The sequence below is a fragment of the Chromobacterium haemolyticum DSM 19808 genome (genome assembly GCF_000711885.1).
Lineage (GTDB): Bacteria > Pseudomonadota > Gammaproteobacteria > Burkholderiales > Chromobacteriaceae > Chromobacterium > Chromobacterium haemolyticum.
Window position 1 is genome coordinate 1 of the sequence record NZ_JONK01000015.1, and the last position, 56,617, is coordinate 56,617.

Below are 56,617 nucleotides of genomic sequence, written 5' to 3' on the forward strand. Positions count from 1 at the left end.
GAAGAGAAGCGAGCTGCATACGTTCAAGGTGATGCCAAAACGATGGATTGTGGAGCGCAGCTTCGCTTGGTTGGAAAAGAGCAGAAGGCTGTGGAAGAACTGTGAGCGGAAACTCAATACCAGCTTGCAGTTCATCCACTTGGCTTTCCTGGCTCTATTGCTCCGGAGATCGTAAACAGGTTCTTAGAGCCAGTTCAAAGTCTCGCGAGCCAGAGCGAGACAAGGCGAAAACGAGCGAAAAAGCGGAATGTACACACGGTACATGAACATTCTGAAGCTGTTCTCAACGCCGTATCGCCAACGCGCAGCAGATCGTAAACAGGTTCTTAGAACCCTTGCAGAGGAGCCTCCCATGAAAATATCCGACATCCCGTTTGGAATCAGCGACTGGTCCGCGCTGGAGCCCACCCGACACGACGGCGAAACCGGCTGTGCCTATTGGCGCACGCAGCGTTTCGGCGACATCCGCGTCCGCATGGTGGAATACACGCCGGGTTACAAAGCCGATCACTGGTGCGTCAAAGGCCACATCCTGTTGTGCCTGGAAGGAGAACTGCACACCACGCTGGCGGACGGCCGCAGCTTCACCCTGAAGCCGGGCATCAGCTACCAGGTGGCCGACGACGCCGAGCCACACCTATCCCATACCGAAACAGGGGCCAAGCTGTTCATCGTTGATTGACACCCACTAAGCCGCTTCCCCCGTCTTTTGCCGCATTCCCAGTATCTGCTTGCAGCGAGGGTAGTTAGGACACCCCCAAAAATCCGGGCGGCCGGCCTTGCCGGCGACATGGCGCATAGCGATGCCGCAGCCGGGACAGGTAGGGGTGCGGTAATCGCCGGCAGTGGCGAACTCCAGCAATTGCTGCCGAGTAGCGCTTGGCAGGCGCTCAATCAGCGTCAACAGCATTTCGCCGTCGATCAACGTAATGCGGTTGCTTCGCGCAACAATCTTGGCGTCGTCGGAGAACCTGCCGCTAGTCATGAAAAAAGCCTTAGCGATTTTCTCGTGGGTCATTACCCCCAGCAGCTCGCGGATCGGCTTCACGCCAACATAACGCTCACCCCAAGCCTTGCATTGCACTACCGAGGTGGCGCGGCCGGAATCATCCTGAAACAAACGAATATCAATGCCGCCGTCCGGCCCAAGCGGCGTGGTTTCGGAACGGATGCCTTTTAATTCGTAGAACTTCTGGCAAACATCCTCGAAACGTTTCCATTCGATATCGCGAATCAAGGCCAGCGTCCATTGCGCCGGCCGCTCCGCACGGGTAGCCTCCGGCTCCTTCCACGCCCTATTCTCCCGTGGCGCCAGGCCCAACGGCGGCACACTTGGCCGCTCCACCGGATCAAGCTTGAAGCTGAACCGCGGTTTGGCGGTCCGTCGCAACAAAGACCACGCGGCTACAGCCAGGAAGAACAACGCAATGGGCCAGCTCAGCGCGGAAAAAGCATCGGCTATCGGTTTCAAAAACGGATTTTTAGCCCAGATCGCAGGTAGAACACTTTTCAAGCCCAGCAGGCTAAACCCGGCTAAAATCGCGCTGACGTACCAGGGCGCAGCGACGAGAAGCTGGACGAAGCTTTCCTTTCTTTGCCGATATTTGCGTGCCATGTTTCACCATTAAATTATACCAAAAGCATTTTAACTGCCGTGCGCGCATTATCGCAAACTGAATGCACAGGGCCGCCTCCGCGGCATGAGCGTAAACTAATCTCTCCTCACTCCATGCCATACACTTGGCTTTCGAATCCCGTTTCCAAGCATTTTGGCCTTGGACGCTCAAACTCCGTCACCTCAATCGCGATTAAGGGACTCCATGAAAAAACTCGGCCTGCTAGGCGGCATCAGTTGGGTATCAACGCTGGATTACTACCGTTATCTAAACGAAGGCGTCAACGCCGCGCTGGGCGGCCTCAACTTCGCCGAGTGCGTTGTCTACTCGCTGAATTTCAACGATATTCAGCGACGTGGATGGGATGACTGGGACCATACTCACGCGCTGCTGCTTAAAGGCTGTCTGCATTTGAAAGCCGCCGGCGCCGACGCCATTGTGCTGTGCGCCAATACCGCGCATGCGGTTGCCGATCCGTTGGAAACGGCCGTGGGCCTCCCTATCATCCATATCGCCGACGCGACGGCGCGGGAAATCTCGCGGCGACAGTTGCAAACCATCGGCCTGCTAGGCACCAAGTTCACCATGGAACTACCGTTTTTTCAGGACAAGCTAAGCCGGCACGGCATTCGCGCCTTGATCCCGGAGCAGCAGAATACGCGCGATTTCATTCAGCGCACCTTGCGCGACGAGCTGGGCCGCGGCATGGTTTCGCCAGCCACCAAGCGCGCCTATCTGGAAGTGATCCGGCAGCTGATCGAACGCGGCGCCGAAGGCATCGTCTTCGGCTGCACCGAACTGCCGCTGCTGTTGAGCCAGACCGACGTGCCGGTGCCGGTATTCGACACCACTCAGATTCATATCCGTGCCGCGCTAGAGTTTGCGCTCTCCGATACGGAGTGAGCGCAATAGGCGCTTGGAGCTGGTTCTACGCCTAGCTAGCAAGAAACAAGGCAAAGACGACCCAAAAAAGCGAAATGTACTCGTGCTACATAAGCATTTTGAAGCCGCTTTCAACGCCGTATCGCCGAAGCGCAGCAGACTTTGAACAGGTTCTTAGGTCGAAAGAGCTACAGGCGCGGCCCCCGCTTCTACATATACTGCCGGCAGATTGCCTATGGCGAAAACACACCCACCCATCCGACATCAAGGACACTCCATGCTCACTAGCGCCCGCAATCAATTCGCCGGCAAGATCGCCGCCATCCATCCCGGCGTCGTCAATGATGAGATCGACATCGCCCTGCCGGGCGGCGACATGATCACCGCCGTCATCACCCAGCGCAGCACCGCCAATTTGGGCCTGACCGTGGGCGGCGAAGCCTTGGCCATCATCAAGGCGCCCTGGGTGGTTCTGGCTAACCCCGAGGCCGGCATCAAACTCTCCACCCGCAACCGCCTGGAAGGCCGGGTGTCGGCGCTGCGTCCGGGCGCGATCAATACCGAGGTTGAAATCCGCCTCAACGGCGGAGACGCCCTGGTGGCCATGGTCACCAAGGAGAGCGCGGATGGTCTGGATCTGGCCGTCGGCAAGGCGATCGTCGCCTTCTTCAAGGCCTCGCACGTGATTGTCGGTGTCCGCACCTGAGCCCACCAGCCCTGCAGGGAAGTATCGCCCACGGCTCCACCCGCCCTACGCGCGGCCGCTAGCCATGTGAAGGAGAGATGGAGCGCGGCGATGCCCGCGCGGGAATTCCATAGGCTCCATGCGGCAAGCCATTGCGTCCTCCCGCGCGCCGCCGGACGCGGATGCCGCAGCCAGAACGGGGCCGTCTGACTGTCTCGGGCCAGAATGCCCAGCCTCACCCCATAAGGCCGTTCCGGCGCGGAAACCGCCATGCCGAAACTACCGCACAACTCCGCCGCCAGCCGCGCCTGCGGCTGTTCCATGCCCAACTCGGACTGGGCCGCAAAAAAACCCCGCCAAGGCGGGGTTTGTCGTTTGCTGCCGCGGATCAAGACTTGGCCGGTGTTTCCCAACCGCCGCCCAGCGCCTTGTACAGGCCCACCACCGCGTTGAGTTGGTCCAGCTTGGCGCTGACCAGGCCCAGTTCCGCCTGAAAGCTGTTGCGCTGCGCGTCCAGCACGTCCAGATAGCTGGCGTAGCCGTTGTCGTAACGCAGGTTCGCCAGACGCAGCGATTTGTTCAAGGCCTGGAACTGCGTGGTCTGCGCCGCCTGGATGTCCCGCGCCGCGCTGTAGCCGGACAAGGCGTCCAGCGCGTCCTTGAACGCGCTCTGCACCGTCTTTTGGTACTGCGCCAGCGCCTGCTTCTGCCGCGCATTGGCCGCGTCCACCGCGTAGCCGGTCTGGCCAAAGTTGAACACCGGCGCCGCCAGGTTGCCGACGAAGCTCCAGGTCCGCGTCGGGCCGGTGAACAGCGTGTCCAGCGACAGGCTTTGCGAACCCAGCGCCCCGCTCAGGCTGATGCTGGGGAAATAAGCCGCGCGCGCCACGCCGATGCGGGCGTTGGCGGCGATCAACTGCTGCTCGCTGGCGGCGATGTCCGGCCGACGCTCCAGCAAGCTGGAGGACAGGCCCGCCGGCACTTCCGGCGGCGCGGACAGCGCGTCCAGGCTTTGGCCGCGCTGGATGCCACCGGCCACCAACTGCTTGGGCGAGTAGCCGAGCAGCACGCCCAGCGCGCTTTCGGTCTGCGCCAGCGCGCTGGCGATCTGCGGCACCTTGGCGCGGGCGGAAGCCGCTTCGGCCTCAGCCTGCTGCTGGTCCAGCTCGGAGATCAAACCGCCCTTGAAACGCTTGGTTTGCAGCTTCAGCGATTCCTCGCGGCTTTGCAGCGTGCGCTTGGCGATGTCCAGCTGGGCGTCGTAGGCGCGAAGCTGGAAATAGGTCTGCGCGGTTTGCGCGGCGATCGCCAGCTTCGAACTGTCGCGGGCGAAGCGGCTGGCGGCGAAGTCCGCGCGCGCCGCCTCGTTGCCGCGGCGCAGCTTGCCCCACAGGTCCAGTTCCCAGGACGCGGTGAGGTTGGCGTTGCGCACGTCGCTGACCAGCGGCGCGCCCGGCGTGGTTGTCGCCGTGGAGGTGCGGCCGCGCTGATAGCCGGCGTTGGCGTTCAACGCCGGCAGCAACTGGGCGCGGGCGATGCCGGCCTGGGCCGCGGCTTCGTCGACGCGGGCGGCGGCGGCGGCCAGGTCCTGGTTATGCTCCAGAGCCTCTGCGATCAGCTGGTCCAGCACCGGATCGTTGAACTGTTTCCACCAGTCCATGGCGATGGCCGGACTCTGGACCTGGGCGCTGTCCGGCAGCTCCAGTTTGGGGCGGCTATAGTCGGGGCCAACCGCGCAAGCGGTCAGCGCCAGCGCCACCAATGAGGGAATCAGGGCGCGTTTAAGCATCGGCCTTGTCTCCTGCCTCGGCCGCGGGCTGAGGCTGTTTCGGTTTGCTGAACTTCATGATGAGCATGAAGAACATCGGGATGAAGAAGGTGGCGATGAAGGTGGCGGCCAACATGCCGCCCACCACGCCGGTGCCGATCGAGTGGCGGCTGGCGGAGCCGGCGCCGCTGGAGATGGCCAGAGGCATACAACCCAGCACGAAGGCCAGCGAAGTCATCACGATTGGACGGAAACGCAGCTTGGCGGCGGCGATGGCGGCGTCTACCACGCTCAGTCCTTCTTCTTCCATTTGCTGGACGGCGAACTCCACGATCAGGATCGCGTTCTTGGCCGATAGGCCGATCAGTGTCACCAGCGCCACTTGGAAGTAGACGTCGTTGGCGAGACCGCGCAGCCAGTTGGCCATCAGCGCGCCGAACATGGCGAAGGGCACCGCCATCAGCACGCTGATAGGCAGGCTCCAGCGTTCATACTGCGCCGCCAGGATCAGGAACACCATGATCATGCCGAAGCCGAACACCACGGCGGACGAGCCGCTGGTGGATTTCTCCTGGAAGGCGGAACCGGTCCACGCCAGGGTGTAGCCGTCCGGCAGGGTTTCCTTGGCCACGGCTTCCAGCACGTTCAGCGCCTCGCCGGAGCTGAAACCTGGCGCGGGACCGCCCACCAGCTTGGCCGCCGGGAAGATGTTGAAGCGTTCCAAGCTTTCCGGGCCGGTGGTGTGCTTGATGGTGACCAGCGCCGTCAGCGGGATCATATTGCCGTCCTGCGAACGCACGTAGATGTTGCGCAGGTCTTCAACCCGGGTGCGGAAGTCCGCCTCCGATTGCAGCTGCACGCGGAAGGTGCGGCCGAATTTGTTGAAGTCGTTGACGTACAGTGCGCCGAAGGTGCTCTGCATGGTGTCGAACACGGTGTTGACCGGCACGCCCAGAGACTTGGCCTTGGCCCGGTCCAGCTTGACGTAGATCTGCGGCACGCTGGCGGAGAAGGTGGTTTGCACCCCTTTCAGCTCCGGACGTTTGGCGGCCGCTGCCACCAGTTTCTTGGTGACCTCGCCCAGTTCCACGGAGCTGGCGCCGCCGCGGCTTTGCACATAGGCCTCGAAACCGCCGGTGTTGGACATGCCGGAGATCGGCGGCGGGTTGAAGGCCAGCACGATGCCGTCGGTAATGCCCATCATGCCTTTGGCGAAGGTGTCGCCCACCACCGCCTGCGACGACAGGTTGGGCGCTTTGCGCTCATCCCACGGCTTCAGGGTGATGAAGGACACGCCTGCGTTGGTCTTGTTGCCGCCGGTGAGGATGTCGAAGCCGGCGAAGCTCATCACGTCCTTGACCGCCGGGTTCTTGCTGGTCATTGCGTCCAGCTTGGTCATGGTGGCCGAGGTGCGCTGCATCGACGCGCCATCCGGGAGGAAGGCGGCGGCGATGATGTAGCCCTGATCCTCGTCCGGCGCCAGGCTGGACGGGATCATGCGGAACAGGCCAACGCAGATGGCGATCAGGCCGGCGAACAGCAGGATGCCTACCGCGCTGCGCTTGATCAGGAACACCACGCCGCGGGAATAACCCTGGGTCAGGCGGTCGAACCAGTTGTTGAACCAGACGAAGAAGCGGGCCGGATGCTGATGGCCTTCTTTCAACAGCAGCGCGCACAGCGCCGGGGTCAGGGTCAGGGCCACCAGGCCGGAAATCGACACCGACACCGCGATGGTGATGGCGAACTGTTTGTACATCTGGCCTGCGATGCCGCCGAGGAAGGCGACCGGGATGAATACCGAGCACAGCACCAATACGATGGCCACCAGCGCGCCGGATACCTCATCCATCGCCTTGAAGCTGGCTTGCAGCGGCGACAGTTTTTCCTGCGTCATCAGGCGTTCGACGTTTTCCAGCACCACGATGGCGTCGTCCACCACGATGCCGATGGCCAGTACCAGGCCGAACAGCGTCAGGGTATTGATGGTGAAGCCGAAGGCGTACATGCCGGCGAAAGTGCCGATGATGGAGACGGGCACCGCCAGGCAGGGAATCAAGGTTGCGCGCCAGTTCTGCAAGAACAGGAACACCACCAGGAATACCAGCACCATGGCTTCGGCCAGCGTGGAGTACACCTCCTTGATCGACACTTCCACGAACTTGGTGGTGTCGTAGGGGATGGCGTAGTTCAGACCTTTGGGGAAGCTCACAGCCAGCTTCTGCATGGTCTGTTCCACGGCTTGCGCGGTGGCCAACTGGTTGGCGCCCGGCGCCAGGAAGATGCCGATCGGGATGGTGGGCCGGCCGTTGTGCGTGCCGGTGAAGTCATAGGACAAGGCGCCCAATTCCACGCGTGCCACGTCCTTCAGCCGCACGGCGGAACCATCCGAGTTGGAGCGCAAGATGATGTTCTCGAACTCTTCCGGCTCGGACAGGCGGCCCTGGGTGGTCACGGTGTAGGTGAAGTCTTGCTTGCCTTTGACCGGCTCTGCGCCCACCTTGCCGGCGGCGAACTGCGCGTTCTGCTCGCGGATGGCGGCGGCCACGTCGCTGGGCGTCAGCTTGAGCTGGGCCAGGCGATCGGGTTTCAGCCAGACGCGCATCGAGTAGTCCTGGCCGGCGAAGTTGATCACGTCGCCCACGCCCGGAACCCGCTTCAGCTCGTCCACCACGTTCAATAGCGCATAGTTGCTGATGAACAGGGTGTCGTAGGTCTTGTCCGGAGAGAACAGCGAAATCACCTGCAGGAAGGCCGAGGATTTCTTGGTCACGTTGACGCCCTGCCGGCGCACTTCTTCCGGCAGTTGCGACAGCACCGACTGCACGCGGTTGTTGACGTTGATGGTGGCCTGGTCGGCGTCGGTGCCGATCTTGAAGGTCACGCTCAACGACAGCTTGCCGCTGGAGGAACTGGTGGACTGCACGTAGAGCATGTCGTCCACGCCGTTGATCGCCTGTTCCAGCGGCGAAGCGACGGTGTTGGCGATCACCTCGGCGGAGGCTCCCGGGTAGCTCGCGCTCACCGAGATCATCGGCGGCACGATTTCCGGGTACTGCTCAATGGGCAATGCCTTGAGGGCGGCCAAGCCGGCCAGTGTGATCACGATGGAGATCACGCTGGCGAAGATGGGCCGCCTGATGAAAAAGGCGGAAAACATGGATGGTTACCCCTTTGCCTTATTGTTTGGGCGCGGCGGCGGGCGCGCTGGCGTCGGCCTTGAACGGATGCGGTTTCACGTCCGCGCCCGGGCGCAGTTTGATGATGTTGTCCACCACCACCTTGTCGCCGGCTTTCAGGCCGCTTTCCACCAGCACGTTGAGGCCCACATCCTGGGACACGGTGATGGGGCGCGGCTGCACCTTGTTGTCGGCGCCGACAACCCACACCATCTTGCCCTGCTGCGAGGTCAGCACCGCGCGCTGCGGCACGGCGATGGCGTTGCTGCGCTTGGCGCCTTGCAGGATCACGCGCACGAACTGGCCGGGCAGGATGCCGCCGTCCGGATTGGCGAAAGTGGCGCGCGAGCGGATGGTGCCGGTGCTGGCGTCAACCAAGCTGTCGGTAAAGTTCAAGCGGCCGCTTTTGCCATAGGTGGAGCCGTCGGTCAGCTTCAGCTGCACGTTGAAGTGGCCGTTGGCGGCCAGCTTCAATTGGCCGGAATCCTGCATCTTGCGCAGATTCATCATGTCGTTGTCGGACATGCTGAAGTTGACGTAGATCGGGTCCAGCTGGGACACCTTGGTCAGCAGGCTGCCGTCGGCGGTGGTGGACACCAGGCTGCCTTCGGAGCGGGTTTCCTGGCTGGTCATGCCGGAAATCGGCGCGGTGACGCGGGCGTAGCCAAGATTGATCTTGGCCTGCTGCACCTGAGCCTGGGCGGCTGCGACGGACGCCTTGGCGGCCTCGTAAGCGCTGACCGCGTCATCGCGGTCCTTCTGGCTGACTGCGTTCTCCTTGAACAGTGGGGTGATGCGGTCGTAATCCTGTTTGGTGCGCACCAACTGAGCCTGTTGCACTTGCAGATTGCCCTGGGCTTGGTCCAGCGCCGCCTTCAACGGCTCCGGATCAATCTGGAACAGCAAGTCGCCTTGTTTCACCGGCTTGCCTTCGGTGTAGGCGCGCTTGAGCAGAATGCCGCCCACACGGGCGCGTACTTCCACTTCGCGCGAACCGGCGGCCTGGCCGACGAATTCGAAAGAGACGGGCACATCGCTAGGCGCGATCTCGAGCACGCCCACCGGCATCGGCGGCATGGCGCCGGCATGCTTGTCGTTTTTTTGACCGCAGGCCATCAGGCTGGCGGCCAAGGCAGTGAGCAACAGCCATTGCCCGCCTTTCTGGGCGAAGGTGTTTCCTTGCATCTTCATGGGATGTCCTCAGGAATGTGGAGATATGAGTGTTATAAGTAAAAGGTACTGCAATTTTTCTTTGATAGTGGAAATTGATCGATATTGGATCGCGACATTTTACATACATGCGTGTACGTATGTAAAATGCTTCCAGCGACGCATTGTGTTATGGTGCGGGCTTCCGACAGACTCCTTGATCAGCGATACGTTCAACATGGCACGCAAAACCCGGGAAGAAGCCGAACAAACGCGGCATTTGCTGCTGGATACGGCGGAGCAGCTCTTTAGCGAGAAGGGTGTCTCCAAAACGACACTGGCCGACATCGCCAGCGCGGCAGGATTGACGCGCGGCGCTGTGTATTGGCATTTCCAGAACAAGCTGGACTTGTACCGGGCAATGCTGGACAGGATGAGCGGACAGTTTGATGACATCTGTGAGCACTTGTTGAGAACGGCACACTCGAGTCCGGCACTGGCCTTGTGGAACCATAGCCACCGGCTGCTGACCATGATTGGGGATAACCCACAGGTTCGTCGTATTTTACTCATTCTGTTTATGCGGAGCGAGCATGTCGGCGAGCTGGCCCCCATTCACGACGAGTGTGTTGCGCATATGCAAGAAACCCGCGAGCAGTTGACCCTGGTGGTGCAAATGGCGGTGGATGCCGGCCAGACCTTGCCGTACGTGAATCCGGAAACGGTGGCCGAGGTGTTGCAATCGATGCACCACGGCCTGATCAACCGTTGGCTGGCGGACGGCAGCCAGACCAATTTGGGCGAGAATGCCACGCAACTGTTGCAGTATGTCTATCGCGGCATTTTCTTGCCGGAAGTGATGGAAGAACTCTCCCCTCAAACGTAGCCCAGCGCTATAATTGACCTTTTTTGTCAAACCATTAGCGTCGTTGGCGGCTTACGCCGTGCGGCGTTGTCGGTGTTACCTCTCTCATGCCCCAGGCTATTGAAATTCAGGCGGTGAGCAAGCGCTATGGCCAGCTGCAGGCGCTGGACCAGGTGGGCTTCACCGTCGCCCCCGGCGAATTCTTCGCCCTGCTCGGTCCCAACGGCGCCGGCAAGACCACGTTGATTTCCGCGATGGCCGGCTTGTCGCGGCCGGACAGCGGTTCCATCCGCATCATGGGGCACGATGTGGTTGGCGATTTCCGCGCCGCGCGCAAGGCGCTGGGCGTGGTGCCGCAGGAACTGGTGTTCGATCCCTTCTTGTCGGTGCGCGAAACATTGCGTTTTCAGTCCGGCTACTTCGGCTTGGGCCGCAACGACGACTGGATAGACGAACTGCTGTTCAAGCTGGGCCTGGCGGACAAGGCGCACAGCAATATGCGCGCGCTGTCCGGCGGCATGAAGCGCCGGGTGATGGTGGCCCAGGCCTTGGTGCACCGCCCGCCGGTCATTGTGCTGGACGAACCCACCGCCGGCGTGGACGTTGAACTGCGCCAGAGCCTGTGGGTGTTTGTGCAGGAACTGAACCGCGCCGGCCACACCATCGTGCTGACCACCCATTACTTGGAAGAAGCCGAGGCTTTGTGCTCGCGCATCGCCATGTTGAAGAAAGGCCGGCTGGTGGCGCTGGAGAGCAAGGACAAGCTGCTGGCGCACAGCGCGCGTCGCGAAGTGGCGCTGCTGTTGTCCGGCGAGTTGCCGACGGCGCTGTTGCCTCTGAAGCTGCGCGACGAAGACCGCCGCGTGGTGTTGCAGCTGGAGCATCTGGGCCAGCTGGAGTCCGTGCTGGCCGCGCTGCGCGAAGCGGCGGTGGAAGTGCGCGAACTGAATGTGGTGGAGACGGATCTGGAAAGCGTGTTCGTCAAGATGATGAATGGAGGGCCGCAGCCATGACCGGCTTCATGACCCTCTTCAAAAAAGAACTGGTCCGCTTCTGGAAAGTGGCGTTCCAGACCGTGGCCGCGCCGGTGTTGACCGCGCTGATGTATCAGTTGATCTTCGCCCATGTGCTGTCGCGCCATGTCGAGGCTTACCCTGGCATCAGCTACACCGCCTTTCTGATTCCGGGCCTGGCGATGATGTCGATGGCGCAAAACGCCTTCGCCAACAGCTCCAGCAGCCTGATCCAGTCCAAGATCACCGGCAATATTGTGTTCCTGCTGCTGCCGCCGCTGACCGCGGTGGAGTTTTTCGGCGCCTATCTGCTGGCCTCCGTCGTGCGTGGCCTGGCCGTGGGCGCCGGGGTCTTGCTGATCACCGGTTGGTTCGGCCTGCCGCTGCCGGCACAGCCGTTGTGGGCCTTGGTCTTCGCTGTGCTGGGCTGCGGCGTGCTGGGCGCGCTGGGCATCCTGGCCGGCATCTGGGCGGAAAAATTCGATCAGCTGGCCGCTTTCCAGAACTTTCTGATCATGCCGCTGACTTTCCTATCGGGCGTGTTCTATTCGATCAACAGCCTGCCGCCGTTCTGGTACGCCGCGTCTCATCTGAACCCGGTGTTCTACATGATAGACGGCTTCCGCTACGGCTTCTTCGGCCAGGCCGACGTCAGCCCCTGGCTATCGGCCGGGGTGGTGGGCGGCAGCTTCGCCGTCTTGTCGGGCCTGACGCTATGGCTGATCAAATCTGGCTATAAACTGCGCCATTAAGGCGTATCCACGGGATTTCTCATGATTACTCCGCAACAAGTCAAAGAATACATCGAGGCCGGTTTGGCCTGTACCCACCTGGAAGTGGAGGGCGACGGCCACCACTTCTACGCCACCATCGTGTCGGCGGCTTTCGAGGGCAAGCGCCTGATCGATCGCCACCGCCTGGTCAAGGAGGTGATCGCCACCCGCCTGGCCAGCAATGAAATTCACGCTCTGTCCATCGTCAAGGCCGCCACGCCGGACGAATGGCAAAAACTGCAAGGCTGATCCGTCATGGATAAACTGAAAATCATCGGCAACGGTCCGCTTAACGGCGAGATCCGCGTTTCCGGCGCCAAGAACGCCGCCCTGCCCATCCTGTGCGCCAGCCTGCTGACCGGCGACACCATGCGTTTCACCAATGTGCCGATGTTGCGCGATATCGCCACCACCCAGAAGCTGTTGCAGGGAATGGGGGTGCGGGTGATGACCGATAATGTGCACGAGATGGAAATCACCGCCGGTCATCTGGACAGCCTGGTGGCGCCGTACGATCTGGTGAAGACCATGCGCGCGTCCATTTTGGTGCTGGGCCCGACGCTGGCGCGCTTCGGCGAGGCCACGGTGTCCCTGCCGGGCGGCTGCGCCATTGGCAGCCGGCCGGTGGACCAGCACATCAAGGGCCTGGTGGCGATGGGCGCCGAGGTCAGCATCGAGCACGGCTACGTCAAGGCCAAGGCCCGCCGCCTGCGCGGCGCCCGCATCATCATGGACATGGTGACCGTGGGCGGTACCGAGAACCTGCTGATGGCGGCGACGCTGGCCGAAGGCACCACGGTGCTGGAAAACGCCGCGCGCGAGCCGGAAGTGACCGACCTGGCCAACTGTCTGGTGGCGATGGGCGCCAAGATCAGCGGCATCGGCACCGACCGGCTGGTGATCGAGGGCGTGGAGCGTTTGCACGGCGCAGATTACGCGGTGATGCCGGACCGGATCGAGGCGGGCACCTTCCTGGTGGCCGGCGCGATGACGCGCGGCCACATTGTGCTGCGCAACGCCGCGCCCAAGAGCATGGAAGCGGTGCTGGACAAGCTGGCGGAAACCGGCGCGGTGGTGGAGTGCGGCGACGACTGGATCTCGCTGGACATGAAGCGCCGTCCGCAGGCGGTGAACTTCCGCACCTTGCCTTACCCGGCTTTCCCCACCGACATGCAGGCGCAGTTGATGACGCTGAATTGCGTGGCCGAGGGCGCAGGCGTGGTGACCGAAACCATTTTCGAGAACCGCTTCATGCACGTGCCGGAGCTGAACCGCATGGGCGCCAACATTGAGGTGGAAGGCAATACCGCCATCATCAAAGGCGTGGAGAAGCTGTCCGGCGCCACGGTGATGGCTACGGATCTGCGCGCGTCGGCCAGCCTGGTGATCGCCGGCCTGGTGGCCGAGGGCGAAACCATTGTTGACCGCATCTACCACCTGGATCGCGGCTACGAGTACATCGAGAAGAAGCTGGGTGCGGTAGGCGCGCTGATCGAACGCATCAGCTAAGCGCCTGTTTACGATCTGCTGCGCGTCGTCGAGCGTTGCACGGTGAGTACGCCTTTGAAATGCTCATGTACCATATGTACATTCCGCCTTCTCAGCCGTTTTCGCCTTGTCCCGCTCTAGCTCACGGGATCGTAGACAGGCTCTAAGCGATAAGCTTGCTTTTGCAATGAAAAACGCCACGGCTGGAACCGTGGCGTTTTGCTTTGCGGAGCGGGCGTTACGCTTTCTTGACGAATTCGGACTTGAGGCTCATCGCGCCGATGCCGTCGATTTTGCAATCGATGTCGTGATCGCCGTCGACCAGGCGGATGTTCTTCACCTTGGTGCCTACTTTCACCACCAGCGAGGAGCCTTTGACTTTCAGGTCCTTGATCACGGTAACGCTGTCGCCGTCTTGCAGCACATTGCCGTTGGCGTCCTTGATCACGCGGGTTTCTTCGGCGGGGGCGGCTTGCTCGTTCCATTCGTGCGCGCACTCCGGGCAGACATACATCGCGCCATCCTGATAGGTGTATTCGGAGTTGCATTGCGGACAGGCTGGCAGATTGCTCATGGCGTTTCCTGTTGAGAAGTGAAAAAGAACGCTGCCGGCTCGTTGAGACGGCCGGCAGCGGAGGGTGCGGATTTACTGCGGGGCGGAGGCTGCGGCCTTGGCGTTGGGAGCGGCCGTAGCCGGCGCCGAGCTGTCCTGCTTGCCGGCCGGGGAGTCAACCAGCTCGTCAAGGTTGAAATTGTCGGTGGCCTGGGTCGGGTTGGGCAGGCCCAGCTGCTGTGCGCGCAGCTGCATATAAGCGTCGCGGGTATACGTGTACGGGTCCAGCGCCGCGGTGTTGAGCATGGCTTCCACGCCCAGGTAGCGGGCGCGGGTATTCACGCCGTACAGGCCGTAAAAGCCCACCGCTTGCCAAGTGGTGTCGTAAAACATCTTTTCTGGACCGGGGCCGGCCAGCGAGACGGTCAGGCCGGTGCCGTCGCGCACGGTGGACGGGCCGAAGAAGGGCAGCACCAGATAGTTGCTGTCGTGCCATCCCCAGGCGGCGAAGGTGTCGCCCAGCGTGGTCTTGTTGTTCTTCAGGCCGGCCTGGCTGGCGATGTCGATCAGGCCGAACAGGCCGAAGCCGGTGTTCATCGCCACCCGCATCACGTCGTTCAGCGCTTTTTCCGGCTCGGCGCGCAAGGCATTGGACAGCGCGCTGTAGACATCCTTGAGGTTGTCGAAGAAATTGCTGACGCCAGTGCGCACCGGCGACGGCGTGATGGCCTTGTAGCCTTCGGCCACGGGCTTGATCACGTAGCGGTCCGCGGTATCGTTGACCTGGTACATGGCGCGGTTGTACGGCTCGAAGCGGTCGTAAGGCACCGTTGGGTTGCTGGCGCAGCCGGCTAGCAGCAGCGATAGCGCCAGGCCGGTCAGCGCGGGTTTCAGGGACGACATAAATCCTCTCCGCATATCATTCCGCCGCTGGGGCGGATAGCAATTCCGCCAGCGAGTAAAGGTCGAGCAGGGCGCTGAGCCCGCTTGGCCAGTTTTCCAGGGACAGGGCGTGACCGGCGGCGTCGGCGGCGCGACGCGCGCCGAGCAACAGAGCCAAGGCGGCGGAGTCGGCTCCGGCTATGCCGGACAAGTCCAGGCGCAACGGCGCTTCACCGGCGAGTTTGGCCAGCGGCGCGGCCAGCGGGCCGCAGCTATCCATGTTCAGCCGGCCGCTGAGCCGCGCCTGACCGGGGGCGGTGCGCTCCAACATCAGCCGTTGCCCTTATTTGCGGGCGCCGCGGCCACCGGAGCGGCGTTCTTGTTCTGCAGCAGCTTGATCAGACCGTCCACGCCGTTTTTGCGCACTTCTTCATTGAAGGAATTGCGATAGACGGTGACCAGGCTGGCGCCTTCCACGCTCACGTTATAGATCTTCCAGCCTTGCGGGCCCTTGTTCAGTGAGTAGTCCACCGCTACTGGGTTGGCGTTGCCCGGCAGGCTGACCGTGGTTTTCACCGTGGCGTCGCGGTCGCCGTTGCTCATCAACGGATTGGGCTTGACGTCGACCTGAGCCGTTTTGAAACGGGTCATGGTGGCGGAATAGGTGCGCACCAGCAGGGTCTGGAACTGCTGAGTCAGTTGGGCGCGCTGTTCGGCGCTGGCCTGACGCCAGCCCAGGCCCACGGCCAGCGCGGTCATGCGCGGGAAGTCGAACATCGGCACCGCCACCGCTTCCGCCTGCTGGCGGATTTGCTTGGTGTTCTTGCCGTTGTCCTGTTTCAGCACTTCCAGCACCTGGCGGGATGCGTCTTTGATTACATCGGTGGGGGCGTCGCCGGCGGCTTGGGCCACAGCGGACAGGCCGAACAGCAGACAGCAGAATGCGAGCAGTTTTTTCATCGTTTTTCCAATCGATTGCGAGTAAGCCGGCGGCGCGGACGGCTCGCCGGCCGGCAGTTTGTTGCGGGGTGCCCCGTCTTTGTGCCGCGCTATTTGTCAGCGCTCTTGTTGCTATCGGTAAAGCCCGTCATGAACTTACCGATCAATTGTTCCAGCACCATGGCGGAGGAGGTGATGGTGATGGTGCCGCCCGGGGCCAGATTGGTTTCCGAACCGCCCTGCAGCATGCCGATATATTGTTCGCCCAGCAGGCCGGCGGTCAGAATGGACGCGCTGGCGTCGTCGCTGATCTGATAGGCCTTGTCAATATTCAGAGTCACGCGGGCGCGATAAGTTTTCGGGTTGAGCCGGATGTCGGCCACGCGTCCGATCACCACACCGGCTTCCTTGACCGGCGCTTTGACCTTCAGTCCGCCGACATTGTCGAAGTCGGCGTACAGCACATAGGTCTGGTTGGCGCTTTGCGGGACCAGGTTGGCCACTTTCAGCGACAGGAAGGTGACGGCGGCAATGCCCAGCGCCACGAAAATGCCTACCCACAAGTCAATAGTAGAGCGTTTCATTCGGGTTTTTCCTAGAACATGAAGGCGGTCAGGATGAAATCCAGCGCCAGGATGACCAATGCGGAGGTGACGACAGTCCGGGTGGTGGCGGCGGACACGCCGCTGGCCGTCGGAGTGGCGTCGTAGCCTTCGAACACGGCGATCAGGGTGACGGCGACGCCGAAGCACAGGCTCTTGATCAGTCCGTTGACCACGTCGAAATGCAGGTCGACGTTGGCCTGCATCTGCGACCAGAACGTGCCGACATCCAGGCCTATCATCACCACGCCCACCAGGTAGCCGCCAAAAATGCCGACCACGTTGAACAGCGCGGCCAGGATGGGCATGGAGATGACGCCGGCCCAGAAGCGGGGCGCCACCACGCGAGCGATGGGATCGACCGCCATCACGCTCATCGCGTCCAGTTGCTCGGTGGTTTTCATCAGGCCGATTTCGGCCGTCATCGCGCTGCCGGCGCGGCTGGCGAACAATAGCGCGGCCAGCACCGGGCCCAGCTCGCGCAGCAGCGCCAGCGCCACCACCGCGCCCAGCGCGTCGGCGGAGCCGAACTTGGCGAGGGTGCTGTAGCCTTGCAGGCCCAGCACCATGCCGACGAAGAGGCCGGACACCAGGATGATGATCAAGGACATCACGCCGGCGAAATAGACCTCGCGTATGGTCAGCTGCGGCCGCAGCAGGCTCTGGCCGCTGCCCCGCAGGATGGCCACGAGGAAGCGGCAGGCGAAGCCCAGCCGCCAGACGGCGTTGATGGTGAGGTGGCCGAGCTTGCGCAGGGGCGAGGCGATCAAATCAAGCATGGCGGCCTCCGTTGAGTCCCAGATCTTCGGCGAGAGAGCGCTCCGCCGGGTAGGCGTAATGCACCGGACCGTCGGCCTCGCCCCAGATGAACTGGTGAACCCATGGCGAATCCGAGTTGCGCACTTGGTCCGGCGTGCCTTGGGCGACGATCTCGCCGCCGGCGACGAAGAGCACGTGATCCACGATCTCCAGCGATTTGTGCACGTCGTGGGTAACCATCACCGCGGTGGTGCCCAGCGCGTTGTTGAGTTTTTTGATCAGGTGGGCGATCACGCCCAGCGAGATCGGATCCAGTCCGGTGAAAGGCTCGTCGTACAGCATCAGCTGGGGATCCAGCGCGATGGCGCGCGCCAGCGCCACCCGGCGCGCCATGCCGCCGGACAGCTCGGCCGGCATCAGCTGCTGGGTGCCGCGCAAGCCAACGGCTTCCAGCTTCATGGTCACCAGGTCGCGGATCATGCTGTCCGGCAGCTTGGTGTGCTCGCGAATGGGGAAGGCGACGTTGTCGAACACCGACAGATCGGTGAAGAGCGCGCCGAACTGGAACAGCATGCCCATGCGGCGGCGGTGTTGATAAAGCTCGGCGGAGCTCATCTTGGCGACGCTCTTGCCGTCAACCAGCACTTCGCCGCTTTGCGGACGGTTCTGGCCTGAGATCAGCCGCAGCAGCGTGGTTTTGCCACTGCCGCTGCCGCCCATGACGGCCACCAGCTTTCCGCGCGGAATAGCAAGGTTGAGGTTTTTCAGAATGGGCCGCTCGCCATAGGCGAAGCTGACGTTTCTGAATTCAATGAAATTGTCAGAAGACACAAAGTTTCCAGATAGCATGCGTGAAGCCGCGGACGGCTTCGGTTGAAACGGCGGACCCGGAGCGGTGCGATGGCGGGCCGTTCAGGCAAAGCGGCTCTTGAAGCCCGTCATTCCCGCGCTGACCTTGCATTGCGCCTTGGAGTGAGAGGTGCTTGGAGAGCGGCCGCTTTTTTGCCGATTCTTTTCGAACTGGAGATTTTATAGACTTGTCGTGGACTAGCCAAATTTCAACAGCATTTAAGATGCAAATATGCTGCATTGCAATGCGGCTGGCGGCGCGATGGAGGGAAAAGGAGCGTGCAGCGGGCGAGCCGACTGCCCGCCCGCGCCGGCGGATGGAGGGGGCTTACACGCCGCGCAGCAGCTCGTTGATGCTGGTTTTGCTGCGAGTCTGAGCGTCCACTTTCTTAACGATCACCGCGCAGTAAAGGCTGTGGCTGCCATCCTTGCTGGGCAGGTTGCCGGATACCACCACCGAGCCCGGCGGCACGCGGCCGTAGCTGATCTCACCGGTTTCGCGGTCGTAGATCTTGGTGGACTGGCCGATGTAGACGCCCATGGAGATCACCGAGCCTTCGCCGACGATCACGCCTTCGACGATTTCCGAACGCGCGCCGATGAAGCAGTTGTCCTCGATGATGGTGGGGTTGGCCTGTAGCGGCTCCAGCACGCCGCCGATGCCGACGCCGCCGGACAGGTGCACGTTCTTGCCGATCTGGGCGCAGGAGCCGACGGTGGCCCAGGTGTCCACCATCGCGCCTTCGTCGACGTAGGCGCCGATGTTGACGTAGGAGGGCATCAGCACGGTGTTCTTGGCGATGAAGCTGCCCTTGCGCGCCACCGCGCCCGGCACCACGCGGAAACCGGCTTCCTGGAAGCGGGCCGGCGTCCAGTCGGCGAACTTGGTGTCGACTTTGTCGAAGTAGCGGTTGACGCCATCGTCGGAGAGTTCATTGTCGCGAATGCGGAAGGACAGCAGCACCGCCTTCTTCACCCACTGGTTCACCACCCAGTCGGCCCCCTGTTTTTCCGCCACGCGCAGGCGGCCCGCGTCCAGTTCGGCGATCACCTGGCCGATGGCGGCCTTGAGTTCGGCGGAGACGGTGGCGGGCGTGATCTCGGCGCGCTTCTCAAACGCTTCTTCGATCAGGGTCTGGATCGGATGCATGGTGTTCAGTCCTTTGGCAATGTGGATGGAAGTCGTCATTCAATTCGCTTTCAAGCGGCCGCGCCGGTGGCGGGCCGCGTAGATTCAGGGGGTCTGGCGCTGTTTGCGTTCGGCGAAGGCGACGATGCGCTCGACGCCGGCCACGCACTCTTCCAGCGTGGCCACCAGCGCGACGCGGACATAGCCGGCGCCGGGGTTGACGCCGTGGGCCTCGCGCGCCAGGTAGCTGCCCGGCAGCACGGTGACGTGTTCTTCGGCGAACAGCGCCTTGGCGAAGTCTACATCATTCCCGTCCGGCACCTTGGCCCACAGGTAGAAGCTGGCGTCCGGGCGGCGCACCTCCAGCCCCATCGCCAGCCGCGGGGTGACCGCGTCGAACTTGGCGATGTATTGAGCCCGGTTGGACTCCACGTGATCCTCGTCGTTCCAGGCCGCCACGCTGGCCGCCTGTATCGCCAGGCTCATCGCGCTGCCGTGGTAGGTGCGGTAGAGCAGGAATTTCGCCAGGAGCGCCGCGTCGCCGGCGACGAAGCCGGAGCGCATGCCGGGGACGTTGGAGCGCTTGGACAGGCTGGTGAACATGACCAGCCGTTCAAAGCCGCGGCCCAGCTTGCGCGCCGCTTCCAGCCCTCCCAGCGGCGGGCGGCCGAAGTGGATTTCGGAATAGCACTCGTCGCTGGCGATGACGAAGCCGTAGCGATCCGACAACTGGAACAAGGTTTCCCAATCGGCCAGCGACATCACCGCGCCGGTGGGATTGCCCGGGCTGCACACGACCACCAGCTGGGTACGCCGCCACACTGTTTCCGGTACCTGGCTCCAGTCCGGCTGGAAGCGCTGTTCGGCCAGGCAGTTGACATAGTAGGGTTCGGCCCCGGCCAACAGTGCCGCGCCTTCGTAAATCTGGTAAAAAGGATTCGGGGATATCACTACCGGCGCCGGCTCAACGCTTGCGTCGATCACTGTCTGCACAAAAGCAAACAAGGCTTCACGGCTGCCGTTGACCGGCAGTATCTCGCTTTGCGCATCCAGGTTCAGATCGTAACGTCGCCGCATCCAGGCCGCGCAGGCCTGGCGCAGCGCTTCGCTGCCCAGCGTGGCCGGGTATTGCGACAAGCCGCCCAGATTGTCGATCAGCGCCTGTTCCACCAGCGCCGGCGTCGGGTGCTTGGGCTCGCCTATCGACAAGTTGATGTGCGCCTTGTCCGCGGGCGGCGTTGCGCCGGCGAGCAGCGCGCGCAGGCGTTGAAACGGGTAGGGCTGCAATTGGGCCAGGCGAGGGTTCACGGGTATCTCCAGAAAAGCGGGCGCAAGCAAACGAACAGCGAACATCTTAAGAACAGCAATGACACCTGTAAAACAAAAGTTTCTGGCCACCACCGGCATTCTGACCACTGCGCTGGTGTGGGGGCTGATGTGGTATCCGTTCCGTAGCCTCAATCAAAGCGGCGTCAGCGTGGCGATGACCTCGCTGGTGGTGTACCTGGTGGCGATCTCCTTGGGCGTGATCACCTTTTTCGACGTCTATCGCCGCCAGTTCCGGCTACAGCCGGTGTTGCTGGTGCTGACCGCGGTGTTTGGCTGGTGCAACTACAGCTATACCTGGGCGGTGTCCGAGGGGCAGGTGATGCGGGTCTTGCTCTTGTTCTACCTGTCGCCGCTGTGGACGGTGTTCCTGTCGCGGCTGATCCTGAAGGAGCGTTTGACCCGCAGCGGCTGGCTGGTGGTGGCCTTGTCGCTGCTTGGCTGCTTCATCTTCATTTATCGGCCCGGCTTGTTCGCCGGCGAACTGCCGCTCAGCCATCGCTATGAATGGCTGGCTCTGTCCGGCGGCATGGCCTTTGCGCTGGGCAATGTGATCAGCCGAGGCGCCCAGTCCATCCCGGTGCCGGTCAAGTCGGCGTCGATCTGGTTTGGGGTGGCGTCCATCGGCGCGATCAAACTGGCGCTGGCCGGGCAGTTGGGCGGCATTCTGCAGATACCGCCGCAAAGTTGGCTGGTATTGGGCATTCTGGGCGTGACCCTGTTGTGCACCAGCGTGATATCGCAGCACGGGGTGTCCATTCTGCCGGCAACGCAGACGATGACGCTGATGCTGATGGAGCTGTTGTTCGCGGCGGCGTCGGCCTATCTGCTGGCCGGAGAGGCGATGACGCCGCGCGAATGGGCGGGCGGCGCCTTGATCGCCAGCGCCAGCTTGTTGTCTGGACGCATGACTAGAAAGCCGGGGACGGCGCAACTGAAACAGGAGACGGCATGATTACGATCCGACCGATGAACGACGGTGATTTCGAGCGTTTCTGGCCCGTGTTCCACGCGGTGGTGGCGGCTAGGGAGACCTATGCCTTCGATCCTGAGATGACGTGGGAGCAGGCGCGAGAGCTGTGGCTGCGGCTGCCCTTGCACACACTGGTGGCGGAGGAGGACGGCGCGCTGCTGGGCTCGTATTTCCTCAAGCCCAACGCCGCCGGCCCGGGCGGCCATGTCTGCAACTGCGGTTATATGGTGGCGGAGGAGGCGCGCGGCAAAGGCGTGGCGCGGCTGATGTGCGAGCATTCTCAGAAATTGGCGCGGGACAGCGGCTTTCTGGCGATGCAGTTCAATTCGGTCGTGGCCAGCAACGAAGTGGCGGTGGCTCTGTGGCGCAAGCTGGGTTTTGAGCCGGTGGGCCGTTTGCCGCGCGCTTATCGTCACGCGCGGCTGGGGCTGGTGGACTGTCTGGTCATGTACAAGTGGCTGGGAGACGCCGCGCCGGAGATGCCGGAGCCGGCGCCGTTGATTGGCCGCAAGAACATTGAGGCGACCGTGTCGCGGCGCAAGGCCGGCCGCTAGAACCTGTTCAAAGCCTGCTGCGCGTCGGCGGTACGGCGTTGAAACCGTTTTCGCCTTGTCTTGCCCTTGCTCACGGATCGTAAGCAGGTTCTAAACCGCCGTCGGTTCAATAATGCGGCGGAATCTCGTCGCGCAAGCTGAGGCCGGACGCGCTATCGTCCGGCTGAGCTTGGCGGAATTGCTGGTAGAGCAGGCGCATTTGCTGTTGCAGCAGTTCCATGTCTTTTTGCTGACGCGCCACGGTGGCGTTCAGCGCGTCCAATAGTTCGTCCTGGAAGGCGAGCTTCACTTCCATTTCGGCCAGGCGGGCATCGATTTGATCATCCATGCCGGCCATTCTACAACACCATCGCCGCAATCCAGCCGGCTGCCAGCACCGGCAGGTTGTAGTGCAGGAAGGTGGGCAGCACGGTGTCGCGGATATGGTCGTGCTGGCCGTCCACGTTCAGGCCTGAAGTCGGTCCCAGCGTGGAGTCCGAAGCCGGCGAGCCGGCATCGCCCAACGCGCCGGCGGTGCCGATGATGGCCACCGTGGCCAGCGGCGAGAAGCCCAAGTGCATGCACAGCGGAACATAGATGGCGGTGAGAATGGGCACGGTGGAAAAGGAAGAGCCTATGCCCAGGGTCACCACCAGGCCAACCAGCAGCATGGCGAAGGCGGCCACGCCCTGATTGCCGGCGAACAGGCCGGCGCTGGCGGTCACCAGCGCGCTTACCTGGCCGGTGGCCTTCAGCACCTCGGCGAAGCCTTGGGCGGTGATCATGGTGAAACCTATCATCGCCATCATCTTCATGCCTTCGTTGAACAGACCGTCCGCGTCCTTCCATTTCACCACGCCGGTGGCGAGGAATAGCAGGAAGCCCGCCAGCGCGCCCATGATCATCGAATCAGTGTACAGCTGCACCGCGAAGGCCAGCATGATCGCCAGCAAGGCGGTGGCCAGCGACTTGCGGCTGACCTTGGCGCGGGTGCGTTCGACGTTTTCTATCTTGCCCAGGGCGTACTGGCGCGGTTTGCGGTAGCTGACCAGCACCGCCCACAGCAGGCCGGCCACCATGCCCAGCGCCGGAATCGCCATCGCGTGCATCACATTGAGGCCGCGCACATCCATGCCAGATTTGGCGATGTTGCCGAGCAGGATCTGCTTCAGAAAGATGTCGCCGAAGCCCACGGGAAACACCATGTAGGGCGTGACCAGGCCGAAGGTGATCACGCAGGCGACCAGGCGGCGGTCCAGATGCAGCCGCGCCATCACATAGAGCAGCGGCGGCACTAGCAAGGGAATGAAGGCGATGTGGATGGGCACCAGATTCTGGCTGGCGACGCTGACCAGTGCCAGCAACAGGATCAGCGCCCATTTCAAGCGGCTCTGGCCGCTATCGCGCTCCAGCCGCTTGACCGCCAGATCCGCCATGGCGTGCGGCAGGCCGGATTTGGCGATGGCCAGCGCGAAGGCGCCCAGCAGGGCGTAGGACAAGGCTACCGAGGCGCCGCCGGTGATGCCGTTATTGAAGGCTTCCAGGGTGCGGGACAGGGACAGGCCGCCGCTGAGGCCGCCGATCAAGGCGCCGAGCAGCAGGCTGATAACGACGTGGGTGCGCAACAGCGCCAGCCCGAGCATGACGATGACGGCCAGAAGAACTGCGTTCATTTGTATATACAGATCAATAGGTTGGGCGGAGGTGCCGAGGGCGCGGAGCGTAGCGGGTTTCGGTTTTTCTGTCGATAGTCTTGCTTGAAACTAAGGACGGGGCGACAGGGTTGGGCGTCGGCCGCCGCTGTAACGAGAGAGCCTTGCTTTGCGCCGAAATTTCAAAGACTTGCCGGTTTATCGCCCAAGGAAGAGGCGTGGCGGGGGCGTTGCGGCATTTATATACTTTTTGGAAATAAAAAACTAATTTTATATATCTTTACTGCGCTATTACGCCGGCTTAGAGTAGGGGCATGTCAAGGCGCGTCCCGCGCCGCGCTGAGAGGAGGTGGCCGATGAACGCCCTGTTGATAGGCGCGGACAGCCTGGGGAACATTCCGGCGGTTCTGCAAAGCTACGATATCCGGATCGCTCGCCATATTTGCGGGCGCAACGTCGCGCATCAGCGCAAGGCGCCGTTGCCGGGCAAGCCGGATCTATTGATCCTGCTCACCGATTTTCTGGGGCACAATGTGATGCGCAATTACCGGGACAGCGCTTACGCGCTGGGCATCCCTGTGGTGGCCTGCCGACGTTCCGCCACCGCGGTTGAGCGGCGTTTGCAACATGAGGGCTGGAGGAAGCTGTCATGATTTTCTCAGGCAATGAAAACTGGCTGGCCAGTTTGGCGCGCGCAGAGGACTCTGCGCTGCCTTTGCGCGACGATACGGTGACGGTGGAGTGGGCCGGGCTAACGCCGCCGCCCTTGCCGCCGACGGCGGCGCAACCGTCGCAGCCGGCTTGATCCGGCTGTGAGCCGGTTCTTATTCGCGGTGATAGGGGTGGTTGTTGAGAATGGAGTAGGCGCGATATATCTGCTCGGCCAGCATCACCCGCACCATCCCGTGCGGCAGCGTCATCGCCGATAGTTGCAGCAGCACGTCGGCGCGCTGCTTCAATTCCGCCGCCAGGCCGTCGGCGCCGCCGATGATGAAGGCCACGTCGTCGCCGCCGGCCATCCATTCCTTCAGGCCTTCGGCCAACCGCACCGACGTCCAGTTCTTGCCGCGCTCGTCCATCACCACCAGCCTTGCGCGCGGAGGAATGGCGGCGAGCAAGCGTTCGTGCTCGGCGGCGATGCCTTTTTCGGCGGTGACGCCGCCGCCCCGTTTCTCAGGTTTGATTTCCTTCAGTTCCAGCGTGATGTCGCGGCCAAAGCGCTTGGCGTAATCGCCGTAAGCCTCGTCGACCCAACGCGGCATCTTGGTGCCGACGGCGAGAATAGTGATTTTCATCGTGAGTGAGCCAGGGGAGTAAACGCAAACGGGGACTTGCGTCCCCGTTTCGATGAGCGGCTTAGAACCTGTTTACGATCTGCCACGCGTTGGCGGTACGGCGTTGAAACCGCCCTCGAAATGCTCATGTACCACTTGACCATTCCGCTTTCTCAGCCGTTTCGCCTTGTCTCGCTCTTGCTCGCGAGATCGTAAACACGTTCTTAGCGCAGCCGGATCAGGTGGCCGACCACGGACGGCCGCCGGCCGGCAGGAAGCTGGGCTTCTGGCCGCCCCACAACGCTTCGATGTCGTAGTAGTCGCGCACGGCGGGCAGCATCACGTGCACGACCACGTCGCCGGCGTCCACCAGCACCCATTCGCCGCTTTCATGGCCTTCGCTGCCGACGATGTCCACGCCGGCTTCCTTCAGCTTGACGTGCACGCTGTTGGCCAGCGCCTTGACCTGGCGGTTGGAGTCGCCGGTGGCCACGATCATGCATTGGAACAGCGAGGTCAGCTTGCTGGTGTCCAGTTCGATGATGTCCTTGCCCTTGACGTCTTCCAGGGCTTCGATCGCCAGCTTGGCAATGTCTTGCACTTCCATAATGTCCTTTTCCTGTGCGGGGTTCGCGTTGGCCGGGGCCGGCGCGAAGCTGCCGCAAAATGACGGGCGGGGCCGGCGCGCGAAGCGCGGCCGGCAGGCCTGCCGTATTGCTTTATTAAAGTGAATCGCAGCCGGCCGTCTGCTGACGGCCTGGCGGAAAGTGGCCGGACACGGCGGCTACACTGTCTGGTATAGCCGGTGTTGGCGGATATAGGCCAGCACCGCGGGCGGCAGCACATCGTCCACCGCGTCGCCGCGCGCCAGGCGCTGGCGGATGTCGGTGGCCGCGATGTCCACCGGCGGCAAGGCCAAGGGGCGGATTGTACCGGATGCGGTTCGATTTGAAAAATCAGAGACTTGCCGGGCGCGCCACAAGGCTTGCACCGGCGTGGACAGCCCGGCCGGATCGAAGCCGGGGCGCAGGGCCACGGCCAGGTTGGCGAAACGCAACAGTTCGTCCCAGCGCTTCCAGGTGTGCAGCGTGGCAAGCGAGTCGCCGCCGATCAAAAACCATAGTTCGGCGTCCGGACCCAGTTCGGCGCGCAGCTCTTCCAGCGTGTTTATGGTGTAGGCGGCTCCGGGGCGACGCACTTCGCGCTCGTCCACCGTCAGCCTCGGGTGGTTCGCCACCGCCAGCTCCGTCATGGCGAGGCGCTGCGCCGGCGCGGCGCACGGCCCCTGACTGCGATGATAAGGCCGGCCGGCCGGAATCAGCCTGACCTGGTCCAGCGCCAGCTCCGCGGCGAAGGCGTCGGCCATGCGCAGATGGGCGTTATGGATGGGATCGAAGGTGCCGCCGAACAGGCCCAGGCGCACAGGTTTACTCCTGCGCGTCGTCGTTCTGGTAGCCGTCGACGATGACTTCCAGCCGGCCGGTGGACGGGTGGATCACCATGCCGTGCACCGGTACGTCCTTCGGCATCAAGGGATGGTTGCGGATGGTCTGCACGGTGTGACGCACGCTGTCGGACACGTTGTCGAAGCCTTTCAGCCAACCGTCCAGGTCAATGCCGGCCGCGCGCAGCGTGGCGATGGTGTCTTCCGATACGCCGCGTTCCAGCGCGTGGTCCAGCACGCGCTGCGGGTCGACCGCGCGCATGCCGCAGTCGCGGTGGGCGACCACGCAAATCTCGTCGGCGCGCAGTTCGTACACCGCCATGATCAGGCTGCGCATCACCGATCCCCACGGATGGGTGATCAGCGCGCCGGCGTTCTTGATCAGCTTGGCGTCGCCGTTCTTCAGGCCCATGGCCTTGGGCAGCAGTTCCACCATCCGCGCGTCCATACAGGCCAGGATGGCGAGACCCTTGCCGGGAAACTTGTCGGTCTTGAATTGCTCGTATTCGCGGTTTTCCACGAACTGGCGATTGTGTTCGAGCAGAGCGCTTAATCTATTCATGATGGCAATCTTCTACTGAGAGTCTGTTCATGAGCGTTCTGGAGCACGGACGCAAAAGGATCATGGACAGGCTCTGAAGGTTTGTTAGGTTTGGCGGTTTAGAGAGAATACTCGGTTGCGGGCGCATCCTACCACTGTTGTTCCAGCTGGTCTTGTGTTTTTGCAAACTAGGGATTTCCCTGGTTACGGCAGAGAATTGCGATGAACTCCAGTTAATGGCGGCGAAAGGCGGTAGGCGTGCCGCATCGAGCGGGCTACGTTCACCAACGCGACAGATGGTCCTCGGTCACGCCCAGCAAGTCGCTTACCACATGGACGGCGCCGCTGTCCGGATCCTGGATCTGGCCGTTGAAGCGGCCGATGGGCTGCACATAGCGGCTGGCGGCGATCAGCAGGTTCTTGTCTTCGCGCCGCGCGCCCTCCGGGGCGAAGTTCAGGTCCAGCAAGCCGTTGTCGCTGCGTATGCGCCAGCCTTGCAGCGGGTCGTCCGGTTGGTAATCGAAGCTTACGGGTCCCAGCCGGATCAGCTTGCTTCGCAACCAGGCGGCGTTCTCGGTGTCGCCCATATAGCCTTGCTGCAGATTGAAACCCAGTTCCAGAGAATGCGCACTGGCCCAGCGCCAGCGGGTTTCCCGCGCCAGCAGGCCGTTGGAGTAGTCCAGCGACGCTACCGCTCCGTCCAGGGAATAGCGCCGGTCTTGGCAGTCGGCGAAGCCGCTGATTCTGAGGCCGCCGCTTTTATGGGTGGAATGGGCCAGCCAGTTGGCCGGCGCAATCACCGCCAGTACCGGCGGCATGTCGGCCAATTGGATATGCGCGGCCACTTTCAACTGAGGGGAGTCCACCGCCAGCTCCAGCCGTTCGCCGTCGCGGCGAAAACTCAGGCGGCAGCGGCCGGCCTGGAAGGCGGCGTCGCCGAAGGCGCGGTCTTCTATTTGCGTGGAGAAACCCGGCAGGCCGTTGGCGCTGGCGGCGGCGATGACCTCGCCGCTCTTGCGGTCGAACAGATAGGCGAAGGCGGTGCCGGTCCAGCCGACGTCGACGATGGCGACGCCGATGAAAAAGGCCGGATGGGCGATGGCCGCGTATTGCCAGCGTTTGTGGTGCAGCCGGCGTGTCAGCCGTTGATAGGGCGTGGTTTTCAGCGCGCGCCAGTCCAGCCGGTCAATGATGCCCTGATATACGCCGAAGGCGGGAATGCCGCGTTCGTGCACCAGTTGTCTGGGGGCGGGCGGGAGTCGAGTCGAGGACATGGCGCTGGATGGCCGGGCCGGCGCCGCGGCTGGAAATAGGTTCATGGCCTTGAGTCTACAACAGTTTTTCCCAGCGCGATGGTGACTGATAGGCCATGTGGCGGCGCGTGGGCCGTGTGGCGCGGCGGTAACAGTTAGTTGATTTACATTATATTATAAAACATAATGTTTGCGACGCCGGATGCCGGCGGCGGGAGAACGAATATGGATTTGAACATGCTGCGCGCCAATGCCGGCCGCGCCGCCTTGTTGTTGAAGGGCCTGGCCAACGAGGACAGGCTGCTGTTGCTGTGCCAACTGGTGGACGGGGAAAAGTCGGTGTCGGAACTGGAGCGTTTGACCGGCATCCGACAGCCCTCCTTGTCGCAGCAGTTGGGTGTGTTGCGCAATGAAGGCCTGGTGGCGACCCGGCGCGAAGGCAAATGGGTTTATTACAGCGTGGCCAGCGCTGACGCCTTGGCTTTGCTGAACGCCTTGCACGCGCTGTTTTGCTCAGACCGGCCCGAGGGAGAGGCGCGATGACGGTGGATTGGGCGGCCTTCACGCCGTGGCCTGCTTTATTGGGCGGGGTATTGATCGGAGGGGCGGCGGGCTGGCTGGTCTTGCTGCATGGGCGCATCGCCGGCATCAGCGGCATGGCGGCCGGCCTGTTGGATGGGCGCGCGGACTGGCGCGCGCGGCTGGTTTTTCTCTTGGGCTTGATGGCGGCGCCGGCCTTGTGGCGTCTGGGCGTTGGGGAATGGCCCGCTGTCAGCGTGGAAGCCGGCGGCGTGCGCTTGTTGGTTGCCGGCTTGTTGGTGGGCATCGGCGCGCGCTTAGGCTCCGGCTGCACCAGCGGCCACGGTGTTTGCGGTCTGGCGCGGCAGTCGCCTCGTTCGCTGGCGGCGACGGCGGCTTTCATGCTTGCCGGTTTCGTTACGGCGGCGGTGCTCGGACATTGGGGTGCATGAAGATGACGGCGGAGTGGAAACGCTTATTGTCTATGGCGGGCGCGGGCCTGTTGTTCGGCCTGGGCTTGTTGTTGTCCGGCATGGGTAATCCAGCCAAGGTATTGGCTTTTCTGGATCTGGGCGGCGCCTGGGATCCCAGCTTGGCGCTGGTGATGGCCGGAGCCGTCGCCATGGCCTGGCCGGCGTTCCGTCTGGCCGAGCGCCGCCCGCGCGCCTTGCTGGGCGAGCCGACGCAATTGCCGGCCAAGACGCCGCTGACGCGCCGCTTAATCGGCGGCAGCCTCTTGTTTGGCGTTGGTTGGGGATTGGCCGGCATCTGTCCGGGACCGGCCTTGCTGTTGGGCGGCATGGCGTTGCCGCAGAGCGCTTGGTTTTTGCCGGCGATGGCGGCCGGCCTGTGGCTGGCCGGACGATGGGAGCGGCGCGGATGAGGTTTGGGCTGCCGGGCTGGCTGCGCGGCTATCGGCGCGCCTATTTGCCGGGGGACCTGGGCGCGGGACTGGTGGTGACCTTGTTGCTGGCGCCGCAAGGTCTGGCTTATGCGCTGGTGGCCGGCTTGCCGGCGCAGGCGGGCCTGTACGCCAGCATCGCCCCCTTGCTGATTTACGCATTGGCCGGGCGCAGCCACGCGCAGTCGGTGGGGCCGATGGCGATGACTTCCTTATTGGTGGCGGCCACGCTGACGCGGTTGGCCGAACCGGGCTCGGGCGATTATCTGGCGCTGGCCATCGGTCTGGCGCTGTTGTCCGGGGCGATGTTGGCGGCGCTTGGCCTGCTGCGGCTGGGTTTTATCGCCGATCTATTGTCCGAGCCGGTGCTGGCGGCCTTCACTTCGGCGTCGGCCTTGCTGATTGTGCTGTCGCAATTGGGCCCCTTGCTGGGCGTGCAGGCCGGCGGCGCATCCTTGCCGCAACTGTTGGCCGGGCTGTGGAAGGCGGTGGACGGGCTTAACCCGTTGGCGCTGCTGTTTGGCGCTGCGGCGCTGGCCATGCTGTTGTTGGCGCGTTGGTTGGGCGAGCCGTTGTTGCGCCGCTGCGGCCTGGGCGGGCCGTCGCGGCAGCTTTGGCTGCGTTTGGCGCCGCTGCTGGCGGTGTTGTTGGGCATGGCGCTGGTGGCAGGCCTGGGTCTGCGATCCACCTTGCCGGTGGTGGGTGAGATTCCGCCGGGTCTGCCGGCCCCGACTTGGCCGGGCTTGAGTTTGGATCAGTGGTCGCAGTTGGCGCTGCCGGCCTTTTTCATCGCTTTGATCAATTACGTGCAGAGCCTGGCGGTGGCCCAGGCGCTGGCGCAGCGCCGCGGAGATGAAGTGGATCCGGACCGGGAGCTGCTGGCGCTGGGTCTGTGCAATATCGGCGCCGGGCTGTCCGGCGGTTTTCCGGTCACCGGCGGACTCACGCGTTCCATGGTCAACGCGGAGGCCGGCGCCCAGACTCAACTGGCCTCGGTGGTGGCCGCCCTGGGCATCATGCTCTTGGCCAGCTTCGCCGCCGGCGCGCTGGCCTTGCTGCCGCTGGCGGTGCTGGCGGCGATGATCATCGCATCGGTCAGCGCCATGATACGTTTCGACAGCCTGAGGCTGGCCTGGCGAATCGACCGCGCCGACGCGGCGGCCTTCGCGCTGACTTTCATTCTGGTGCTGTGGCTGGGAGTGGACTCCGGCATTGTTGCCGGCGTGCTGATGTCGCTGGCCGCCATGTTGTGGCGCAGCAGCCGGCCGCATATCGCCGAGCTGGGCCGGCTGCCGGGCAGCCATCATTTTCGCAACCGGCTGCGCTTTGCCGTCGAGAGCCTGCCCGGCGCGCTGTTTTTGCGCGTGGACGAGAGCCTGTTTTTCGGCAACGCCCGCCAGGTGCGGGGCGAGGTGTTGCGTCGGCTGGCCGCCCAGGCGGGAGCGACACGGCTGGTGTTGATCATGAGCGCGGTCAATCGCGTGGATACCAGCGCCTTGCTGATGCTGGCGCGGCTGGACGCCGAGCTGGCGGCGCGCGGCGTGACGCTGCATCTGGCCGAGATCAAGGGGCCGGTGACGCAGCGCATGGAGAGCGGCGGCCTGCTGGCCGGCTTTGCCGGCCGCGTGCATTTGAGCGCGCAAGCGGCCTGGGAAGCGCTGGCCGCGCCGCGGCGGGGAGGCGGGGAAGCTCATACTCTTTGACAGTTGATGTTGCGTCGCCTCATGCAACTTGGGGCGGATCATGGCTATCATAGCCGGATGACCAAACAGACCTTGCTGGCCGGCGTGCTGGCGCTGAGCTTGTTGCACCCGTCCGTCAGTTATGCCGATTTGCCCGATCTGGGCGAGGTGTCGGACGCCTCGCTAACGCTGGCGGATGAAAGCCGCATTGGCCGGCAGGCCTGGCGCGCGATGTTGGAGGCGGGAGACATCGTCGACGATCAGGAAGTCAACGATTACCTCAACGACATCGGCGGCCGGCTCTCCAGCGGCGTCAAGCTGCCCGGCGTCAGTTTCACCTATTTCTGTGTCAACGACAGCGGCATCAACGCCTTTGCCATGCCAGGCGGCTATATCGGCATCAATATCGGCCTGTTGCTGGCGACCCAGAGCGAAGGCGAACTCGCCTCGGTGCTGGGGCATGAAACCGCCCACGTCGCCCAGCGCCACATTGCGCGGATGAAGGCGGCCAGCAGCGCCACCAGCCCCTTGCTATTATTGGGCACCATCATCGCCGCGGCGCTGGCGGCAAAGGCCGGCAGCGGCCAGGGCGCGATGGGCGTGGTTTCCGCCGGCATGGGCCTGTCGATTTCCAATCAGCTGGCGTTTTCGCGCGATTTCGAACGCGAAGCCGACCGTGTCGGCATGCAGTATATGAGCCAGGCCGGTTTCGACGTGCGCAGCATGCCGGCCTTTTTCCAGCGGCTGCAGCAGAACGAGCGTTACAGCGACAATGCGGCGCTGGCCTTTCTGCGAACCCACCCGGTGACGCTGGAGCGCATCAGCGAAGCGGAAAACCGCGCCTTGGATTACCCGGTGAAGATGCGCGCGGACAGCATCGACTACCTGCTGGTGCGGGAGAAGCTGCGCGCCGCGACGCTGACGCCGGACGAGGGGCTGCGCCACTACGAGGCGTCGTTGGACCGCGGCCTGTATCTGAACGAGGGCGCGCAGTGGTATGGCTTGGCTCAGGTCAAGCTGCGCCAGCGCGATATCGCCGGCGCGCGTCAGGCGCTGGCCAAGGCGCGGACCAAGCTGCCGGATCACCCGATGCTGAGGGGGCTGGAGGTGGCGATAGAGCGCGAACGCAAGGACTGGCCCGCCGCCCGCAACGCCGTGCGCGCCGCTTTGGCCCGTTTCCCGCAGAGCTTGTCGCTGCAACTGCTGGACATCGACGTCGCCGTCGCCAGCGGGGACAGCCAGGGGGCGCTGAGTCTGATCAAGACTCAGTTGAGCCGTCATCCGGACAACGCGGGCCTGTATCGGCGCCAGGCCAGTTTGTACGCCGACCGCGATCCGTTGCGTTATCACGCGGCGCTGGGCAACGCCTTCTATTATGAACAGCGTTATCAGCCGGCGATGGAGCAATTCCAACTGGCCAGCAAGGCCAAGGGAGACGACTTTTACCTGCGCTCCTCAATCGAAGCGCGCATCCGCGAACTGGATAGGCTGGTCAGGGACGAGAGGAAGAAGTAAGCGCGCAACTGAAACGAATGTTTCAATTTACGACAGCAAATCGCAAAAAAACAACATGGTGCGGCGCAATAACCGCTGTTTTACGCCCTTAAACAAGCGTTAGTACGCTTGACCTATTCCTTTGTGAAAGCGGGAAGACGTACACTTGCTCAAGACACGGCGCTCTTTTCGTAAATGAACATTTTTATTTGCGATTGCGTTCGTTTATAATCTGAAGCTAATAAATTGGTTCGAATCCGAGCCAATTGCAATAACGCGGGGCCGCGCAGTGCTACATACGGCCCCCGATCCACCTTGCTGTGAGGACCAGAGATGGCTGCAACTTTCCCTGACGATATCGATCCGTTGGAAACCCAGGAATGGACTGAAGCGCTGGAGTCGGTGCTGGACGCCGAAGGCCCGGAGCGCGCGCATTACCTGTTGGAGAAACTGGTCGAGCGCACCCGCCGCCGCGGCGCCCATCTGCCGTTTGACGCCACCACCGCATACCAGAACAGCATTCCGCTCGGCAAAGAAGCCAAGTCGCCGGGCAACCACGAGCTGGAGCACCGCATTCGCTCGATCAATCGCTGGAACGCCGCCGCTTTGGTGCTGCGCGCCGGCAAGAAGGACTTGGAGCTGGGCGGCCACATCGCCTCCTTCCAATCCTCCGCCACTCTGTACGATGTGGGTTTCAACCATTTCTGGCGCGCTCAGAACGATGAGCAAGACGGCGATCTGATCTACTTCCAGGGCCATATTTCCCCGGGCGTGTACGCACGCGCCTTCATGGAAGGCCGCCTATCCGCGGAGCAGCTGGACAGCTTCCGTCAGGAAGTGGACGGCAACGGTCTGTCCTCTTACCCGCACCCGTGGCTGATGAAGGACTTCTGGCAGTTTCCGACCGTCTCGATGGGCCTGGGCCCCTTGATGGCCATCTACCAGGCCCGCTTCCTCAAGTATCTGGAAAGCCGCGGTCTGGCCAAGACTCCGGGTCGCAAAGTGTGGTGTTTCTGCGGCGACGGCGAGATGGACGAGCCGGAATCCCTGGGCGCGATTTCGATGGCGTCCCGTGAAGGCCTGGACAACCTGATCTTCGTGATCAACTGCAACCTGCAGCGTCTGGACGGCCCGGTGCGCGGCAACGGCAAGATCATCCAGGAACTGGAAGGCGATTTCCGCGGTTCCGGCTGGAACGTCCTGAAAGTGATCTGGGGCTCGCGTTGGGATCCGCTGCTGGCGATGGATACCAAGGGCTTGCTGAAGAAGCGCATGGACGAGTGCGTGGACGGCGATTACCAGACCTTCAAATCCAAGGACGGCGCTTACGTTCGCGAACACTTCTTCGGCAAATACCCGGAGCTGCGCGAAATGGTCGCCAATATGTCCGACGACGAGATCTGGGCGCTGAACCGCGGCGGCCATGATCCGCACAAGGTGTACGCCGCTTACCACGAGGCGTCCAATAACGCCAACGGCCGTCCGACCGTGATCCTGGCCAAGACCATCAAGGGTTACGGCATGGGCGCGTCCGGCGAAGCCAAGAATATCGCGCACCAGGCCAAGAAAATGGATCTGGATTCGCTGCGCAAATTCCGCGATCGCTTCGGCATTCCGGTGTCCGACGAAGAGCTGCCGAACGTGCCGTACTATCTGCCGGCCGAAGACAGCCCGGAAATGAAGTACATGCGTGAACGCCGCGCAGCGCTGGGCGGCTACCTGCCGGCGCGCAAGCCGGTGACCACCCCGCTGCAAACGCCGGAACTGTCCGTGTTCGACGCGCAGCTGCAAGCGTCCGGCGATCGCGAGTTCTCCACCACGATGGCCTTCGTCCGCATGCTGGGCACCATCATGAAGGACAAGAACATTGGTCAGCGCGTGGTTCCGATCGTGCCGGACGAATCCCGTACCTTCGGCATGGAAGGCATGTTCCGCCAGTACGGCATCTGGTCCACCCAGGGTCAGAACTACGTGCCGCAGGATCATGACCAGCTGATGTTCTACAAGGAATCCAAGGACGGCCAGATTCTGCAGGAAGGCATCAACGAGCCGGGCGCGATGGCCGACTGGATCGCCGCGGCGACCAGCTACGCCAACAGCAGCCAGCCGATGATTCCGTTCTACATCTACTACTCGATGTTCGGCTTCCAGCGCATCGGCGATCTGGCCTGGGCCGCCGGCGACATGCGCGCCCGCGGTTTCCTGCTAGGCGGCACCGCCGGCCGCACCACGTTGAACGGCGAGGGCCTGCAGCACGAAGACGGTCACAGCCACATCCAGGCCGGCTTGATTCCGAACTGCATCAGCTACGACCCGACCTTCGCTTATGAGCTGGCGGTGATTGTGCAGGACGGCCTGCGCCGCATGTACGCCGAGCAGGAAGACGTCTTCTACTACCTGACCCTGATGAACGAAAACTACGTTCATCCGGCCATGCCGGCGGGCGCGGAAGAGGGCATCCTGAAGGGCATGTACCTGCTGCAGGACGGCGGCGACGCCAAGGTTAAAGTGCAGCTGATGGGCTCCGGCACCATCCTGCGCGAAGTGATGGCCGCGGCCGACTTGCTGAAGGCTGATTTCGGCATCGGCGCCGACATCTGGAGCGTGACCTCCTTCAACCAGCTGCGCCGCGACGGCATGGAAGCCGAGCGTCACAACCTGCTGAACCCGACCGCCGAAGCGCGCGCCTCCTACGTGGCGCAGCAACTGTCCGGCCGTCAAGGTCCGGTCGTGGCCGCAACCGACTACATCCGCAACTACGCCGATCAGATCCGCGAATACGTTCCGGGCCGTTACGTGGTGCTGGGCACCGACGGCTTCGGTCGCTCCGACAGCCGCGCCAACCTGCGCTCCTTCTTCGAGGTGGATCGCTACCACGTGGCTCTGGCGGCGCTGTCCGCTCTGGCGCGCGACGGCAAGATCGAAGCATCCAAGGTGGCCGAGGCGATCGCCAAGTACGGCATCAAGACCGACAAGCTGCCTAGCTGGAAAGTGTAATCGCAAAGCGGAAGCCCCGGTTCAGGCCGGGGCCTTCCGCCTTTGCATGGCAAGCGAATCTGTAGCGGATATCCGGCGGCAGGCCCCGAAAGGGGCTTCCGCCTTACGAATGGAAAGCTCATGAGCAATCTGATCGAATTGAAAGTGCCCGACATCGGCGGTCACAGCAATGTAGACATCATCGAAGTATTCATCGTCCCGGGCCAGACCGTGTCCGTGGACGACAGCCTGATCACGCTGGAAACCGACAAGGCCACCATGGAAGTGCCGGCGGAAACCGCGGGTGTGATCAAGGAAGTCAAAGCCGTCGTCGGCGGCAAGATTTCCGAAGGCGACGTGATCGCCATCCTGGAAGTGGGCGCCGCCGCGTCCGCGCCGGCCCCGGCGGCCGCAGCCCCGGCTCCCGCAGCCGCGCCTGCAGCGGCTCCGGCTCCAGCGGCAGCCGCTCCGGCCGCAGCGCCCGCGGCCTCCGGCCGCAGTGAAATCCGCGTGCCGGACATTGGCGGTCACAATGGCGTCGACGTGATTGAAGTCACCGTCAAGGTCGGCGATGACATCGCCGTCGACGACAGCCTGATCACGCTGGAAACCGACAAGGCCACCATGGAAGTGCCGGCCTCCGCCGCCGGCCGCGTGGTGGAAGTCAAAGTGAAAGTGGGCGACAAGGTCAGCGAAGGCGATCTGATCGTGGTGGTGGAAGGCGCTGTCGCAGCCGCCTCCGCCCCGGCAGCCGCCGCGCCGGCTCCGGCAGCAGCTCCGGCCGCACCGGCCCCGGCAGCCACCGCACCCGCCGTGGCACCGGTCGCCGCGGCCGTGGCCGCCGCCATCGACGAAATCGCCTTCTCCAAGGCCCACGCCGGTCCGTCCGTGCGCCGTCTGGCGCGCGAACTGGGCGTGGATCTGGGCAAGGTCAAGGGCAATGGCCGCAAGGGCCGCATCACGGAAGACGACGTCAAAGCCTTCGTCAAGGGCGTGATGCAGAACCCGGCCTCGCTGGCCCCTGCCGCCGCGCCGGCGGGTTCCGGCGCGGGTCTGGATCTGTTGCCGTGGCCGAAAGTCGATTTCGCCAAGTTCGGCCCGATCGAAACCAAGCCGCTGTCCCGCATCCAGAAGATTTCCGGCGCCAATCTGTCGCGCAACTGGGTGATGATCCCGCACGTAACCTTCAACGATGAGTGCGACATCACCGAGCTGGAAGACTTCCGCAAGACCGTGGGCAAGGAGTGGGAAAAGTCCGGCCTGAAGATCAGCCCGCTGGCCTTCATCATCAAGGCGGCCGCCGAAGCGCTGAAGGCCTTCCCGACCTTCAACAGCTCGCTGGATGGCGACAACCTGGTGCTGAAGCAGTATTACCACATCGGCTTCGCCGCCGACACGCCTAACGGCCTGGTGGTGCCGGTGATCAAGGACGCGGATAAGAAGGGCCTGCGCCAGATCGCTCAGGAACTGACCGACCTGTCCAAGCTGGCCCGCGAAGGCAAGCTCAAGCCCACCGACATGCAGGGCGCGACCTTCACCATCTCCAGCCTGGGCGGCATTGGCGGCACCAGCTTCACGCCTATCGTGAACGCGCCGGAAGTGGCCATCCTCGGCGTCTGCAAATCGCAGATCAAGCCGGTGTGGAACGGTAAGGAATTCGCGCCGCGCCTGATGTGCCCGCTGTCGCTGTCCTTCGATCACCGCGTGATCGACGGCGCCGCCGCCGCGCGCTTCACCGTGCATCTGGGCAAGCTGCTGTCCGACGTGCGCCGCCTGATTCTGTAATCGCCAGTAGAACGGCCGCTCCGGTCTAGCCGGAGCGCGCCGCTCAAGCGAACGATTCTGCTGAATATCGGCGGAGGCCTCCGGGCTTCCGCCTTACGTTGCGGATGGAAAACCATGAGCAATCTGATTGAACTGAAAGTCCCGGACATCGGCGGCCACAACAACGTGGACGTGATCGAAGTCTTCGTCAAGCCGGGCGACGTGATCGCGAAAGAAGCCAGCCTGATCACGCTGGAAACCGACAAGGCCACGATGGAAGTGCCGGCCGAAACCGCCGGCACCGTCAAGGAAGTGCGCGTCGCCGTGGGTGGCAAAGTCTCCGAAGGCGATGTGATCGTGATAGTAGAAGCCGCCGGCGCAGCCGCCGCGGCTCCGGCTGAAGTGAAGCCGGTGGAAACCACCGGCGTCGCGTCCGCCACCACCCAGGCCGGCTTCGCGCCGCAGGCCGCTCCGGTCGCCGCCAGCCATAGCGGCGGCGCCGACATCGAATGCGACGTGATGGTGTTGGGCGGCGGTCCCGGCGGTTATTCCGCCGCCTTCCGCGCGGCCGACCTGGGCCTGAAAGTGGTCATCGTCGAGCGCTATTCCACCCTGGGCGGCGTCTGCCTGAACGTGGGCTGCATCCCGTCCAAGGCGCTGCTGCACAATGCGGCGGTGATCGACGAAGTCAGCCATCTGGCCGCCAACGGCATCAAGTTCGGCAAGCCGGAAGTGGACATCGACATGCTGCGCGGCTACAAGGAAAAGGTCATCGCCAAGCTGACCGGCGGCCTCGCCGGCATGGCCAAGGCGCGCAAGGTGGAGATCGTGCGCGGTAACGGCCGTTTCATCGACCCGCACCACATCGAAGTGTCCGCCACCACCGGCAAGGGCCGCGAAGAGAGCGGCGAGAAGAAAATCGTCAAATTCAAGAACGCCATCATCGCCGCCGGTTCCCGCGTGGTGAAGCTGCCGTTCATTCCGGACGATCCGCGCGTGGTGGACTCCACCGGCGCGCTGGAGCTGAAGGGCGTGGCCAACCGCATGCTGATCATCGGCGGCGGCATCATCGGCCTGGAAATGGGCACCGTCTACTCCACGCTGGGCGCGCGCCTGGACGTGGTGGAAATGATGGACGGCCTGATGCAGGGCGCGGACCGCGACCTGGTCAAGGTTTGGCAGAAGTGGAACGCCCATCGTTTCGACAACATCATGCTGAACACCAAGACCGTGGCCGTGGAACCCAAGGACGACGGCGTGTGGGTGACTTTCGAAGGCGATCAAGCCCCGAAAGAACCGCAACGCTACGACCTGGTGCTGTACGCCACCGGCCGCGCGCCCAACGGCAAGCTGATCGGCGCCGAGAACGCCGGCATCGCGGTGACCGATCGCGGCTTCATCCCGGTGGACAAACAGCAGCGCACCAATGTGCCGCACATCTTCGCCATCGGCGACATCGTCGGCCAGCCGATGCTGGCGCACAAGGGCGTGCATGAAGGCCATGTGGCGGCGGAAAACTGCGCCGGCCAGAAGTCCTACTTCGACGCGCGCGTGATCCCGGGCGTGGCTTACACCGATCCGGAAGTGGCTTGGGTCGGCGTCACCGAGGACGAAGCCAAGAAGCAAGGCCTGAAGATCGAGAAGGGCGTGTTCCCGTGGGCCGCCTCCGGCCGCGCCATCGCCAATGGCCGCGACGAGGGCTTCACCAAGCTGATCTTCGACGCGGAAAGCCACCAGATCATCGGCGGCGGCATCGTCGGTCCGCATGCTGGCGACATGATAGGCGAAGTGTGCCTGGCCATTGAAATGGGCTGCGACGCCACCGATATCGGCAAGACCATCCACCCGCATCCCACCATGGGCGAGTCCATCGGCATGGCGGCGGAAGTGGCGCACGGCACTTGCACGGATTTGCCGCCGCAGCGCAAGAAGTAAGCGCGGCTCGGCAAGGAAAAGGGCGAACCTCCGGGTTTGCCCTTTTTTATGCGCCCGACCATTTTGAGCCGGCGCTATAAAAACCGCTGAGGGTAAAACTATTGCCGGCGCGGCCAGTCATACCTCATTGCGCCTAAATGGCGCGTGTGGCCGGCTTGCGATGAGCAAAGTGAATGCCTACGCGCCGTTTTCTAAATTTAAATTGAATATAAATTAAGCTTTTGGTTTAAGAAAACACCGGCCTGTCCGCGCGATTTTGAAGCCGCCCAGCCGCTTCTCGCCAGCCGCCGCAAGTTTCGTTACCATGGCCTCGACACTAAACGAATCGGACCATGCCAAGCTCCCGCCTGCTCATTTCATTGATCTTATTGCTGTCGGCGACGCCCGCCTGGGCCAAGCTGGATTACAGCGTGCGCGTCGACGCGCCTTCCGGCCTGGCCGGTTTGCTGCAAGACAATCTGGAATTGGTCACCAGCCGTCTGGAAGAAGAAATGGACGAAACGCTGCTGGCCGAACTGGTGCGGAGCACCCCGGAGGATGCGCGCAAGCTGCTGGAGACCGAGGGTTACTTCGACGCGCGTGTCAATGTGCGCGAAGAAAGCCCCCGGCAGTACGTGATCGAGGTCAAGCCCGGCCAACCCACGCTGATCGACGACGTCACCATCCGCCTGAACGGGCCGATACGCGACGAAGGCGATTTCCAGCAACGCTTCGCCGCGGTGCTCGAGGCCTGGTCTCTGCCGATGGGCGCACCTTATCGGCAATCCGACTGGGACGGCAGCAAGCGCGCGGTGATGCGTCTGATCACCGCCGACCGCTTCCCCAGAGCGCAGATCAGCAAAAGCGTGGCGGAAATCGATCCGGCCACCCGCCGCGCGCAGCTGGTGGTGGACATCGACAGCGGCCCGGTGATCCTGTTCGGCGACATCACCGTCAAAGGCATGAAGCGTTATCCGGAAAAGATCGCCACCGGCTTGGCGGATTTCTCCCCCGGCACCGCCTACCGGCTGCAGAAAATTTTTGATTACCAGTCGGCGCTGGAGCAGGCGCCGCATTTCTCCAATGTGGTGGTCAGCGCCGACATGGCCCGTATCGACCCGGAGACCCACCGGGTGCCGGTGGAAGTGGACGTCACCGAAATGCCGCGCCAGAAGCTGGAGCTGGGCTTGATCTACGACTCCGGCGACGGCCCCGGCGTGCGCGTCGGTTACGACCATTACAATATCTTCCGCCGCGGCTACACCGGCTCGCTGGTGACCAACTGGAAGAAAAACCAGCAATCGCTGTCGTTGGGTCTGGGCTTTCCGCGCCAGTCCGACGGCTATTCCCACTCCATCACCAGCGCTTTCAAGACCGACGACGTGCAGGGCCTGAAAACCCGCAGCAGCGATGTGGGCGGCTGGCGCACCCGTACTCGCGGCAATATCGAGGCGCGCCTCGGCCTGCAGTACCTGATGGAAAGCGAGGAGGCCGGCGGCGTGTCCAACAAGGACACCCGCGCCTTGCAGCTGGTCTACGGCTGGACCCAGCGCGCGGTGGACGATCTGATGCGGCCGCGCTCCGGCGTCTTGCTGGACTTTCAGCTTTCCGGCACGGTCGGCAGCGCGCTGTCCTCAACCTCCTATGTGCGCGGCTACGCCCGCACCGTTGCTTACTGGTCGCCGTTTCCCAAGTACGGCACCTTCGTCGGCCGGCTGGAATTGGGCCAAGTGTGGGCCAACGACAAGGATGCGGTGCCGTCCTCCATCCTGTTCCGCGCCGGCGGCGCCAACAGCGTGCGCGGCTACGATTACCAGAGCCTGGGCCTGCCGGGCCCCAACGGCTCGGTGCTGGGCGGCCGCGTGGTGGCCACCGGCAGCCTGGAGTATCAAATCCCGATCAAGCCGGACTGGTATCTGGCGTTGTTCACCGACGCCGGCAACGCCAGCCAGAGCTGGAAGGGCTTCCAGGTGGAGCGCGCCAACGGCGTAGGGGTGCGCTGGATGAGCCCCGTGGCCCCGCTGGCCTTTGACTTCGCCAAGGCGGAGCGCGACGGCAAAATCCGCTGGAACCTCAGCCTGGGCCTGGCCTTCTGACCTGAATGCATTCATGAGCGAAACCGACACCTCCCCCACTCCCGACACCGCCCCGCCGCCGCCGGCCAAGCCCAAGCGCCGTCGTTGGCGCTGGCTGCTGTGGCTGCCCTTGTTGCTGGTCGCGCTGCTGCTGGCCGCCAGCGCCTGGTTGACCGGCAGCCGCGCCGGTTTCGCCTGGCTGATGCAGTCGCTGGGCGGCCTCAGCGGCAACACCGTCAGCGTCAAGCACGCCGAAGGCACGCTGTGGGACGGCTTCAAATTGAGCGAGGTGCGCGTGCGCAGCGCCGGCAGCGACGTGGACATCGAGTCCGTGCAGCTGGACTGGCGGCCGGGCGCCTTGTGGCAGCGCCAATTGTGGGTGCGGCAATTGGCCGTGGGCCACGTCAAGGTGGCGGTGAAACCGACGCCGGCCACCCCGCCCAGCGGTGCGCCGGAGTCTCTAGCCTTGCCGCTGGAGATCCGTCTGGACCGGCTGAGCGTGGCCAGCGTGACGCTGGAGCCGGCCAAGCTGCGGCTTTACGGCCTGGAAGCCGGCTACGTCTACGATGGCCGGCGCCACGATCTCAAGCTCAAGCGCCTGGGTTCGCCCTGGGGCGAGGCCGCGGCGGCGCTGCAATTGGCCGATGCCAAGCCCTTCGCGCTGCAGGGCAAGCTCAGCGCCGACGGCGAACTGGACAAGATTCCCTATCAGGCGCGGCTGGCGCTGGGCGGCAATCTGCTGCACCTGAGCTTTGACGGCGAGTTATCCGGCAAAGACTTGGTGGCCGACGTCAAGGGCGGCCTGCTGCCCTTCGCCAGCAATCCCTTCAATAGCTTTACCCGGCTGGACGCGCGCATGGCCGGCATCAATCCGCAAGCCATCCTGCCGGAATGGCCGCGCGCCAAACTCAGTTTGGCGGTGTTTGCGGAGCCGGACGCCGGCCAGCGCGTCAAAGGCGGGCTGACCCTCCTCAACGAGCAGGCCGGCCCCTTGTCCGATCAGCGCTTGCCGCTATCCTTGCTGGTAAGCGAGTTCCGCGCCGACGACAAGGCGCTGGAGCTGTTCAGCACCCACGCCCGGATCGCCGGCGGCGAAATCGGCCTGGCCGGCCAGGTGCAGCCGGACCGGCTCAAGCTGGCGTTGGATATTTCCAAGCTGGGCCTGCGGCAATTGCACGCCGACGCGCCGGACGACAGTCTGGACGGCCGAGTGACGCTGGACGGCCCTCTGAGCGGTCCCAACATCCTGGCACAGCTCAAGGGCAAAACCCTGCAGGCCAAGGCCAATGTCGGTTTTGCGCCGGCGCCGCACCCGGCGCTGCTGATCCGGCAGGCGGAATTGACCGCCGGTGTGGGCAGCCTGGCTCTATCCGGCCAATTGGGGCTGGATGGCAAGCAGTTGTTCGATTTCAACGGCAAGCTCAATCGCGCAGATCCGTCCAAGCTCAAGCCCGGCTTGCCTAGCGGCGACCTCAACGCCAGTCTGCAGGCCAAGGGCCAACTGGCCAGCCCGCTGAATGTGGCGGCCAAGCTGCAATTCTCCCCCAGCAAGCTGTCCGGCGCGCCGCTAAGCGGCGCCGCCGACCTGCAACTGCAGGGCGAACGCCTGAAATCGCTCAGTGCCGACCTGAGGCTGGCGCAGAACCGGCTGCAGGCCAACGGCGCTTACGGCGCCGCCGGCGACAAGCTAAAACTCTTGATCGACGCGCCCAACCTCGGTCTGATCGGCCCCGGCTTCTCCGGCGTGGTCAAGGGGCAGGGAGAACTGGCTGGCACGCCCAAGGCACCGTTGATCAGCGCCAATCTGCAAGCCGACCGTCTGAAGCTGCCGGGCAATATCGCCGTGCAGAGCATGCAATTCAGCGGCAACGTCAAAGCCGACCAGAACAGCCCGTTCCAGCTCAAACTGGATGTGGCCGCGCTGCAGGCCGGCGGTTTCCGCGCCGAGCAATTGCGCGCCAGCGCCAACGGCACCCGTGCGCGCCACGCTCTGCAGTTGGACGGACGTTTCCGTCTGGCCGATCACCCCTACGCGCTGCAACTGGCGGCTAGCGGCGGCTTGCGCGGCGAGGCCGGGCCTTGGGCCGGCACCTTGAGCAAGCTGGAGTTGAGCGGTCGTCCCGGCCTCAGCCTGCTGGCGCCGGTGGCGCTGGAGCTGGGCGAGCAGATCAAGGTGGGCAACGCCCGCTTGGCCGCGCTGGGCGGCAGCATTACCCTGGCGGAACTCAACCGCGGGGCCAACGGAGCGCTCAGCACCCGCGGCTCCGCGCGCGGCTTGAGGCTGGCGGAGCTGGGCCCCTTGCTCAGCCTGCCGGTGAAGCAGGATCTGAGCTTCGACTCCGACTGGAATCTGAATCTGGCGGCCAACGCCAAGGGCCAATTCGTGCTGCGCCGCGCCGGCGGCGATGTGCAATTGCCGGGAGACAAGGGCAAGGACGTGGCGCTGGGCTTGAAGACCGCGGTCGCCACCCTGACGTTGGACGGCGGCCGCGCCTTGTTCGATCTGAATTTGGACAGCCGCTACGCCCAGCTGCAAGGCAAGGGTTCCGTGCCGTGGAACGGCGGCGCCATCGACGCCAAAACCCCGCTCAACGCCACCGTCAGCGCTAGCGTGCCCTCGCTGGCGACGCTGGCCAGCTTCGCCGGCCCTTCTTTGGAACTGGGCGGTCAGATCGGCGCCAATCTGGCGCTGACCGGCGCGCTGAGCCTGCCGATGGCGCAAGGGACGATACGCGGCGACAAATTATTGCTGGCCGACCGCCGCACCGGCATCCGCCTGGGCGACGGCAGCCTGCTGGCGCGGCTGGACGGCCGCAAGCTGGTGTTGGAGCGCTTGCGTTTCGCCGGCGGCGAAGGCGAGGTGGCGGCCAGCGGAGCGCTGGATCTCAGCGGCGACACCCCGGATGCGCGGGTGGCGGTGGAGTTGCGCAAGTTTGGCGTGTTCGACCGTCCCAACCGCCGGCTGGTGGTGTCCGGCCGCACGGAACTGGCGATGGTGGCCGGCAAATTGTCGCTGACCGGCCATATCCGCGCGGATCAGGGCCGCATCGGCCTGCCCAAGTTCGGCGCGCCCAGCCTGAGCGACGACGTGATGGTCAAGGGCCGGCCCGGGCCGGAGCCGTCGGCCTTCGCCAGCATGCCGCTGACAGTGGCGCTGGATCTGGACCTGGGAGATCACTTCCGCTTCTCCGGCCAGGGCTTGAACGTGGACTTGACCGGCTCGGTGCGCGTGAGCGCCAATCCGGGCGAAGCGCCGGGCGCCAAGGGTCAGGTACGTGTGGTCAAGGGCCGTTACAAGGCTTACGGACAGGACCTGGACATCGAGTACGGCGCGATCACCTTCAACGGCCCTCTGGATAATCCGCTGCTCAATGTGCGCGCCAAGCGCCGCCTGTCGCCGGTGGGCGCCGGCGTGGAAGTCAGCGGTTCGGTGTCGGTGCCCAAGGTGCGTCTGATCGCGGACGAGCCGATGTCGGAAAAGGACAAGCTGGCCTGGCTGGTGTTGGGCCGGGCGGCGAGCGGCGAGCGCGACGACAACGATCTGGCGGCCTCCGCCGGCATGATGTTGGCCGGTTCGCTCAACGACCAGATCGGCCTGTTCGATGACTTGGGCGTGTCCAGCCGCAAGGAAAAAACCTTGGCCAACGGCACGGTGAGCCCGGCGGAGCAGGTGGTGACGGTGGGCCGTCAGCTGACTCGCGAACTGTATTTGGGCTACGAGTACGGCGTAACCAGCGCGAACCAGGCGGTGAAGCTGGCCTATCAACTGAGCAAGGGCTGGTCGATGGTGCTGCGGGCGGGTACCGACGCCTCGGTAGAGTCGCGTTACACCTTGCGCTTTGATTGAGCGAGGCAATCGCCGGTCAACGCCGTATCGACGAATCTTCGCGGCTTTGAACGGGTTCTAAAACCGCAGCGTCAGCATGCGCGCCAGCGCCCGGTCCTCTGGCCGGGCGGAGCCCATGCGTTGGCGCAGCGTCTGCCGCAGACAGTCGATGAAGCCGCGCGCGGCATAACCGTGAGCCTGCCCTTGCAGGCTGATCACGCCGATGACGATCTCTTCCATGTCTTCCCGCAGCGACAAGGCCTGGACCTTGCCGGCGAACTCCGGACACAGCAACAAGGGTTCCGGCCCATAGCTGAGCATGCCGGCCTGAACCAGGCCGGCCAGCAGCGCCATCGACTGCGCGCAGATCAGCCGTTCCGGCGCGATAGCCAGGCCGTGGCGGGTGAACAACTGGTCCAGCACGTGGCGGTAGCTGGCCGGGCTGTAATTGACCACCCAATCCTGCTCCAGCAGCGCGGACAAGGATTGTGCGCGCAGCGCAGGATGCCCGTTGCGGGCGAACACTCGGCCGCCGTGGCTGAACAGCGGCTGGCAATGGAATTCCTGCGCCAGCGGCTCGAACAGCGGGCCGATGGCGAAATCCATCTGGCCGTCGCGCAAGCGCGGCAGCGCCACCGCCAGCAAGCCTTCGAACAGTTCCAGCCGGATTTCCGGCAGACGTTGGCGAAAGCGCAACACCACTTCCGGCAATAGCGTGGGCACCAGCCAGGGCGTGACGCCTATGCATAGCCGGGCGTCGCGTTGGCCGCGCAGCGCTTCCATTTCGCCGTGGGCGCGTTCCAGTTGCATCGCCACCTGGCGAGCATGGATCAGCAGCGCCTGACCCGCCTCGGTCAGCCGTGCGCCGCTGGCGTGACGCTGCAACAGGGGCAGCCGCTGTTCTTGCTCCAGCTCGCGCAGCGTCTTGCTGACCGCGGCCTGGGACAGATCCAACATGCGCGCGGCGGCGCGAATGCCGCCGCCGTCGGCCAGCGCGATCAGCGCTTGCAGTTGCTGCAGTTTCATCTTTTCTCCAAGTGGACAACCAGAAGTGTTCTCGATCACTTTCTCAAGTCTATTCACCTGTTAACTATTGCCGCTAGTCTGTGATCGCTGTTTCGGCGTCGTGTCCATCGCCGCCAAGACAGTGTGCGACAAGAGGCTCATAGACACCATAAGGAGACAAGGCCATGAACGCTCACATTCTGCCCGGCATCCGCGATATCGCTCCGGCGATGACAGAACTGCGCCACAAGATACATGCCCACCCGGAGTTGGGTTTCGAGGAGGTGGAAACCCGCCGCCACGTGATCCGCTGTCTGCGCGAATGGGGCTACGAGATCCACGAAGGATTGGGCGTCACCGGCGTGGTCGGCACCCTGCGCCGCGGCGAGGGGCCGCGCATAGGCCTGCGCGCAGACATGGACGCGCTGCCGATTCAGGAAAGCACCGGCTTGCCCTGGGCCAGCCGCGTGGAGGGAAAAATGCACGCCTGCGGCCATGACGGTCATACCGCGATGCTGCTGGCCGCCGCTTGCGAGCTGGCGCGGCGGGACAGTTTTAGCGGCACCGTGCATCTCTTTTTCCAGCCCGCGGAGGAGGGGCATGGCGGCTCCGGCGCCAAGCGCATGCTGGACGACGGCCTGTTCCGCTTGTTCCCCTGCGACGCCATCTTCGCCATGCACAATATGCCGGGCTTTCCAGTGGGACAATTAGGTTTCCGGTCCGGTCCGTTCATGGCCTCCACCGACACCGCGGTGATTCGCATTCACGCCACCGGCGGCCACGGCGCGATGCCGCACACAGCGGTGGACCCCATCGTGGTGGCGGCTTCGCTGGTGATGGCCTTGCAAAGTGTGGTGGCGCGCAATGTGCCGCCGCTGGACATGGCCGTGGTGACGGTGGGGGCCATCTTGGCTGGGGAGGCGCCGAACGTGATTCCTGAGCGCGCGGAAATGCGTTTGAGCATCCGCGCCTTGCGGCCGGAGGTGCGCGCTTTGCTGCGCCAGCGGATCGAAGCGTTGGCCGAAGCGCAGGCCGCCGGTTTCGGCGCGCGCGCCGAAGTGGATTATCAATACGGCTATCCGGTGTTGATCAACGACGAGGCGGCCACCGCGTTGGCGCGGCAGGTGGCGTTGGACTGGCTGGGCGAGGACGGGGTGGCGGCGGAGATGCCGCCGCTGACCGGCAGCGAGGATTTCGCCTTCTGGCTGGAACGGGTGCCGGGCTGTTATCTGATCATCGGCAACGGCGATGGAGAGGGCGGCTGCATGGTGCATAACCCCGGCTACGACTTCAACGACCAGGCTTTGCCGGTGGGCGCCAGCTACTGGGTCAAGCTGGTGGAGCGTTATCTGGGCGGCGAGGCCGGGGGCGGGCAATGACGGCGGCGCAATGGGCGGCAGCGCGGCCGGCCGCGCCCAGCCGCCGCGCGATCATCGCCATCACCGTGGGCAATGCGTTGGAGTTCTACGATTTCATCGTCTACAGCGCGCTGGCCACCTTGATGGGGCGCTTGTTTTTTCCGTTCAGCGACGAGCCGCTGCTGCAACTCATGCTGTCGTTCGCCGTGTTCGGCACCGGCTTCGTCAGCCGGCCGATAGGCGGCATCGTCATCGGCCTGTACGCGGATCGCAAGGGGCGCAAGCCGGCCTTGCGGCTCAGCCTGTGGTTGATGGCGATAGGCTCGTTGTTGTTCGTGGTGGCGCCCACCTATGCGCAGGCTGGCTTGCTTGGGCCGGCGCTAGTGGTGCTGGGGCGGCTGGTGCAGGGCTTCGCCGTCGGCGGCCAGGTGGGCGCGGCCACCTCCATGTTGATGGAGTACGCCGATGATAAGTCGCGCGGCTATTACTGTAGCTGGCAGTTGTTCAGCCAGGGGCTGGGGGTGTTGGCCGGCACGCTGACGGTGAGCTTGCTTAGCGGGATGTTGTCCGCGGCGGCGATGGATGCCTGGGGTTGGCGTCTGGTTTTCGCCATCGGCGTGCTGGCGATCCCGGTAGGCGAGTACATTCGCCACCAACTGGACGAGACTGCGTCGTCGGCGATCGCGCCCCGGGCGACGGTGGAGCCGGCCGGCCCTTTGTTGCGACGGCATTGGCGGCAGCTGCTGGCCGGGGTGTTGTTGACCATAGGCGGCACGGCGCCTACCTTCATCGTCGGCCATTATCTGGCCAACCACGCGGTGACGGTGCTGGGCATGCCCTTGGCGGTGGCGATCTGGGCCGCGTCGACCGCGGCATTGCTGCAAGTGCTGTTGTCGGTGCCGGCCGGGCGGTGGAGCGACCGCATCGGCCGGCGCAAGTCCATTCTGTGGCCGCGCTTGCTGCTGTTGCTGTTGATCTATCCGGGTTTCATGTTGGTCAACGCGGCCTCGAGCTGGCCGGTGCTGCTCTTGGTGGTGGCGATATTGACCTTACCGCTGGTGTATACCTCGGTGCCGAGCATCGCCTTGCTGCCGGAACTGTTTCCACGTCGCATCCGCGCCAGCGGCATGTCCATTGTTTATTGCGTGGGGGTGATGATCTTCGGCGGTTTTGCGCAGTTCTTCGCCGCCGGTCTGATCAAGTTGACCGGAGATCCTAATGCGCCGGCCTTGTACGCGGGGCTATGCATGTTGGTATCGCTGATTGGGCTGGCGATGGTGCCGGAAACGGCGAACCGGCCGCTGGACTGAGAGGCGAAGCGTCCGGTCCGGCGTGCGCCGGGCCGGACTCATAACCGGTTCAAAGCCTGCTGCGCTTTGTGAGGCGTTGCATGGTGAGTACAAGCTCAACATGCTCATGTACCCCTCGGCCATTCCGTTTTTTCGCTCGTTTTCGCCTTGTCTCGCCCTTGCTCGCGAGGCTTTGAACAGGTTCTCAGACCGATAGCCGCTGCCGCAAGGCGTCCATGCGCTGTTCCATCGCTTCGGCGGACAGCGGCGCGCCCAGCAGATAGCCCTGCATCGCCGAACAGCCGAGTTTACCCAGGTAGATTTGCTGCTGCGGGTGTTCGACGCCCTCGGCCAGCGTGTCCATGCCCAGGGCGTTAGCCAGGTGAACGATGGCGGAGACGATGGCCGCGTTTTCTTCATCCTGCGGCAGATCGATGATGAAGGAACGGTCTATTTTGATGGTGTCCGGCGCGAACCGCTTCAGATAGGCCAGGCTGGAGTAGCCGGTGCCGAAATCGTCTATCGACAAGCGCACGCCCATTGCTTTGATCACCGCCAATTGGCGCGCGGCGAAGTCCGCGTCCTCCATCAGCGTGCTTTCGGTGACTTCGATTTCAAGGCAGTAGCCGGGCAGGCCGCTGCTTTGCAGCGCATCGCGCACGTCGTCGACGAAGTCCGGCCGCGTCAGTTGCCGCGCTGAGACGTTCACCGCCATGCGCACCGGGCGCAGGCCGCTGTCGTACCATTGCGCCGCCTGGCGGCAAGCTTCGCCCAGCACCCAGCGTCCCAGCGGCACCACCAGGCCGGTGTCCTCTGCGATGGGAATGAAGCGAGAGGGCATGATCAAGCCGTGCTCCGGATCGCGCCAGCGCACCAGCGCCTCGCAGCCGAGCAGGCGCTCGCCGCTCATATTGAACTGCGGCTGATACACCAGATAGAGCTCGCCATGTTCGATGGCGCGGCGCAGCCGGGTTTCCAGATGCAGCCGTTCAGCCACTTCCACGTTCATTTCCCGGGTGTAGAAGCGGAAGGTGCTGCGGCCGTGCGCCTTGGCGTGGTACATGGCGAGATCGGCGTTCATCAGCAGATTCTGCAGGTCGCGGCCGTCGTCCGGCATCAGGCTGATGCCTATGCTGCAACTGACGTTGAGCTGGTGGGCGCCGATGTCGAAGGGGCGTTGCATCGCGGCCAGCACGCGTTCGGCCACTTGAGCGGCCTCGCCGGGCTGATCGATGGACGGCAGGATGAGCACGAACTCGTCGCCGCCGGTGCGGCCGACGGTGTCCAGCGCACCCACCGCGGCGCTTAGGCGGCCGGCCGCCTGTTTCAACAGCTCGTCGCCCAAACCGTGGCCCAGGGTGTCGTTGATGTTCTTGAAGTGATCCAGATCGACGAACAGCACCGCCAGCTGGCCCTGACGCAACTCTGCCTGGCGGATCGCCTGCTGCAGCCGGTCGTTGATCAGCACACGGTTGGGCAGGTCGGTCAGCGCGTCGTACTCGGCCAGGTGCTGGACCCGCGCCTCTTGCTCCTTGCGTTCGGAGATGTCGGTGAACAGCGCCACGTAATGGCTGATTTCACCCTGTTCGTTTTGCAGCACGCTGATGTTCAGCCATTCCGGGAAGATGTCGCCGTTCTTGCGGCGGTTCCAGATCTCGCCGGACCATTGGCCGCGCTGGGTCAGTTGCTGCCACATGTTTTCGAAGAAGGCCGGTTCGTGGCGGCCGGAGGCGAGCAGGGCTGGAGTCTGACCCAGGGCCTCGCTCTCTTCGTAGCCGGTGATCGCGCAGAAGGCGCGGTTGACCGCCAGGATGCGGTTGTCCGGGTCGGTGACCAGGATGGCCTCGTTGCTGGATTCGAACACCTTGGCGGCCAGCCGCAGTTGGCGGTCGGTCTGGCGGCGAGCGGTGATGTCGCGGCCGGTGGCGCACAGATAGTCTTCGCCTTGGTAGTTGAGCGGGCTGACGGTGACTTCCAGCCATTGCTCTTCGCCGCAGCATTGCAGGCGGGTGTCGAAGGTGTGAGGCAGGGCGTCCGTGGCCGGGCGGAACAGCGCGCGAGTCAGCGTCGCGGCGTCGCAACCGCAATCCAGCCGTTGACGCGCTGCTTGGTTGCAGTAAACGATGTCGCCGGCGGCGTTGCGAAGCGCGATCAGATCGGTGGCGTTGTCCACCATGAAGTGGCTGAGGCGCAGGTCGCGCGAGCGCTGCTCCAGCGAGAGGTGGCTTTGCTGCAGGTCCTGGCGGTAGCGCTGCACCAGCGCGTTGAGCCAGCGCAGGAAGCACCAGCAGAAGGCCGCGGCGGCCAACAGGGCGGCCAGGGTCAGCAGCAAGGTGGCGACAATGCGTTCGCGCAGGCTGAGCTCGAGTTCCTGTCTCGCCCGCTGGCTGCTGTCCTCGATGGACTGCACGCGCAGGCTGGTGACCAGGGTCCAGTCCCAGCCGGGCAGCTGGCGCGCATAGGACAGATAGCGCTCGCCCTGCGGCGCGTCCAGGCTGCTGATCAGGTATTCCATGAAGCCGCCTTGCTTGCCGCGGCGGATCAGTTCGGCAATGCGGCCGCGGTCGGCGCCGGGCAGGGCGGAGTAGTGCTTGCCGTTCATCGTCGGATTGGACGGGTCCAGCAGGATCACGCCGTGGCGGTCTATGATCATGAAGTCGCCGCTGTCGTGGCCGAAGCGCATCCGCGCCAGCATCTCCAGGCCTTGCTTCTGCATATCGGTTTCGACGTTGTTCAGATACTCGCCGCTGCCTATCAGCCAGTTGTAAGGTCCGAAACGGCGGGCGTAGGCGACTTTCTCGCTCATCTCGCCGCGGCCCGGCTGGTACCAGCGGTAAGAGCTGAAGCCGCGCTGTTGGGGGTTGTCCACGGACTCGATCAGCGCGCGCATGATGTAGCGGCCTTGATCGTCGCGGTTGGCCAGCAGCGAGCCGCCTTCCAACTGCGGCGCGGTGGGCAGCAGCACGCAGCGCCCGTCCAGGCCGTCGATGAAGAAGTAGCCGCGGCCATCGAAATAGCGCAGCGGCCGCAGCGCTTCCGCGATCAGCCGCTGCACTTGATGCGGGGGCCGGCGCAGGCGCTCCTGGCGCCAGACGGCGTCGGCCAGGTTCCACGCCTGGTCCACTTGTTCGCGCAGTCTTTGCTTCAGGGTGTCGTTGGTGCGTTCGCGCAGCGCGGACAAGGTTTGCGCGGCGTGATCGGCATAGGAGCGCAGGTAGTCGCGCGCGCGCGCGTAAGCGTCCTGACGTATGGTGTGCTGGCGAGTCTGGAAGTCATTCCAACTGCTCAGCAGGAAGTAGCTGGACAAGGTCAGCGCCAGCATGAACACAATAGCGAGCGTGCCAAACAATTGCAGACGGGACAGCTTGGCTTGATTCAGCTCCATGTTTTTGTCGTTATCGCTCGGTGGACCCGCCAGTATAAGGGATTATCGCGTTTGTCATGGCAAAATGTCGGGCCGGCCGGGGCGGAATCGGGTAGAATGGCGGCCGGAAGTTGGCCAGACAGTCGCCGCGCAAATTCGCAAGAAGGAGCGGGGAGGAAAGTCCGGGCTCCATAGAGCAGGATGCCGGTTAACGGCCGGACGCCGTGAGGCGATGGAAAGTGGCGCAGAGAGCTGAACCGCCGATGGCCGGAAGAAGCGCCCGCAAGGGCGCGGATTCTTTATTTCGCCGCGCAAGCGGCGGGACGGATCAGGCAAGGGTGAAAAGGTGTACTGGCCGGGCGAGAGTCCGGTCGGACAGGTAGGGTGTGGTGCCCTATTCTGCGGTAAGAGCGCACCGCGGACGTGGTAACACGGACGGCAGGCAAAACCCCATCCGGAGCAAGACCAAATAGGGGGAATTGACGTTGCTCGCGTATATCCCCGGGTAGGTCGCTTGAGCCTGTCGGTAACGGCAGGCCTAGAGGAATGACTGTCCAACGACAAGACCCGGCTTATCGGCCAACTTCCACCTCATCCCCGCGATCCCATGGCTTGCCGCTATGGGGTTTGCTCAAAAAATAAGCAAAAAAAATCCACGTCCCTGGGAAAAAGCTTTACAATACCGGCCCTTCAGTCAGTTATCCCAGAGTTTCGCACGCATGCGCATTGGTTCGTACACATTGAAAAACCGGCTGATCGTGGCGCCCATGGCCGGAGTGACGGATAGACCGTTCCGCATGCTGTGCAAGCAGTTGGGCGCCGGCATGGCGGTATCGGAAATGATCACCTCCAACAAGGCGCTGTGGACCACGGCCAAGACCTTGCGCCGCGCGGATCACACCGGCGAGGTGGAGCCGATCTCGGTGCAGATCGCGGGTTCCGATCCGGCGCAAATGGCCGAGGCGGCGCGGCTCAACGTGGAGCGCGGCGCGCAGATCATCGACATCAATATGGGCTGTCCGGCCAAAAAAGTGTGCAATGTGGCCGCCGGTTCGGCGCTGCTGCGCGACGAGGCGCTGGTGGGCCGCATCCTGGAGGCGGTAGTCAAGGCGGTGGATGTGCCGGTGACGCTGAAGACGCGGACCGGCTGGAGCCCCGAGCACCGCAACGCCTTGAGAGTGGCCAGGCTGGCGGAGGATTGCGGCATTGCCGCGCTGGCCTTGCACGGCCGCACCCGCGAGGACATGTATCGCGGCGCGGCCGAGTACGACACGATACGCGAGGTGAAGCGGCAGATCCGGATTCCGTTGATCGCCAACGGCGACATCGATACCCCGCAGAAAGCACAGTGGGTGCTGGAACATACCGGCGCCGATGCCATCATGATAGGACGGGCGGCCCAGGGGCGCCCGTGGATTTTCCGCGAAATTCAGCATTTTCTGGAGAGCGGCGAATGCCTGCCGCCGCCGAAGGTGAGCGAGATCCGTCAGCTCTTGCTGGGGCATCTGGATGAGCTATACCAGTTTTACGGCGAATACTCGGGCTGCCGCATCGCCCGCAAGCACATCGCCTGGTACACCAAGGGGCTGCAGGGCGGAAATGCGTTCCGCCAGCAGATGTACCAACTCGAGTCCACGGCGGAACAGCGCTTGGCCGTGGCGGCTTATTTCGACCGTTTGGCGGGGGACTCCGAACGGCTGGTGTATTTGGATGGCGCTGGGGAAGCGTTGGACCACGACTCGGAGACGGTGGTGGATGGCTAATTCCAATCAGACTTGGACAGAATAATAACCATGCAGAACAATGACCATATCTCGCAGTCGGTGCGGCTGGCGATGGAACAGTATTTCAGAGACCTGGATGGCGAGAACCCCTCCGCCATCTACGACATGGTGTTGGCTTGCGTGGAAAAGCCATTGCTCGAGGTGGTGCTGATACACACCCAGGGCAATCAGACCCGGGCGGCGGAGTTGCTGGGATTGAACCGCAACACCCTGCGCAAAAAGATGAAGTCTTATGATTTGATATGAAGACAAACCGGCCATACCGAACAGGGTGGCCGGTTTTTTTTGTGTTTCTTTTTAGTTAACGCGGTAGAGAACCATGAGCAAAATCGAACGCGCGCTGATCAGCGTCTCCGACAAGAGCGGCATTCTGGAATTCGCCCAGGCCCTGGCCTCCCAAGGCGTGCACATCCTGTCCACCGGCGGCACCGCCAAACTGCTGGCCGACGCAGGCGTGCCGGTGACTGAGGTGTCCGACTACACCGGCTTCCCGGAAATGCTGGACGGCCGGGTCAAGACCTTGCATCCGAAAGTGCACGGCGGCATTCTGGGCCGCCGCGATCTGCCGGAACACGTGGCCAAGATGGCCGAGCACGATATCGGCAACATCGATCTGGTTTGCGTCAACCTCTACCCGTTTGAAGCCACCATCGCCAATCCCGACTGCGAGTTGGAAGACGCGATCGAGAACATCGACATCGGCGGGCCGACCATGGTGCGTTCCGCCGCCAAGAACTGGGCGCACGTGGCCATCGTCACCGACGCCGCCGACTATGCGGCATTGGCCGAGGAAATGCGCGCCAACGGCGGCGCGTTGTCCAAGGCCACTCGCTTTGAGTTGGCCAAGAAGGCCTTCACTCACACCGCCGCCTACGACGGCGCCATTTCCAACTATCTGACCAGCCTGGCCGACGGCGCGCTGGCGGGCAAACCGGAACGCGTGGCCTTCCCCAAACGCCTCAACGCTCAGTTCGTCAAAGTTCAGGACATGCGTTACGGAGAGAACCCGCACCAGGCGGCCGCTTTCTACCGAGACCTGGACCCGGCCGCCGGCTCCATCGCCAATTATCGCCAGCTGCAAGGCAAGGAACTGTCCTACAACAATATCGCCGACGCCGACGCCGCCTGGGAAGCGGTGAAGACCTTCGACGATACAGCCTGCGTCATCGTCAAGCACGCCAACCCCTGCGGCGTGGCGGTGGCGGGCGACACGCTGAGCGCTTACCGGCTGGCCTTCGCCACCGATACCACCAGCGCTTTCGGTGGCATCATCGCCTTCAACCGCCCGGTGGACGCCGCCACGGTGGAAGCGGTGACCGGCCAGTTCCTGGAGGTGTTGATCGCGCCGGCCTTCACCGAGGAAGCCAAGGCCGTCATCGCCGCCAAGAAGAATGTGCGCGTGCTGGAAATTCCGCTGGAAGCCGGCTCCAACCGCTTCGAGCTGAAGCGGGTGGGCGGCGGCGTGCTGGTGCAGACGCCGGACATCCGCAATGTGGGCCTGGACGAGTTGCGTGTGGTGACCCAACGTCAACCGACGCCGCAGGAACTGTCCGACCTGCTATTCGCCTGGCGCGTGGCGAAATATGTGAAGTCGAATGCAATTGTTTTCTGTAAAAATGGTCAGACTGCCGGTATCGGCGCTGGTCAGATGAGCCGCGTGGACTCCACCCGCATCGCGGCGCGCAAGGCGGCAGACGCCGGCTTGAGCCTGCAGGGCGCGGTGGCGTCGTCCGACGCCTTCTTCCCGTTCCGCGACGGTATCGACGTCATCGCCGAACAGGGGATCAAGGCCATCATCCAGCCGGGCGGTTCGATGCGCGACGAGGAGGTCTTCGCCGCCGCCGACGAGCACGGCATCGCGATGGTGCTGACTGGAGTGCGCCACTTCCGCCACTGAGTTTTTCCGATTAACCGGAGGAGGCCGGCATGCCGGCTTCTTTGCATGGATTTGTTGTTTTTCTGATGAGAGCAATTGCCTGTTGGCTGGGCGCCGGCTTGTTGGCGTCCTGCAGCCTGGCGGCGCGGGCCGAAGAGCCGGCCGCCGAATCGCAAGGTTTCTGGCAGCGGAGCCGCGCCAATATCGAGGCGGCCTGGCGTTCCGACCAGTACGAGCTGTACGTGCCGGCGGTGACGTGGCACAACCGCGCCTTCTACGATAGAGAGAAGATCAAGCAGTTCAACGAACGGCCGTGGGGCTTGGGCCTGGGGCGTTATCGCTACGACGCCGACGGCGATTGGCACGCGCTGTACGCGATGGCCTTCCTTGATTCGCATAAGGACGTGGAGCCCTTTGTGGGCTACGCCTTCCAGAAAGTGTGGCGTCCGCTGGAAGGCTGGCGCTTGGGAGCGGGCTTTACCGCCGGCGTCACCGCGCGCTCGGACTACAGTTACGCGCCGTTGCCGGCGGTGCTGCCGCTGGTGTCGGTGGAATACCGCCGGCTGGCCTTGCAGGCCACTTATATTCCCGGCGGGCACAACAACGGCAATGTCCTGTTTGCCTGGTTGCGTTGGCAATTGTGATCGAATGAGAAATCCGGCG

At 63.6% G+C, this 56,617-nt stretch carries 51 protein-coding genes and 1 other RNA gene; 30 read left to right on the top strand and 22 right to left on the bottom strand.

Going from position 1 to position 56,617, the window contains the following annotated elements:
- Together BR71_RS23525 and BR71_RS10410 are read left to right on the top strand one after the other, a co-directional pair.
- Positions 1–175: transposase (locus BR71_RS23525; RefSeq protein ID WP_156038944.1), on the top strand; the 175-nt coding region annotated here is incomplete at its 5' end.
- A gap of 177 nt (positions 176–352) precedes the next feature.
- Positions 353–682: a DHCW motif cupin fold protein gene (locus tag BR71_RS10410; RefSeq protein WP_043636694.1), complete on the top strand. Its 330-nt coding sequence runs from the start codon at positions 353–355 to the stop codon at positions 680–682.
- A gap of 6 nt (positions 683–688) precedes the next feature.
- Here the strand turns inward: BR71_RS10410 and BR71_RS10415 are convergent, their stop codons facing one another.
- Positions 689–1,615 carry a restriction endonuclease gene (locus BR71_RS10415; RefSeq protein ID WP_043636706.1) on the bottom strand — a complete coding sequence of 309 codons (927 nt, stop codon included), beginning with the start codon at positions 1,613–1,615 and terminating at the stop codon, positions 689–691.
- A gap of 205 nt (positions 1,616–1,820) precedes the next feature.
- Between BR71_RS10415 and BR71_RS10420 the strand changes: the two genes are divergently transcribed.
- A complete protein-coding gene (locus BR71_RS10420) occupies positions 1,821–2,519 on the top strand; it encodes an aspartate/glutamate racemase family protein (protein ID WP_043636708.1) in 699 nt (232 codons plus the stop codon).
- A 256-nt stretch (positions 2,520–2,775) separates the two neighbouring features.
- A complete protein-coding gene (locus BR71_RS10425) occupies positions 2,776–3,204 on the top strand; it encodes a TOBE domain-containing protein (RefSeq protein WP_043636712.1) in 429 nt (142 codons plus the stop codon).
- Positions 3,205–3,571: 367 nt separating this feature from the next.
- On the opposite strand, the gene BR71_RS10430 is transcribed toward BR71_RS10425, so the two are convergent.
- Genes BR71_RS10430 through BR71_RS10440 form a run of 3 tightly spaced genes read right to left on the bottom strand, consistent with a single transcriptional unit; the run spans position 3,572 to position 9,321 of the window.
- Entirely contained in the window at positions 3,572–4,972 is a 1,401-nt protein-coding gene (locus BR71_RS10430; RefSeq protein WP_043636713.1) for an efflux transporter outer membrane subunit, read from the bottom strand.
- Complete coding sequence (locus BR71_RS10435) at positions 4,965–8,111, bottom strand: efflux RND transporter permease subunit (RefSeq protein WP_043636714.1); 3,147 nt, start codon at positions 8,109–8,111, stop codon at positions 4,965–4,967. Before BR71_RS10435 ends, BR71_RS10430 begins: the two co-directional genes overlap by 8 nt.
- Before the next feature lie 19 nt (positions 8,112–8,130).
- Positions 8,131–9,321 carry an efflux RND transporter periplasmic adaptor subunit gene (locus BR71_RS10440; protein ID WP_231138268.1) on the bottom strand — a complete coding sequence of 397 codons (1,191 nt, stop codon included), beginning with the start codon at positions 9,319–9,321 and terminating at the stop codon, positions 8,131–8,133.
- A gap of 175 nt (positions 9,322–9,496) precedes the next feature.
- On the opposite strand from BR71_RS10440, the gene BR71_RS10445 reads away from it, so the two are divergent.
- The 5 genes from BR71_RS10445 (at position 9,497) to murA (ending at position 13,439) form a co-directional block, all read left to right on the top strand.
- Positions 9,497–10,165: a TetR family transcriptional regulator gene (locus tag BR71_RS10445; RefSeq protein WP_244269612.1), complete on the top strand. Its 669-nt coding sequence runs from the start codon at positions 9,497–9,499 to the stop codon at positions 10,163–10,165.
- 86 nt (positions 10,166–10,251) lie between these two features.
- The gene (locus BR71_RS10450) at positions 10,252–11,157 is read left to right on the top strand and encodes an ABC transporter ATP-binding protein (protein WP_043636715.1); all 906 of its coding nucleotides are present in this window, start codon (positions 10,252–10,254) and stop codon (positions 11,155–11,157) included.
- Entirely contained in the window at positions 11,154–11,909 is a 756-nt protein-coding gene (locus BR71_RS10455) for an ABC transporter permease (RefSeq protein WP_019103820.1), read from the top strand. Before BR71_RS10450 ends, BR71_RS10455 begins: the two co-directional genes overlap by 4 nt.
- Positions 11,910–11,930: 21 nt before the next feature.
- Positions 11,931–12,179: a BolA family protein gene (locus BR71_RS10460; protein WP_019103821.1), complete on the top strand. Its 249-nt coding sequence runs from the start codon at positions 11,931–11,933 to the stop codon at positions 12,177–12,179.
- Between the two features lie 6 nt (positions 12,180–12,185).
- Positions 12,186–13,439, top strand: a complete 1,254-nt coding sequence (murA, locus tag BR71_RS10465) for a UDP-N-acetylglucosamine 1-carboxyvinyltransferase (RefSeq protein WP_043636718.1) — start codon at positions 12,186–12,188, stop codon at positions 13,437–13,439.
- Positions 13,440–13,656: 217 nt separating this feature from the next.
- Here the strand turns inward: murA and BR71_RS10470 are convergent, their stop codons facing one another.
- From BR71_RS10470 to dapC, 9 genes are all read right to left on the bottom strand, one after another.
- Positions 13,657–13,992, bottom strand: coding sequence for a zinc ribbon domain-containing protein YjdM (locus BR71_RS10470; protein WP_043589429.1), 336 nt, complete (start codon positions 13,990–13,992; stop codon positions 13,657–13,659).
- A 72-nt stretch (positions 13,993–14,064) separates the two neighbouring features.
- Positions 14,065–14,874, bottom strand: a complete 810-nt coding sequence (locus BR71_RS10475; RefSeq protein ID WP_156038946.1) for an MlaA family lipoprotein — start codon at positions 14,872–14,874, stop codon at positions 14,065–14,067.
- 16 nt (positions 14,875–14,890) lie between these two features.
- Positions 14,891–15,184 carry an STAS domain-containing protein gene (locus BR71_RS10480; RefSeq protein WP_043636725.1) on the bottom strand — a complete coding sequence of 98 codons (294 nt, stop codon included), beginning with the start codon at positions 15,182–15,184 and terminating at the stop codon, positions 14,891–14,893.
- Positions 15,184–15,813: an MlaC/ttg2D family ABC transporter substrate-binding protein gene (locus tag BR71_RS10485; protein ID WP_019103826.1), complete on the bottom strand. Its 630-nt coding sequence runs from the start codon at positions 15,811–15,813 to the stop codon at positions 15,184–15,186. Before BR71_RS10485 ends, BR71_RS10480 begins: the two co-directional genes overlap by 1 nt.
- 89 nt (positions 15,814–15,902) lie before the next feature.
- A complete protein-coding gene (gene mlaD / locus BR71_RS10490; RefSeq protein ID WP_019103827.1) occupies positions 15,903–16,376 on the bottom strand; it encodes an outer membrane lipid asymmetry maintenance protein MlaD in 474 nt (157 codons plus the stop codon).
- A gap of 11 nt (positions 16,377–16,387) precedes the next feature.
- Entirely contained in the window at positions 16,388–17,173 is a 786-nt protein-coding gene (mlaE, locus tag BR71_RS10495; protein WP_043636729.1) for a lipid asymmetry maintenance ABC transporter permease subunit MlaE, read from the bottom strand.
- The gene (locus BR71_RS10500) at positions 17,166–17,984 is read right to left on the bottom strand and encodes an ABC transporter ATP-binding protein (protein ID WP_043636732.1); all 819 of its coding nucleotides are present in this window, start codon (positions 17,982–17,984) and stop codon (positions 17,166–17,168) included. The genes mlaE and BR71_RS10500 overlap by 8 nt, the downstream gene beginning before the upstream one ends.
- A 346-nt stretch (positions 17,985–18,330) precedes the next feature.
- Positions 18,331–19,152, bottom strand: coding sequence for a 2,3,4,5-tetrahydropyridine-2,6-dicarboxylate N-succinyltransferase (dapD, locus tag BR71_RS10505; protein ID WP_039754722.1), 822 nt, complete (start codon positions 19,150–19,152; stop codon positions 18,331–18,333).
- 84 nt (positions 19,153–19,236) lie between these two features.
- Complete coding sequence (gene dapC / locus BR71_RS10510; protein ID WP_043589434.1) at positions 19,237–20,439, bottom strand: succinyldiaminopimelate transaminase; 1,203 nt, start codon at positions 20,437–20,439, stop codon at positions 19,237–19,239.
- Between the two features lie 58 nt (positions 20,440–20,497).
- Here dapC and BR71_RS10515 point away from each other — a divergent pair, with 58 nt between their 5' ends.
- Both BR71_RS10515 and BR71_RS10520 read left to right on the top strand, forming a co-directional pair.
- Positions 20,498–21,412 carry a DMT family transporter gene (locus BR71_RS10515; RefSeq protein ID WP_043636735.1) on the top strand — a complete coding sequence of 305 codons (915 nt, stop codon included), beginning with the start codon at positions 20,498–20,500 and terminating at the stop codon, positions 21,410–21,412.
- Positions 21,409–21,984 carry a GNAT family N-acetyltransferase gene (locus BR71_RS10520; protein ID WP_043636738.1) on the top strand — a complete coding sequence of 192 codons (576 nt, stop codon included), beginning with the start codon at positions 21,409–21,411 and terminating at the stop codon, positions 21,982–21,984. Before BR71_RS10515 ends, BR71_RS10520 begins: the two co-directional genes overlap by 4 nt.
- A 106-nt stretch (positions 21,985–22,090) precedes the next feature.
- Here BR71_RS10520 and BR71_RS10525 read toward each other — a convergent pair whose 3' ends face one another.
- Both BR71_RS10525 and BR71_RS10530 read right to left on the bottom strand, forming a co-directional pair.
- Positions 22,091–22,312 (bottom strand): SlyX family protein, encoded by a 222-nt coding sequence (locus BR71_RS10525; protein WP_043636884.1) that lies wholly within the window; start codon positions 22,310–22,312, stop codon positions 22,091–22,093.
- A gap of 10 nt (positions 22,313–22,322) precedes the next feature.
- Positions 22,323–23,636 carry a Na+/H+ antiporter family protein gene (locus BR71_RS10530; RefSeq protein WP_043636740.1) on the bottom strand — a complete coding sequence of 438 codons (1,314 nt, stop codon included), beginning with the start codon at positions 23,634–23,636 and terminating at the stop codon, positions 22,323–22,325.
- Positions 23,637–23,971: 335 nt separating this feature from the next.
- Here BR71_RS10530 and BR71_RS10535 point away from each other — a divergent pair, with 335 nt between their 5' ends.
- Complete coding sequence (locus tag BR71_RS10535) at positions 23,972–24,268, top strand: DUF2325 domain-containing protein (RefSeq protein WP_043636742.1); 297 nt, start codon at positions 23,972–23,974, stop codon at positions 24,266–24,268.
- Entirely contained in the window at positions 24,265–24,420 is a 156-nt protein-coding gene (locus BR71_RS24140; protein ID WP_019101315.1) for a hypothetical protein, read from the top strand. The genes BR71_RS10535 and BR71_RS24140 overlap by 4 nt, the downstream gene beginning before the upstream one ends.
- A 19-nt stretch (positions 24,421–24,439) precedes the next feature.
- Here the strand turns inward: BR71_RS24140 and rlmH are convergent, their stop codons facing one another.
- The 5 genes from rlmH to BR71_RS10560 form a co-directional block, all read right to left on the bottom strand.
- Positions 24,440–24,910, bottom strand: a complete 471-nt coding sequence (gene rlmH, locus BR71_RS10540; RefSeq protein ID WP_019101316.1) for a 23S rRNA (pseudouridine(1915)-N(3))-methyltransferase RlmH — start codon at positions 24,908–24,910, stop codon at positions 24,440–24,442.
- A 217-nt stretch (positions 24,911–25,127) separates the two neighbouring features.
- The gene (rsfS, locus tag BR71_RS10545; RefSeq protein WP_019101317.1) at positions 25,128–25,496 is read right to left on the bottom strand and encodes a ribosome silencing factor; all 369 of its coding nucleotides are present in this window, start codon (positions 25,494–25,496) and stop codon (positions 25,128–25,130) included.
- A gap of 177 nt (positions 25,497–25,673) precedes the next feature.
- The gene (nadD, locus tag BR71_RS10550) at positions 25,674–26,312 is read right to left on the bottom strand and encodes a nicotinate-nucleotide adenylyltransferase (RefSeq protein ID WP_043636744.1); all 639 of its coding nucleotides are present in this window, start codon (positions 26,310–26,312) and stop codon (positions 25,674–25,676) included.
- A gap of 4 nt (positions 26,313–26,316) precedes the next feature.
- Positions 26,317–26,895 (bottom strand): beta-class carbonic anhydrase, encoded by a 579-nt coding sequence (locus BR71_RS10555; protein ID WP_043636746.1) that lies wholly within the window; start codon positions 26,893–26,895, stop codon positions 26,317–26,319.
- A gap of 260 nt (positions 26,896–27,155) precedes the next feature.
- A complete protein-coding gene (locus BR71_RS10560; protein WP_208854862.1) occupies positions 27,156–28,193 on the bottom strand; it encodes a DUF2804 domain-containing protein in 1,038 nt (345 codons plus the stop codon).
- Between the two features lie 159 nt (positions 28,194–28,352).
- Between BR71_RS10560 and BR71_RS10565 the strand changes: the two genes are divergently transcribed.
- The 10 genes from BR71_RS10565 to BR71_RS10610 all read left to right on the top strand — a co-directional run bounded on the left by BR71_RS10565 (position 28,353) and on the right by BR71_RS10610 (position 45,299).
- The gene (locus BR71_RS10565; RefSeq protein WP_043636749.1) at positions 28,353–28,670 is read left to right on the top strand and encodes an ArsR/SmtB family transcription factor; all 318 of its coding nucleotides are present in this window, start codon (positions 28,353–28,355) and stop codon (positions 28,668–28,670) included.
- Positions 28,667–29,098, top strand: coding sequence for a YeeE/YedE family protein (locus BR71_RS10570; RefSeq protein WP_043636752.1), 432 nt, complete (start codon positions 28,667–28,669; stop codon positions 29,096–29,098). The genes BR71_RS10565 and BR71_RS10570 overlap by 4 nt, the downstream gene beginning before the upstream one ends.
- The gene (locus BR71_RS10575) at positions 29,095–29,529 is read left to right on the top strand and encodes a DUF6691 family protein (protein WP_232060448.1); all 435 of its coding nucleotides are present in this window, start codon (positions 29,095–29,097) and stop codon (positions 29,527–29,529) included. Before BR71_RS10570 ends, BR71_RS10575 begins: the two co-directional genes overlap by 4 nt.
- On the top strand, positions 29,526–31,250 hold the full coding sequence (locus BR71_RS10580) for a SulP family inorganic anion transporter (protein ID WP_043636755.1): 1,725 nt from the start codon (positions 29,526–29,528) through the stop codon (positions 31,248–31,250). The genes BR71_RS10575 and BR71_RS10580 overlap by 4 nt, the downstream gene beginning before the upstream one ends.
- 57 nt (positions 31,251–31,307) lie before the next feature.
- A complete protein-coding gene (locus BR71_RS10585; RefSeq protein WP_043636758.1) occupies positions 31,308–32,744 on the top strand; it encodes a M48 family metalloprotease in 1,437 nt (478 codons plus the stop codon).
- Between the two features lie 312 nt (positions 32,745–33,056).
- The gene (gene aceE, locus BR71_RS10590; RefSeq protein WP_043589451.1) at positions 33,057–35,720 is read left to right on the top strand and encodes a pyruvate dehydrogenase (acetyl-transferring), homodimeric type; all 2,664 of its coding nucleotides are present in this window, start codon (positions 33,057–33,059) and stop codon (positions 35,718–35,720) included.
- 120 nt (positions 35,721–35,840) lie between these two features.
- On the top strand, positions 35,841–37,484 hold the full coding sequence (gene aceF / locus BR71_RS10595) for a dihydrolipoyllysine-residue acetyltransferase (RefSeq protein ID WP_043636764.1): 1,644 nt from the start codon (positions 35,841–35,843) through the stop codon (positions 37,482–37,484).
- 114 nt (positions 37,485–37,598) lie between these two features.
- Positions 37,599–39,398: a dihydrolipoyl dehydrogenase gene (gene lpdA / locus BR71_RS10600; protein ID WP_043636766.1), complete on the top strand. Its 1,800-nt coding sequence runs from the start codon at positions 37,599–37,601 to the stop codon at positions 39,396–39,398.
- A gap of 332 nt (positions 39,399–39,730) precedes the next feature.
- Positions 39,731–41,473, top strand: coding sequence for an autotransporter assembly complex protein TamA (locus tag BR71_RS10605; RefSeq protein WP_043589456.1), 1,743 nt, complete (start codon positions 39,731–39,733; stop codon positions 41,471–41,473).
- Between the two features lie 13 nt (positions 41,474–41,486).
- Positions 41,487–45,299, top strand: a complete 3,813-nt coding sequence (locus BR71_RS10610) for a translocation/assembly module TamB domain-containing protein (protein WP_043636769.1) — start codon at positions 41,487–41,489, stop codon at positions 45,297–45,299.
- Positions 45,300–45,356: 57 nt separating this feature from the next.
- On the opposite strand, the gene BR71_RS10615 is transcribed toward BR71_RS10610, so the two are convergent.
- Positions 45,357–46,304: a LysR family transcriptional regulator gene (locus BR71_RS10615; RefSeq protein ID WP_043636772.1), complete on the bottom strand. Its 948-nt coding sequence runs from the start codon at positions 46,302–46,304 to the stop codon at positions 45,357–45,359.
- Positions 46,305–46,468: 164 nt separating this feature from the next.
- Between BR71_RS10615 and BR71_RS10620 the strand changes: the two genes are divergently transcribed.
- Positions 46,469–47,662: a M20 aminoacylase family protein gene (locus BR71_RS10620; protein ID WP_043636775.1), complete on the top strand. Its 1,194-nt coding sequence runs from the start codon at positions 46,469–46,471 to the stop codon at positions 47,660–47,662.
- On the top strand, positions 47,659–48,951 hold the full coding sequence (locus BR71_RS10625; RefSeq protein WP_043636778.1) for an MFS transporter: 1,293 nt from the start codon (positions 47,659–47,661) through the stop codon (positions 48,949–48,951). Before BR71_RS10620 ends, BR71_RS10625 begins: the two co-directional genes overlap by 4 nt.
- Before the next feature lie 184 nt (positions 48,952–49,135).
- Here the strand turns inward: BR71_RS10625 and BR71_RS10630 are convergent, their stop codons facing one another.
- Positions 49,136–52,315, bottom strand: a complete 3,180-nt coding sequence (locus tag BR71_RS10630) for a bifunctional diguanylate cyclase/phosphodiesterase (RefSeq protein ID WP_052370486.1) — start codon at positions 52,313–52,315, stop codon at positions 49,136–49,138.
- Positions 52,316–52,421: 106 nt separating this feature from the next.
- Here BR71_RS10630 and rnpB point away from each other — a divergent pair.
- The 5 genes from rnpB to pagP all read left to right on the top strand — a co-directional run bounded on the left by rnpB (position 52,422) and on the right by pagP (position 56,598).
- Positions 52,422–52,885, top strand: an RNA gene (rnpB, locus tag BR71_RS22950) — RNase P RNA component class A.
- Positions 52,886–53,013: 128 nt separating this feature from the next.
- Positions 53,014–54,057: a tRNA dihydrouridine synthase DusB gene (dusB, locus tag BR71_RS10635; protein WP_043589466.1), complete on the top strand. Its 1,044-nt coding sequence runs from the start codon at positions 53,014–53,016 to the stop codon at positions 54,055–54,057.
- A gap of 30 nt (positions 54,058–54,087) precedes the next feature.
- The gene (fis, locus tag BR71_RS10640; RefSeq protein WP_019100932.1) at positions 54,088–54,324 is read left to right on the top strand and encodes a DNA-binding transcriptional regulator Fis; all 237 of its coding nucleotides are present in this window, start codon (positions 54,088–54,090) and stop codon (positions 54,322–54,324) included.
- A 73-nt stretch (positions 54,325–54,397) separates the two neighbouring features.
- Complete coding sequence (gene purH / locus BR71_RS10645) at positions 54,398–55,975, top strand: bifunctional phosphoribosylaminoimidazolecarboxamide formyltransferase/IMP cyclohydrolase (RefSeq protein ID WP_043589467.1); 1,578 nt, start codon at positions 54,398–54,400, stop codon at positions 55,973–55,975.
- A gap of 65 nt (positions 55,976–56,040) precedes the next feature.
- Complete coding sequence (gene pagP / locus BR71_RS10650; protein WP_043636890.1) at positions 56,041–56,598, top strand: lipid IV(A) palmitoyltransferase PagP; 558 nt, start codon at positions 56,041–56,043, stop codon at positions 56,596–56,598.
- Positions 56,599–56,617: the final 19 nt, after the last annotated feature.

Coding starts and splice junctions, on each gene's coding strand:
- BR71_RS10425 (WP_043636712.1), top strand. CDS start 2,776: ATGCTCACTAGCGCCCGCAATCAATTCGCCGGCAAGATCGCCGCCATC.
- BR71_RS10450 (WP_043636715.1), top strand. CDS start 10,252: ATGCCCCAGGCTATTGAAATTCAGGCGGTGAGCAAGCGCTATGGCCAG.
- lpdA (WP_043636766.1), top strand. CDS start 37,599: ATGAGCAATCTGATTGAACTGAAAGTCCCGGACATCGGCGGCCACAAC.
- BR71_RS10475 (WP_156038946.1), bottom strand. CDS start 14,874: ATGTCGTCCCTGAAACCCGCGCTGACCGGCCTGGCGCTATCGCTGCTG.
- aceF (WP_043636764.1), top strand. CDS start 35,841: ATGAGCAATCTGATCGAATTGAAAGTGCCCGACATCGGCGGTCACAGC.
- BR71_RS10455 (WP_019103820.1), top strand. CDS start 11,154: ATGACCGGCTTCATGACCCTCTTCAAAAAAGAACTGGTCCGCTTCTGG.
- murA (WP_043636718.1), top strand. CDS start 12,186: ATGGATAAACTGAAAATCATCGGCAACGGTCCGCTTAACGGCGAGATC.
- BR71_RS10470 (WP_043589429.1), bottom strand. CDS start 13,992: ATGAGCAATCTGCCAGCCTGTCCGCAATGCAACTCCGAATACACCTAT.
- dapD (WP_039754722.1), bottom strand. CDS start 19,152: ATGCATCCGATCCAGACCCTGATCGAAGAAGCGTTTGAGAAGCGCGCC.
- BR71_RS10520 (WP_043636738.1), top strand. CDS start 21,409: ATGATTACGATCCGACCGATGAACGACGGTGATTTCGAGCGTTTCTGG.
- BR71_RS10530 (WP_043636740.1), bottom strand. CDS start 23,636: ATGAACGCAGTTCTTCTGGCCGTCATCGTCATGCTCGGGCTGGCGCTG.
- BR71_RS10420 (WP_043636708.1), top strand. CDS start 1,821: ATGAAAAAACTCGGCCTGCTAGGCGGCATCAGTTGGGTATCAACGCTG.
- purH (WP_043589467.1), top strand. CDS start 54,398: ATGAGCAAAATCGAACGCGCGCTGATCAGCGTCTCCGACAAGAGCGGC.
- BR71_RS10605 (WP_043589456.1), top strand. CDS start 39,731: ATGCCAAGCTCCCGCCTGCTCATTTCATTGATCTTATTGCTGTCGGCG.
- aceE (WP_043589451.1), top strand. CDS start 33,057: ATGGCTGCAACTTTCCCTGACGATATCGATCCGTTGGAAACCCAGGAA.
- BR71_RS10460 (WP_019103821.1), top strand. CDS start 11,931: ATGATTACTCCGCAACAAGTCAAAGAATACATCGAGGCCGGTTTGGCC.
- BR71_RS10615 (WP_043636772.1), bottom strand. CDS start 46,304: ATGAAACTGCAGCAACTGCAAGCGCTGATCGCGCTGGCCGACGGCGGC.
- BR71_RS10515 (WP_043636735.1), top strand. CDS start 20,498: ATGACACCTGTAAAACAAAAGTTTCTGGCCACCACCGGCATTCTGACC.
- BR71_RS10430 (WP_043636713.1), bottom strand. CDS start 4,972: ATGCTTAAACGCGCCCTGATTCCCTCATTGGTGGCGCTGGCGCTGACC.
- BR71_RS10415 (WP_043636706.1), bottom strand. CDS start 1,615: ATGGCACGCAAATATCGGCAAAGAAAGGAAAGCTTCGTCCAGCTTCTC.
- mlaD (WP_019103827.1), bottom strand. CDS start 16,376: ATGAAACGCTCTACTATTGACTTGTGGGTAGGCATTTTCGTGGCGCTG.
- BR71_RS10630 (WP_052370486.1), bottom strand. CDS start 52,315: ATGGAGCTGAATCAAGCCAAGCTGTCCCGTCTGCAATTGTTTGGCACG.
- mlaE (WP_043636729.1), bottom strand. CDS start 17,173: ATGCTTGATTTGATCGCCTCGCCCCTGCGCAAGCTCGGCCACCTCACC.
- rlmH (WP_019101316.1), bottom strand. CDS start 24,910: ATGAAAATCACTATTCTCGCCGTCGGCACCAAGATGCCGCGTTGGGTC.
- BR71_RS10535 (WP_043636742.1), top strand. CDS start 23,972: ATGAACGCCCTGTTGATAGGCGCGGACAGCCTGGGGAACATTCCGGCG.
- BR71_RS10410 (WP_043636694.1), top strand. CDS start 353: ATGAAAATATCCGACATCCCGTTTGGAATCAGCGACTGGTCCGCGCTG.
- BR71_RS10620 (WP_043636775.1), top strand. CDS start 46,469: ATGAACGCTCACATTCTGCCCGGCATCCGCGATATCGCTCCGGCGATG.
- BR71_RS10575 (WP_232060448.1), top strand. CDS start 29,095: ATGAAGATGACGGCGGAGTGGAAACGCTTATTGTCTATGGCGGGCGCG.
- BR71_RS24140 (WP_019101315.1), top strand. CDS start 24,265: ATGATTTTCTCAGGCAATGAAAACTGGCTGGCCAGTTTGGCGCGCGCA.
- dusB (WP_043589466.1), top strand. CDS start 53,014: ATGCGCATTGGTTCGTACACATTGAAAAACCGGCTGATCGTGGCGCCC.
- BR71_RS10610 (WP_043636769.1), top strand. CDS start 41,487: ATGAGCGAAACCGACACCTCCCCCACTCCCGACACCGCCCCGCCGCCG.
- BR71_RS10585 (WP_043636758.1), top strand. CDS start 31,308: ATGACCAAACAGACCTTGCTGGCCGGCGTGCTGGCGCTGAGCTTGTTG.
- BR71_RS10525 (WP_043636884.1), bottom strand. CDS start 22,312: ATGGATGATCAAATCGATGCCCGCCTGGCCGAAATGGAAGTGAAGCTC.
- pagP (WP_043636890.1), top strand. CDS start 56,041: ATGAGAGCAATTGCCTGTTGGCTGGGCGCCGGCTTGTTGGCGTCCTGC.
- BR71_RS10580 (WP_043636755.1), top strand. CDS start 29,526: ATGAGGTTTGGGCTGCCGGGCTGGCTGCGCGGCTATCGGCGCGCCTAT.
- BR71_RS10560 (WP_208854862.1), bottom strand. CDS start 28,193: ATGAACCTATTTCCAGCCGCGGCGCCGGCCCGGCCATCCAGCGCCATG.
- fis (WP_019100932.1), top strand. CDS start 54,088: ATGCAGAACAATGACCATATCTCGCAGTCGGTGCGGCTGGCGATGGAA.
- BR71_RS10555 (WP_043636746.1), bottom strand. CDS start 26,895: ATGAATAGATTAAGCGCTCTGCTCGAACACAATCGCCAGTTCGTGGAA.
- BR71_RS10480 (WP_043636725.1), bottom strand. CDS start 15,184: ATGTTGGAGCGCACCGCCCCCGGTCAGGCGCGGCTCAGCGGCCGGCTG.
- BR71_RS10440 (WP_231138268.1), bottom strand. CDS start 9,321: ATGAAGATGCAAGGAAACACCTTCGCCCAGAAAGGCGGGCAATGGCTG.
- BR71_RS10625 (WP_043636778.1), top strand. CDS start 47,659: ATGACGGCGGCGCAATGGGCGGCAGCGCGGCCGGCCGCGCCCAGCCGC.
- BR71_RS10570 (WP_043636752.1), top strand. CDS start 28,667: ATGACGGTGGATTGGGCGGCCTTCACGCCGTGGCCTGCTTTATTGGGC.
- BR71_RS10485 (WP_019103826.1), bottom strand. CDS start 15,813: ATGAAAAAACTGCTCGCATTCTGCTGTCTGCTGTTCGGCCTGTCCGCT.
- BR71_RS10565 (WP_043636749.1), top strand. CDS start 28,353: ATGGATTTGAACATGCTGCGCGCCAATGCCGGCCGCGCCGCCTTGTTG.
- rsfS (WP_019101317.1), bottom strand. CDS start 25,496: ATGGAAGTGCAAGACATTGCCAAGCTGGCGATCGAAGCCCTGGAAGAC.
- BR71_RS10435 (WP_043636714.1), bottom strand. CDS start 8,111: ATGTTTTCCGCCTTTTTCATCAGGCGGCCCATCTTCGCCAGCGTGATC.